49 protein-coding genes (1 of these 49 running past the window's edge) are annotated in these 57,671 nt (G+C 62.7%); 21 read left to right on the forward strand and 28 right to left on the reverse strand.

Annotated features, from left to right (window positions below):
• Positions 1-108 precede the first annotated feature (108 nt).
• Positions 109-537, reverse strand: a complete 429-nt coding sequence (locus ACFY9W_RS10970; RefSeq protein WP_391130057.1) for a hypothetical protein — start codon at positions 535-537, stop codon at positions 109-111.
• A gap of 564 nt (positions 538-1,101) precedes the next feature.
• Complete coding sequence (locus ACFY9W_RS10975) at positions 1,102-2,583, reverse strand: GIY-YIG nuclease family protein (RefSeq protein WP_391129625.1); 1,482 nt, start codon at positions 2,581-2,583, stop codon at positions 1,102-1,104.
• A gap of 185 nt (positions 2,584-2,768) precedes the next feature.
• Here ACFY9W_RS10975 and ACFY9W_RS10980 point away from each other — a divergent pair, with 185 nt between their 5' ends.
• Positions 2,769-3,707 carry a 5'-nucleotidase gene (locus tag ACFY9W_RS10980; protein WP_391129628.1) on the forward strand — a complete coding sequence of 313 codons (939 nt, stop codon included), beginning with the start codon at positions 2,769-2,771 and terminating at the stop codon, positions 3,705-3,707.
• A gap of 77 nt (positions 3,708-3,784) precedes the next feature.
• On the opposite strand, the gene ACFY9W_RS10985 is transcribed toward ACFY9W_RS10980, so the two are convergent.
• The 5 genes from ACFY9W_RS10985 to glnT all read right to left on the reverse strand — a co-directional run bounded on the left by ACFY9W_RS10985 (position 3,785) and on the right by glnT (position 9,608).
• Complete coding sequence (locus tag ACFY9W_RS10985) at positions 3,785-5,089, reverse strand: ammonium transporter (RefSeq protein ID WP_391129631.1); 1,305 nt, start codon at positions 5,087-5,089, stop codon at positions 3,785-3,787.
• A gap of 168 nt (positions 5,090-5,257) precedes the next feature.
• Positions 5,258-6,583: an FMN-binding glutamate synthase family protein gene (locus tag ACFY9W_RS10990; RefSeq protein ID WP_016715698.1), complete on the reverse strand. Its 1,326-nt coding sequence runs from the start codon at positions 6,581-6,583 to the stop codon at positions 5,258-5,260.
• A 15-nt stretch (positions 6,584-6,598) separates the two neighbouring features.
• Positions 6,599-7,273 carry a protein glxC gene (locus ACFY9W_RS10995; protein WP_391129635.1) on the reverse strand — a complete coding sequence of 225 codons (675 nt, stop codon included), beginning with the start codon at positions 7,271-7,273 and terminating at the stop codon, positions 6,599-6,601.
• Positions 7,274-7,300: 27 nt separating this feature from the next.
• The gene (locus tag ACFY9W_RS11000; RefSeq protein ID WP_391129638.1) at positions 7,301-8,206 is read right to left on the reverse strand and encodes a glutamine amidotransferase family protein; all 906 of its coding nucleotides are present in this window, start codon (positions 8,204-8,206) and stop codon (positions 7,301-7,303) included.
• Between the two features lie 67 nt (positions 8,207-8,273).
• Positions 8,274-9,608 (reverse strand): type III glutamate--ammonia ligase, encoded by a 1,335-nt coding sequence (glnT, locus tag ACFY9W_RS11005; RefSeq protein WP_391129640.1) that lies wholly within the window; start codon positions 9,606-9,608, stop codon positions 8,274-8,276.
• A gap of 346 nt (positions 9,609-9,954) precedes the next feature.
• Between glnT and ACFY9W_RS11010 the strand changes: the two genes are divergently transcribed.
• Together ACFY9W_RS11010 and ACFY9W_RS11015 are read left to right on the forward strand one after the other, a co-directional pair.
• Entirely contained in the window at positions 9,955-10,548 is a 594-nt protein-coding gene (locus ACFY9W_RS11010) for a helix-turn-helix domain-containing protein (protein ID WP_136915286.1), read from the forward strand.
• Between the two features lie 293 nt (positions 10,549-10,841).
• On the forward strand, positions 10,842-11,771 hold the full coding sequence (locus ACFY9W_RS11015) for an EamA family transporter (RefSeq protein WP_391129645.1): 930 nt from the start codon (positions 10,842-10,844) through the stop codon (positions 11,769-11,771).
• A gap of 68 nt (positions 11,772-11,839) precedes the next feature.
• Here the strand turns inward: ACFY9W_RS11015 and ACFY9W_RS11020 are convergent, their stop codons facing one another.
• Both ACFY9W_RS11020 and ACFY9W_RS11025 read right to left on the reverse strand, forming a co-directional pair.
• The gene (locus ACFY9W_RS11020; RefSeq protein WP_391129648.1) at positions 11,840-12,868 is read right to left on the reverse strand and encodes an RHS repeat-associated core domain-containing protein; all 1,029 of its coding nucleotides are present in this window, start codon (positions 12,866-12,868) and stop codon (positions 11,840-11,842) included.
• Between the two features lie 32 nt (positions 12,869-12,900).
• Positions 12,901-13,605: an NUDIX domain-containing protein gene (locus ACFY9W_RS11025; protein WP_391129650.1), complete on the reverse strand. Its 705-nt coding sequence runs from the start codon at positions 13,603-13,605 to the stop codon at positions 12,901-12,903.
• A 138-nt stretch (positions 13,606-13,743) separates the two neighbouring features.
• Here ACFY9W_RS11025 and ACFY9W_RS11030 point away from each other — a divergent pair, with 138 nt between their 5' ends.
• Together ACFY9W_RS11030 and pncB are read left to right on the forward strand one after the other, a co-directional pair.
• Entirely contained in the window at positions 13,744-14,394 is a 651-nt protein-coding gene (locus ACFY9W_RS11030; RefSeq protein WP_391129653.1) for an isochorismatase family protein, read from the forward strand.
• Positions 14,391-15,590, forward strand: coding sequence for a nicotinate phosphoribosyltransferase (pncB, locus tag ACFY9W_RS11035; protein WP_391129656.1), 1,200 nt, complete (start codon positions 14,391-14,393; stop codon positions 15,588-15,590). The genes ACFY9W_RS11030 and pncB overlap by 4 nt, the downstream gene beginning before the upstream one ends.
• A 114-nt stretch (positions 15,591-15,704) precedes the next feature.
• Here pncB and ACFY9W_RS11040 read toward each other — a convergent pair whose 3' ends face one another.
• Positions 15,705-16,592, reverse strand: coding sequence for a LysR substrate-binding domain-containing protein (locus tag ACFY9W_RS11040; RefSeq protein ID WP_391129659.1), 888 nt, complete (start codon positions 16,590-16,592; stop codon positions 15,705-15,707).
• A gap of 111 nt (positions 16,593-16,703) precedes the next feature.
• Here ACFY9W_RS11040 and ACFY9W_RS11045 point away from each other — a divergent pair, with 111 nt between their 5' ends.
• Positions 16,704-17,765 (forward strand): putative sulfate exporter family transporter, encoded by a 1,062-nt coding sequence (locus ACFY9W_RS11045; RefSeq protein WP_391129662.1) that lies wholly within the window; start codon positions 16,704-16,706, stop codon positions 17,763-17,765.
• A 209-nt stretch (positions 17,766-17,974) separates the two neighbouring features.
• The gene (ppnN, locus tag ACFY9W_RS11050) at positions 17,975-19,348 is read left to right on the forward strand and encodes a nucleotide 5'-monophosphate nucleosidase PpnN (protein ID WP_391129664.1); all 1,374 of its coding nucleotides are present in this window, start codon (positions 17,975-17,977) and stop codon (positions 19,346-19,348) included.
• A gap of 144 nt (positions 19,349-19,492) precedes the next feature.
• On the opposite strand, the gene ACFY9W_RS11055 is transcribed toward ppnN, so the two are convergent.
• Positions 19,493-20,638 (reverse strand): diguanylate cyclase domain-containing protein, encoded by a 1,146-nt coding sequence (locus tag ACFY9W_RS11055; RefSeq protein ID WP_391129667.1) that lies wholly within the window; start codon positions 20,636-20,638, stop codon positions 19,493-19,495.
• Between the two features lie 198 nt (positions 20,639-20,836).
• Positions 20,837-21,760 (reverse strand): LysR substrate-binding domain-containing protein, encoded by a 924-nt coding sequence (locus tag ACFY9W_RS11060; RefSeq protein ID WP_391129670.1) that lies wholly within the window; start codon positions 21,758-21,760, stop codon positions 20,837-20,839.
• 101 nt (positions 21,761-21,861) lie between these two features.
• Between ACFY9W_RS11060 and ACFY9W_RS11065 the strand changes: the two genes are divergently transcribed.
• Positions 21,862-22,821 carry an EamA family transporter gene (locus ACFY9W_RS11065; RefSeq protein ID WP_391129673.1) on the forward strand — a complete coding sequence of 320 codons (960 nt, stop codon included), beginning with the start codon at positions 21,862-21,864 and terminating at the stop codon, positions 22,819-22,821.
• Positions 22,822-22,947: 126 nt separating this feature from the next.
• Here the strand turns inward: ACFY9W_RS11065 and pssA are convergent, their stop codons facing one another.
• The gene (gene pssA, locus ACFY9W_RS11070; protein WP_391129676.1) at positions 22,948-24,276 is read right to left on the reverse strand and encodes a CDP-diacylglycerol--serine O-phosphatidyltransferase; all 1,329 of its coding nucleotides are present in this window, start codon (positions 24,274-24,276) and stop codon (positions 22,948-22,950) included.
• 181 nt (positions 24,277-24,457) lie between these two features.
• On the opposite strand from pssA, the gene ACFY9W_RS11075 reads away from it, so the two are divergent.
• Positions 24,458-25,465, forward strand: a complete 1,008-nt coding sequence (locus tag ACFY9W_RS11075; protein WP_391129679.1) for a helix-turn-helix domain-containing protein — start codon at positions 24,458-24,460, stop codon at positions 25,463-25,465.
• A gap of 131 nt (positions 25,466-25,596) precedes the next feature.
• Here ACFY9W_RS11075 and ACFY9W_RS11080 read toward each other — a convergent pair whose 3' ends face one another.
• The 3 genes from ACFY9W_RS11080 to katG form a co-directional block, all read right to left on the reverse strand.
• Complete coding sequence (locus tag ACFY9W_RS11080) at positions 25,597-26,931, reverse strand: MFS transporter (protein WP_391129682.1); 1,335 nt, start codon at positions 26,929-26,931, stop codon at positions 25,597-25,599.
• Between the two features lie 162 nt (positions 26,932-27,093).
• The gene (locus ACFY9W_RS11085) at positions 27,094-28,305 is read right to left on the reverse strand and encodes a M24 family metallopeptidase (protein WP_391129685.1); all 1,212 of its coding nucleotides are present in this window, start codon (positions 28,303-28,305) and stop codon (positions 27,094-27,096) included.
• 258 nt (positions 28,306-28,563) lie between these two features.
• The gene (katG, locus tag ACFY9W_RS11090; protein WP_391129688.1) at positions 28,564-30,819 is read right to left on the reverse strand and encodes a catalase/peroxidase HPI; all 2,256 of its coding nucleotides are present in this window, start codon (positions 30,817-30,819) and stop codon (positions 28,564-28,566) included.
• 448 nt (positions 30,820-31,267) lie between these two features.
• Here katG and ACFY9W_RS11095 point away from each other — a divergent pair, with 448 nt between their 5' ends.
• Entirely contained in the window at positions 31,268-32,173 is a 906-nt protein-coding gene (locus ACFY9W_RS11095; RefSeq protein ID WP_391129691.1) for a LysR substrate-binding domain-containing protein, read from the forward strand.
• Positions 32,174-32,287: 114 nt separating this feature from the next.
• Positions 32,288-32,875 (forward strand): hypothetical protein, encoded by a 588-nt coding sequence (locus ACFY9W_RS11100; RefSeq protein WP_391129694.1) that lies wholly within the window; start codon positions 32,288-32,290, stop codon positions 32,873-32,875.
• Positions 32,876-32,908: 33 nt separating this feature from the next.
• Here the strand turns inward: ACFY9W_RS11100 and ACFY9W_RS11105 are convergent, their stop codons facing one another.
• Positions 32,909-33,787, reverse strand: coding sequence for an EamA family transporter (locus ACFY9W_RS11105; protein WP_391129697.1), 879 nt, complete (start codon positions 33,785-33,787; stop codon positions 32,909-32,911).
• 247 nt (positions 33,788-34,034) lie between these two features.
• On the opposite strand from ACFY9W_RS11105, the gene ACFY9W_RS11110 reads away from it, so the two are divergent.
• Positions 34,035-34,859: an aldo/keto reductase gene (locus tag ACFY9W_RS11110; RefSeq protein WP_391129700.1), complete on the forward strand. Its 825-nt coding sequence runs from the start codon at positions 34,035-34,037 to the stop codon at positions 34,857-34,859.
• 175 nt (positions 34,860-35,034) lie between these two features.
• Here ACFY9W_RS11110 and ACFY9W_RS11115 read toward each other — a convergent pair whose 3' ends face one another.
• From ACFY9W_RS11115 to ACFY9W_RS11135, 5 genes are all read right to left on the reverse strand, one after another.
• Positions 35,035-37,131, reverse strand: coding sequence for an EAL domain-containing protein (locus ACFY9W_RS11115; RefSeq protein ID WP_391129703.1), 2,097 nt, complete (start codon positions 37,129-37,131; stop codon positions 35,035-35,037).
• A gap of 161 nt (positions 37,132-37,292) precedes the next feature.
• Positions 37,293-37,787, reverse strand: coding sequence for a GNAT family N-acetyltransferase (locus tag ACFY9W_RS11120; protein WP_391129706.1), 495 nt, complete (start codon positions 37,785-37,787; stop codon positions 37,293-37,295).
• Between the two features lie 115 nt (positions 37,788-37,902).
• A complete protein-coding gene (catA, locus tag ACFY9W_RS11125) occupies positions 37,903-38,838 on the reverse strand; it encodes a catechol 1,2-dioxygenase (protein WP_391129709.1) in 936 nt (311 codons plus the stop codon).
• 43 nt (positions 38,839-38,881) lie between these two features.
• On the reverse strand, positions 38,882-39,172 hold the full coding sequence (catC, locus tag ACFY9W_RS11130) for a muconolactone Delta-isomerase (RefSeq protein ID WP_060497109.1): 291 nt from the start codon (positions 39,170-39,172) through the stop codon (positions 38,882-38,884).
• A gap of 21 nt (positions 39,173-39,193) precedes the next feature.
• Positions 39,194-40,315, reverse strand: a complete 1,122-nt coding sequence (locus ACFY9W_RS11135) for a muconate/chloromuconate family cycloisomerase (RefSeq protein ID WP_391129712.1) — start codon at positions 40,313-40,315, stop codon at positions 39,194-39,196.
• A 135-nt stretch (positions 40,316-40,450) separates the two neighbouring features.
• Between ACFY9W_RS11135 and catR the strand changes: the two genes are divergently transcribed.
• The 3 genes from catR (at position 40,451) to ACFY9W_RS11150 (ending at position 43,514) form a co-directional block, all read left to right on the forward strand.
• Entirely contained in the window at positions 40,451-41,323 is an 873-nt protein-coding gene (catR, locus tag ACFY9W_RS11140; protein WP_391129715.1) for an HTH-type transcriptional regulator CatR, read from the forward strand.
• 121 nt (positions 41,324-41,444) lie between these two features.
• A complete protein-coding gene (locus ACFY9W_RS11145; RefSeq protein WP_391129718.1) occupies positions 41,445-42,212 on the forward strand; it encodes an SDR family oxidoreductase in 768 nt (255 codons plus the stop codon).
• A 30-nt stretch (positions 42,213-42,242) separates the two neighbouring features.
• Positions 42,243-43,514: a D-arabinono-1,4-lactone oxidase gene (locus ACFY9W_RS11150; RefSeq protein ID WP_391129721.1), complete on the forward strand. Its 1,272-nt coding sequence runs from the start codon at positions 42,243-42,245 to the stop codon at positions 43,512-43,514.
• 147 nt (positions 43,515-43,661) lie between these two features.
• Here the strand turns inward: ACFY9W_RS11150 and ACFY9W_RS11155 are convergent, their stop codons facing one another.
• The 4 genes from ACFY9W_RS11155 to ACFY9W_RS11170 all read right to left on the reverse strand — a co-directional run bounded on the left by ACFY9W_RS11155 (position 43,662) and on the right by ACFY9W_RS11170 (position 48,621).
• Positions 43,662-44,459 (reverse strand): LuxR C-terminal-related transcriptional regulator, encoded by a 798-nt coding sequence (locus ACFY9W_RS11155; RefSeq protein WP_391129724.1) that lies wholly within the window; start codon positions 44,457-44,459, stop codon positions 43,662-43,664.
• Positions 44,460-44,575: 116 nt separating this feature from the next.
• Positions 44,576-45,808, reverse strand: coding sequence for an ethanolamine utilization protein EutH (gene eutH, locus ACFY9W_RS11160; protein ID WP_391129727.1), 1,233 nt, complete (start codon positions 45,806-45,808; stop codon positions 44,576-44,578).
• Between the two features lie 287 nt (positions 45,809-46,095).
• Positions 46,096-47,502 (reverse strand): amino acid permease, encoded by a 1,407-nt coding sequence (locus ACFY9W_RS11165; RefSeq protein ID WP_391129730.1) that lies wholly within the window; start codon positions 47,500-47,502, stop codon positions 46,096-46,098.
• Positions 47,503-47,589: 87 nt separating this feature from the next.
• The gene (locus ACFY9W_RS11170) at positions 47,590-48,621 is read right to left on the reverse strand and encodes a histone deacetylase family protein (protein WP_391129733.1); all 1,032 of its coding nucleotides are present in this window, start codon (positions 48,619-48,621) and stop codon (positions 47,590-47,592) included.
• A 123-nt stretch (positions 48,622-48,744) separates the two neighbouring features.
• On the opposite strand from ACFY9W_RS11170, the gene ACFY9W_RS11175 reads away from it, so the two are divergent.
• Positions 48,745-49,227, forward strand: a complete 483-nt coding sequence (locus tag ACFY9W_RS11175; protein ID WP_391129736.1) for an Lrp/AsnC ligand binding domain-containing protein — start codon at positions 48,745-48,747, stop codon at positions 49,225-49,227.
• Between the two features lie 146 nt (positions 49,228-49,373).
• On the opposite strand, the gene ACFY9W_RS11180 is transcribed toward ACFY9W_RS11175, so the two are convergent.
• A complete protein-coding gene (locus tag ACFY9W_RS11180; protein ID WP_391129739.1) occupies positions 49,374-50,285 on the reverse strand; it encodes a LysR substrate-binding domain-containing protein in 912 nt (303 codons plus the stop codon).
• Positions 50,286-50,383: 98 nt separating this feature from the next.
• Here ACFY9W_RS11180 and ACFY9W_RS11185 point away from each other — a divergent pair, with 98 nt between their 5' ends.
• From ACFY9W_RS11185 to ACFY9W_RS11205, 5 genes are all read left to right on the forward strand, one after another.
• Positions 50,384-51,475, forward strand: a complete 1,092-nt coding sequence (locus tag ACFY9W_RS11185) for a tartrate dehydrogenase (protein WP_391129742.1) — start codon at positions 50,384-50,386, stop codon at positions 51,473-51,475.
• Positions 51,476-51,668: 193 nt separating this feature from the next.
• Complete coding sequence (locus ACFY9W_RS11190; protein WP_391129745.1) at positions 51,669-53,267, forward strand: BCCT family transporter; 1,599 nt, start codon at positions 51,669-51,671, stop codon at positions 53,265-53,267.
• 215 nt (positions 53,268-53,482) lie between these two features.
• The gene (locus ACFY9W_RS11195) at positions 53,483-54,604 is read left to right on the forward strand and encodes an aromatic ring-hydroxylating dioxygenase subunit alpha (RefSeq protein ID WP_201205183.1); all 1,122 of its coding nucleotides are present in this window, start codon (positions 53,483-53,485) and stop codon (positions 54,602-54,604) included.
• A 78-nt stretch (positions 54,605-54,682) separates the two neighbouring features.
• The gene (locus tag ACFY9W_RS11200) at positions 54,683-55,654 is read left to right on the forward strand and encodes a 2Fe-2S iron-sulfur cluster-binding protein (RefSeq protein WP_391129749.1); all 972 of its coding nucleotides are present in this window, start codon (positions 54,683-54,685) and stop codon (positions 55,652-55,654) included.
• Between the two features lie 199 nt (positions 55,655-55,853).
• Complete coding sequence (locus ACFY9W_RS11205) at positions 55,854-56,933, forward strand: PAS domain-containing protein (RefSeq protein WP_391129752.1); 1,080 nt, start codon at positions 55,854-55,856, stop codon at positions 56,931-56,933.
• A gap of 133 nt (positions 56,934-57,066) precedes the next feature.
• Here ACFY9W_RS11205 and ACFY9W_RS11210 read toward each other — a convergent pair whose 3' ends face one another.
• A protein-coding gene (locus ACFY9W_RS11210) for a LuxR C-terminal-related transcriptional regulator (protein ID WP_391129755.1) crosses the window boundary here: on the reverse strand, positions 57,067-57,671 show its 3' portion. 229 nt of this gene lie beyond the right edge of the window; the window shows 605 of its 834 coding nt (coding positions 230-834); its start codon lies off the right edge, out of view; its stop codon occupies positions 57,067-57,069.

The raw sequence follows: 57,671 nt of genomic DNA on the forward strand, positions 1-57,671 counted from the left end.
TGTAGGAGCGAGCTTGCTCGCGATGCGCCGCGCGGGCGGCGCTCGGTCTCACAGGCGCTGCATATCTTGTGGCCAACACCTGTCAGCCCTGATGCCATTGCCAATCGTTTACCCGAACAGGTTCAACCCCAAGGCAAACACCGCCACGGCCAGTGCCAGCAAGGGCACGGCATTGCGCCCCAGATACGCGGCCCAGCCGGCCCCGGACAGCTGCTGCAACTGCAGCTCGCATTCACGCTGACGCTCAGCCAGGCTGGCCAACCGTGCTTCCACGCTATCGACGCGCTGGGACTGGGTGCTGGTTGCCAACGCAAGCTTCTTCAACGCCGTGGTCACAGTCGTGGACAGGCTTTCCCGGGCCAGGTTGCTGGTAACCAGGTGCTTGTTCAGTTCCTCTAGCTGCCCTTGCTGGGCAATCAGTTTGTGCTGATGCTGCTCAAGGGTCTTGCGTATCACCCCTTCCTTCTGCACACGGGCCAGGGTGCTGGCCACGAGCTTCTGGTTTTGCGCGTCGATCCCGGCCTGTAATGCGGCCATCTCGATTTCCTGCTTGCCCTGCACCCAAGCCAGGCGCTCCACCTCTTGCGTGCAGTAGGCGTAGCCATCGGACAGCGCCAGCAACTCGTCAATCTGCTGCTTGAACTCGCACAGCACCATCAGCGCGCCTTCCTGGTTGCCCTCCAGGGTCGAGGCGTCTGCCTGCAAGCGTTCGATCTCGCTCACCAGTGCATCATTGAAACCACGCAGCACCTTGTTGTTGGCCGTGTGCAACTGGGTCAACAACTGCACCACGCTCTGGGTGACTTCTAGGCTTTCGCCCACCTGACGGACCATGTCGGCCAGGTCCTTGTCGTTCTTGCCAGTGAAGCCCCCCCAGAACGAATCCCAGGTGCCCTGCTGCTGGAACTCCGCCAACTGATCGCGGGTACCCTTGTTCTTGACGATGGCTTCGTGCAGTTTGCGCAACCCTTGCTCGAAGTCCTTGAGCTGGTTGTTTTCCTCACGCGGTGCTGGCAGTGAGGACGCATCAGGGAGTGCAGGTGTCATCCGGATTTCAGCGAGAGCCTTGCCTGCAAGGCCATTTGCAAAGTTGAACACCTGTCACGACTCCTGGGTAATACGGTTCTTGTTCGTTTGCAGCAGCGCCGAATAGTCGATCGCCTTTACCGCACGATGTTGTGCCATGCGCTCACGGTGCGCCGTGGCCTCACGGGCCAGGGCATCGACCGATCGGGCATACTCCATCAGCCCTTCAGCCATCAGCCACTCGTTCTCCTGCACCGCGATCAACTGCAATGCAGCCGCACGTTTGGCCTCCAGTGCCTCGTGCCAGCCGGTCTTGAAGTCCACCAGATACGCAACGATGGGCGGCACCACCTTCTGCAGATGGAAGCTGCACAGGCCAAAGCCGATGGCGGCAATGACGCAGGAAATATACGGCGCTGCGACCCCCACCAAAGGCAGCAGCTGCGCTTCGATGACCGGCTCGATGCCATCCCAGAAGATCAGCGTGCCGCTGACCACCACGGTCTCGACGATTTTCTGGATCAGTTCTTCGCGCGGCAGGTTCTGCGCGCCCTTGTACAGCTGCCAGGCACCATGGGCCAGGTCGAACAGGTTGCGGCTTAGGTTGTAGACCTGGCGTACGGCTTTGGACAGGGCATTGACGATGAACTCGACAATGCCGTTCAGGAGTTTCAGCGGGGCGGCGATGATACGCTCCACCACCACCCAGATCTTTTTCAGGAAGCGCTCCACACGCGCCTTCAGGCGTGCGGTACCGCCCATGAACAGGTCGACCAGCTCATCCTTGATGGCAATGATGGCAGCGGCTGTCAGTTGCTCGAACACCTGCCAACCGGAATTTTTCAGCGCCTCCTTGCCGGCGCCAAGGGCGATGTCGCCAGTGCTGCCCATCGCGTCCTTCATTTTTTTTGCTTCGATGTTGCTGCGAATGCCCTGCTCTTCCTTCAGCTCTTCACGGCTGTTGACCGGCGGTTTTTCATTCTTGATCAGGAACGCTTCCAGCGCGGCAGCGGTTTCTGCCGAGTCCATGACCACGAACTTGATGGTGCAACCGTCCTCCAGCTGGCCGGCCAGCTTGTAGGGCTTGCGGTTCTCGTTCCTGGCCCGGCTGCGGAACTCGTTCATGTGCCCGTCCTGCCAGCGCTGGCGCATGTTGGTGCTGTCACCGATGTAGGCCAGCTTGCCGTCGGCGTCGTACACCACATAAACGCCTGGCTTGTCGGGCAGGTTACCCAGGCTGGAGTCGTCATTGGCGCTGACTGCCAGTTCGCCGTCGAACTGAAGGGTGGCCAGCGAACCGATACCTACTGACAGGCTCTTGAAAAGGATTTCCTTCCAGGCAACCCCGCGGTTGGCCACTTGCATCGCGCTCTGCGCGGAGGTGGCGTTCAAGGTGTCTTTGCCGACCGTAAGCGGGTCGGGCGACTTGGCGTTGGGTTGGGAGTTCTTCTTGTTGCGAAAGCCGGCAACCAGTTTGCGATTGGTGTTCTCGATCGCCCTGTCCACAATCAGGTTGGCGAGCGGAGACAAAGTCCTGTGTTCGTATGGCTGGTTCATCTATCCCTATCCGGATACAGCGGTAAGGGGCGGAAAGCTATCAAAATGACATCAATGGATCCACTCACGCGTTCGGAAAATGAGTGATCGGTCAGGTATCGAGGAGGGCTGGTACCGGAGGCCTGAGGGCTTTCGTCACAGCGCTCGCGTACACTTGCCCCCAGCAAAAGCCCAGGAGTTGCCCAATGCCCTACCCCATCGAACAGAAACTGGTCATAGGCGTTGCCTCGAGTGCGCTGTTCGACCTCACCGTCTCGGACGACATCTACCAGGCCGAGGGTGTCGACGCGTACCGCCAGCACCAGCAGCAGAACCTGGACGAGCCCTTCCCCAAGGGCGTGGCGTTCCCGTTCATTCGGCGCTTCCTGAGCATCAACAAGGCCTTCCCCGACCAACTGCCGGTAGAAGTGGTGCTGCTCTCGCGCAACTCACCGGAAACCGGCCTGCGGGTTTTCCGTTCAATCAACCACTACCAGCTGGACATCACCCGTGCGGCGTTCATGTCGGGGCGCTCGCCCTACGAGTACATTCCGGCGTTCAATGCCTCGCTGTTTCTCAGTGCCAATGAGGAAGATGTACAAAAAGCCATCGATGCCGATTACCCGGCTGGGCGCGTGTTGCCCACGCGCATCTACGACGACGAGATCGACACCGAATTGCGGGTGGCCTTCGACTTCGATGGCGTGATTGCCGACGACGAGGCGGAGAGCGTGTACAAGCGCAACGACAACCTGGACGATTTCCAGGAGCATGAGCGCGTGCACAAAGGCGTTCCGCATTCGCCAGGGCCGCTGGCGGACCTGTACCGCAAGCTTTCGCTGATCCGCACGCTGGAAGACCGCAAGCTGGCCGAGGACCCGGCCTACAAGCGGATCTTGCGCATTGCGATTGTCACCGCGCGCAATGCACCTTCGCATGAACGGGTGGTGACCACGTTGAAGGATTGGGGGGTGTCACCGGACGAGTGCTTTTTCCTTGGCGGGATGGAGAAACCTCGGGTGCTGTCGATCCTGAAACCGCATGTGTTTTTCGATGACCAGCGCAGCCATTTGCAATCGCCGGCGGGGGATTTGCCGATGGTGCATGTGCCGTTCGGGGTGGCGAACAGCCGCTCCCCCAGGTAAACCACAGATCTCAAACCCGTGGCAGTCCTGTGGGAGCGGGCTTGCCCGCGAAAAGGCCGGCACAGGCAGCAGTTCAATCAGAGGTTGTACGCCCGCTCATTGTGCTCTGCCAGGTCCAGCCCCTGCTCTTCCTCTTCCCGACTGGCCCGCAGCCCCACGGTCAGCTTGATGGCCCCGAGAATCGCCCAGCTCACCACAAAGCAGTACACGAAGGTAAACGCCACCCCCTTCAGCTGCACCAGCGCCTGCCCTATGGGCGATACGCCCTCCACATAACCTCCCAACGCCGGTGCAGCAAACACCCCGGTCAGGATCGCCCCGACCATCCCGCCTACCCCATGCAGCCCGAACACATCCAGACTGTCGTCATAGCCCAGCGCCTGCTTGAGCCGAGTGACCGCAAAGAAGCAAATCGCCCCCGTGAGCAAACCGATCACCAAAGCGCCCAGTGGCCCGACGAACGCACAGGCCGGGGTAATGCCTACCAACCCCGCCAATGCCCCCGACGCAGCACCCAGTGCAGTCGGCCGACCATGCATCACCTTCTCGGTCAGCAACCAGCCGACAATCCCGGCACAAGCCGCCACCATGGTCGCCAGCATCACTACCCCTGCCCCTTCGTTGGCCGCCAGCCCCGAGCCCACGTTGAAGCCGAACCAGCCCACCCACAGCAACCCGGCGCCCACCAGGGTAAAGCCCAGGTTGTGCGGTGGCATTGCTACCTGCGGGTAGCCCTTGCGCTTGCCCAGCATCAATGCCGCAGCCAGGGCTGCCACGCCAGAGTTGATATGCACTGCGGTGCCGCCAGCAAAATCCAGCACGCCCCAGTTGACCATCAATGCCCCCGGGCCGCCCCACACCATATGCGCGATCGGCGCGTACACCAGCACGAACCAGGCACCCATGAACAGCAACGATGCGCTGAACTTCATGCGCTCGGCAAAACCCCCGGCAATCAGCGCCGGGGTGATGATGGCGAAGGTCAGTTGAAACACAGCGAACACGCCTTCGGGGATGGTGCCGACCAGGCTGTCATGGCCGATGTTCAGCATCAGTGCCTTGTCCAACCCGCCGATGAAGCTGTTGAAGGTCAGCTGGCCCTCGACCATGCCGGTGGTATCGACCACCAGGCTGTAGCCAAACAGCACCCACAGGATGCCGATCACCCCGGCTACGGCGAACAGCTGGGTGAACACCGAAAGGAAGTTCTTCGCCCGTACCATCCCGCCGTAGAACAGTGCCAGGCCGGGTATGCACATCATCAGCACGAACATCGCGGCGCAGATCATCCAGGCGGTGTTGCCGGTGTCCAGGGTGGGTTCGGCGGCGTGGGCCCGGGAAGTCAGGGCTAACAACATTACAGCGAGGGTGAGGTGCTTCATGGAGTCACTCCTGTGTGAATGGTGGGGGTGCCCTGGGGCTGCTTTGCAGCCCTTTCGCGACACGAGGCCGCTCCCACAGGGGGGCCGCAGTTGCCGAGCTGTGCGCGGTGCCCTGTGGGAGCGGCCTTGTGTCGCGAAAGGGCCGCAAAGCGGCCCCCGATGGTCAACTCAATACTGGGCCTGCCCCGGCACCCAGGCGGTCCCCGCCAGCGGCACCCGCGCCATCGCCGCCGCTTCCACGGTCAATGCCACCAAATCCTCCGGGTCCAGGTTGTGCAAATGCGACTTGCCACACGCACGCGCCATGGTCTGCGCCTCCAGCACCAGCACGCGCAGGTAATTGGCCAACCGGCGACCAGCCTCTTCCGGGTTCAGGCGCTTGGCCAGTTCCGGGTCCTGGGTAGTAATGCCGGCCGGGTCGCGGCCGTTCTGCCAGTCGTCGTAGAAGCCGGCAGCCGAGCCGATCTTTTTCAGCTCGCTGTCCAGACGCGGGTGGTTATCGCCCAGGGCGATCAGCGCCGCCGTACCGATGGCCACTGCATCCGCCCCCAGGGCCATGGCCTTGGCCACGTCGGCACCGTTGCGGATACCGCCCGAGACAATCAGCTGTACCTTGCGGTGCATGCCCATTTCCTGCAGCGCCTGCACCGCCTGGGGAATGGCCGGCAGAATCGGAATGCCGACGTGCTCGATGAACACTTCCTGGGTTGCCGCAGTACCACCCTGCATGCCGTCGAGCACGATTACATCGGCACCGGCCTTCACCGCCAGCTTGACGTCGTAGTACGGGCGGCTGGCACCGATCTTCACGTAGATGGGTTTTTCCCAGTCGGTGATCTCGCGGATCTCGGCAATCTTGATCGCCAGGTCGTCCGGGCCGGTCCAGTCCGGGTGGCGGCAAGCACTGCGCTGGTCCACACCGATAGGCAAGGTGCGCATGCCTGCCACGCGCTCGGTCACTTTCATGCCCAGCAGCATGCCGCCGCCACCTGGTTTGGCGCCCTGGCCAAGGACAATCTCGATGGCATCGGCCTTGCGCAGGTCATCGGGGTTCATGCCATAACGCGATGGCAGGTACTGGTACACCAGATGCTGCGACTGACCACGCTCTTCCGGGGTCATGCCGCCGTCGCCCGTGGTGGTGCTGGTGCCGGCGATGGTCGCGCCACGGCCCAGCGCCTCCTTGGCGTTGGCCGACAGCGCGCCGAAGCTCATGCCGGCGATGGTCACCGGAATTTTCAGGTGGATCGGCTTTTTCGCAAAGCGGTTGCCCAGCACCACGTCGGTGCCGCACTTTTCGCGGTAGCCTTCCAGCGGGTAACGCGACACGCTGGCACCCAGCAGCAACAGGTCGTCGAAGTGCGGCACGCGGCGCTTGGTGCCGCCACCGCGAATGTCGTAGATGCCGGTTTCAGCGGCACGCTGGATTTCCTGGATGGTCAGGCGATCGAAGGTGGCCGATTCACGCAGTACCGGGGGGAATTGTTCGCTCATGGGAATGCTCCTGGATCAGTACGCGCTGGCGTTGTCGACTTTGAAGTTGTACAGCTGGCGGGCCGAGCCGTAGCGTTTGAAATCGGCGGCCTTGTGGTCCAGGCCCGCCTTGCCCAACAGCTCCTGCAACTCTTGCAGGTGCTCGGCGCGCATCTCTTTTTCGATGCAGTCCGAGCCCAGCGACTGCACCGAGCCCTTGACGTAGATACGCACCTCGTACAGCGAATCGCCCAGCGCGTCACCGGCATCACCACACACCACCAGGCGCCCGGCCTGGCCCATGAAGCAGCTCATGTGGCCGATGCTGCCGCCCACCACAATGTCCACACCCTTCATGGAAATACCGCAACGGGCACCGGCGTCACCTTCGATCACCAGCAGCCCGCCATGGGCCGTGGCACCAGCGGCCTGGGAGGCACTGCCCTTGACCCGCACCGAGCCAGACATCATGTTCTCGGCCACACCCACCCCGACATTGCCGTGCACCGTCACGCTGGCCTGCTGGTTCATGCCGGCGCAGTAGTAGCCGGCGTGGCCTTCGATATCCACCGCCACGGCGGCGTTGATGCCCACGGCCAGGTTGTGCTTGCCATCGGGGTGGGTCACCCGCCATTCATGGTCCTGCACCTCGCCGTGCAGGGACTGGTTGAGCACGCGCACCGAAGTGCTGGAAAGGTCGATCGTCTTCATAAGGTTCTCCAGATGTTCGGTGGCAGGTCAGGCGCTTTCGCGTTCCCAGACGTACAGGGTGGCAGGTGCCGGTTCCCAGACCCTGGCGTGCTCGATGCCTGGCAGGCTGGCCAGGGCCTGGTACTCCGAAGCCATGGCTACGTAGTCTTCGGTCTCGGCAAGCACCGCTGGTTTGCAGGCAATCGGGTCGCGGATCACGGCAAAACCGTTACGGGTACCGATGGCAAAGGTGAAGAAGCCGTCCAGGTCTTCCAGCGCGCCGTCCAGGGCCTGGGCCAGGCTGTCGCCCTGCTGCAGGCGCCAGGTCAGGTAGCCGGCGGCCACCTCAGTGTCGTTGTCGGTCTCGAAGCTGATGCCTTCGCGCTTGAGTTCCTGGCGCAGGCGGAAGTGGTTGGACAGCGAGCCGTTGTGCACCAGGCACAGGTCGGCGCCGGTGGAGAACGGGTGGCTGCCTTCCATGGTCACGGCGCTTTCGGTGGCCATGCGGGTGTGGCCGATGATGTGGCTGCCCTTCATGCCGGCCAGGCCGAAGCGGCTGGAAATTTCTGCTGGCAAGCCCATGCCCTTGAGGATTTCGATGCTCTGCCCGGCGCTCATGATGCGCACGCCGGGGGCCAGCTCGGCCAACGCTGCACGGGCAGAGGCTTCATCCGTGTGCACCTTGAGCACGGCGGCGCTGGCATTCTGGAACCAGTCCAGCGAACAGCCCAGGCGCCCTTCCAACTGGCCCATCAGGGTGGTCCAGGGGTAGTTGGTATCGGTGGCTTGCAGGGTCAGCTTGACCCAGCCATCGGCCACTTCGTCGCCATAGATGGCAAAGCCGGCGCTGTCCGGGCCACGGTCGGTCATGGCTTGCAGCATGGGTTCGAAGAGCTTGCCAAGCTGGGCTTCCAGCTCGGGCTTTTTCAGGTACAGACCTACGATTCCACACATGGTGATGCTCCTTACTAGGCAGTGGGCGAGCGCTTTCGTGTTGCCCGCCCAGGGGATTGGGGGGCGGTCAGAAGAACTCGGTGTAACGCTGGATTTCCCAGTCGGAAACGTGGCGGCAGTACTCCACCCACTCCATGCGCTTGAGCTTGATGAACTCCTCGACGATCTCGGCGCCCAGCACCTCGCGGAACAACGGGTCGGCTTCGAGCGCGTCGGCGGCCTCTTTCAGCGATTGCGGCAGGGTCTTGATGCCGCGTGCGGCAATTTCTTCAAGGCTGAGGTTGTAGAGGTTTTCATTGCACATCTCGCCCGGTTCCAGCTGGCGGTCGATGCCATCGAGGCCAGCGGCGATGATCGCTGCGGTAACCAGGTAGGGGTTGCACCCTGCGTCCGGCAGGCGGAACTCCAGGCGACCATAAGGAATGCGCACCATCGCCGAACGGTTGTTGGCCCCCCAGGCGACGAACGCCGGGGCCCACGTCGACCCCGACAATGAACGGCCCACCACCAGGCGCTTGTAGGAGTTGACCGTGGGTGCCGCAAAGGCACACAACGCCGCGCCGTGGGCCATCAACCCTGCGGCAAAGTGATAGGCCAGTTTCGACAGGCCCATGCCGCTGCTGTCGGACGGGTCGTGGAACAGGTTCTTGTTGGTGCTGCTGGCCAGCGACAGGTGAAAGTGCATGCCATTGCCAGCGCGCTTGGGGTCGGGCTTGGGCATGAACGAGCAGATCATGCCCAGGTCGTTGGCGATTTCGCCGGCGGCCATGCGGAAGAAGGTGAAGCGGTCGGCCGACTCCATGGCGTCGCTGTAGGTGTAGTTGATCTCGAACTGGCCGTTGGCGTCTTCGTGGTCGATCTGGTAGATGTCGAAACCTACCGGTTGCAGCGCCTCGGTCAGGCGTTCAAGGAACAGCCGCGAGCGCGACAGGCCCTTGTAGTCGTAGCACGGCTTGTCGAGGTTGTCGGAGGCATCCACCAGTTGCAGCTTGCCGCCTTCGTCGCGGCGGAACAGGCTGAACTCCGGCTCAAGGCCAGTGTTCAGGGTCCAGCCCTTGTCGGCCAGGCGCTGTACCTGCTGCTGCAACACATGGCGGGTGTCGTAAGGCCAAGGCTGGCCATTCACGTGGCCCACGCACACCACCCGGCCATAACCTGGCTGCCAGGGCACCGGAATCAGGGTGGACAGGTCGCCGCGGGCCATGAAGTCCGGGCCGTGCGGTTCCATGCCCATGCCGCAGATGGCGAACCCGGCAAAGCCGGCGCCCTCCTCGGCCACCATCTTCAGGCCCGAGACCGGCACCGATTTGGTCTTCGCCGAGCCATGGATATCGACGAACTGCGCCAGCACGTACTTGATGCCGTGCTGGTCGAGGGTGCGCTGGGTTTCTGCTGGCAACATGGGTTGAACACTCCTGGGTAAGGGGCAATGATTCCGCATGAGAAACTTACTTTCCTCACAGGAATGCAATGCGCTTGCCAACTTTGTTCAGGGTGCTGCCTTGCGTTGCCTGTGCGGGCCTCTTCGCGGGCACGCCCGCTCCCACAGTGATCGCCGCAAAGCCTTGTGGGAGCGGGCGTGCACGCGAAGAGGCCAGCACAGGCAGCACACAACCCAGGCAGGTTTTTATGCGCTATTTATGGGAAACTTGTTTTCACCCGAGGAAAGAAGCGGCCAACGCAGCTGCATTTCGCACTTTCCCAGTGCGCAATATTTATTCTTGAACTGAAACCTTGCAGGACATTCGATGTCGACCGAAACCGAACCGCGCCTTCGCCTGGAGCAGTACCTGGGCCTGCAGATCAAGCGCCAGCGCCAGGCCCAGTCCCTCAAGCTCGCCGATGTGGCACGCATTGCCGGTATCAGCCAGGGCATGCTGAGCAAGATCGAGAACGCCCAGGTGTCCACCAGCCTGGACACCCTCAGCCGCCTGTGCGACGTACTGGGCATGCCAATGGCCAAGCTGTTCAGCCAGTATGACCAGCCCGACGGCAATGCCTTGCTGGTGAAAGCCGGCGAAGGGCTGGAAGTGGTGCGCCGCGGCACCGAAAAGGGCCACACCTACCACTTGCTCAATCACGCCAGGGGGCCGAAAAAGAACTTCGAGGCGTACATGGTGAGCATGGACGACGCCAGCGAAGAGTTCCCGACCTTCGCCCACCCCGGCACCGAGTTCCTCCACTTGCTGGAAGGTGAACTGGTGTACCGCCATGGCAACCAGCTCTATCACATGCAGGCCGGCGACAGCCTGACCTTCGACGGCGAGACGCCGCACGGCCCTGAGCAACTGGTACAGGTGCCCATCCGCCTGTTGTCGATCATGAACTACGGCGACGAATGACGCGGCGCTGCAAGGCAACAGCCGATGTCGCGATCAGACAAGCACACGTCGCCCGCGATCGCCTGACAAGGCTGTATACAAAGATAATACACACATCTACCAGCCCCGCGCCGTGGGCTGGTAGACGTGGTAACCGCGAGTAAAACAGCCTCGCTTCACAATTCCAACGCTGTGGCGCCTTTTTGCACCGGGCAGTTCGTCCGGGCTCATAACGATAAAACTCCCAGTATTAAAGACCCGCGTCGCGCAACCGGGAGTGTATGCGCGCGCCACATTGTGAAGACTTGACTGCCATGATCGCGACTTCAATCCCCGTAGCCGGTGCTGCCACCGGCCACCGTAACGCCCTGTGCGTTGCTCATATTGCGGCTGTGCTGTTCGGCCTGACCGGTATCCTCGGTCACCTGATCGAGGCCGACGCCAGCATCATCACCTTTGGCCGTGCCACCTTCGCGTTTATTGCACTGGGCTTTGTCGCCGGGCTCAAGGGTACACGCCTGCTCGATGCGCTCACGTTGCGCAACCTGCCGGTGCTGGGCCTGACCGGCGCGTTGCTGGCAACCCACTGGGTCACCTTTTTCATTGCTGTGAAAGTGGGCGGCGTGGCCGTGGCCACCTTGGGCTTTGCCAGCTTCCCGGCGTTCATCGCCATGATCGAGCGCGGCGTGTTCGGCCAGCGTATCGGTGCGGTGCAAGGGTTGCTGCTGCTGATGGTCACGGCCGGCCTGGTATTGGTAGTACCCACTTTTGACCTGCTCGACAAAGGCACCATCGGGCTGCTGTGGGGCCTGGGCTCGGGCCTGGCGTTCGCCCTGCTGACCGTGGCCAACCGCCGCAACGGTTCGAGCATGAACGCCATGCAGGTAGCCTTCTGGCAGAACGTGGTGGTGGCCGCGCTGGTGGCGCCATTCGCCTTCACCCACCTGGGCAGCACCAGCCTGGCAGGCAGTGACTGGGTCAACCTGGCGTTGCTGGGGGTGTTCTGCACCGGGCTGTCGCAGTTCCTGTTCGTCAAGAGCCTGGAAGGCCTGGAGGCCCGCACTGCTGGCATGATCATCGCGCTGGAGCCGGTGTACGCGATCATCGGCGCGTGGTGGTTGTTTGGTGACCAGCCAAGCCTGCGCATGGCGGCGGGGGCTGCGTTGATTGTGCTGGCGACCATTCTGGCTGCGGCGCGCAAGGCACCGGCGGAGCAAGGCGATACCAGCCGCTGCGCGCATTGATGACTAGCCTGGCCCTATGCTGTTGAACAGGGCCAGGCACTTGTTCCAGCGCCCCCTGGCAGGGACTGTTAGCGACTTGCTTGCCTGATGGCAGTCACTGGTTCGGCCACAGATGCATAAGGTGGCGGAGGCTCATAGCCTGGTGGATCGGATGGGGGTGGACGATTATCCGAAGGATTAGTGCTAGAAGCGACTGGGCGCGTATTGGCAAAGAGAGGGGTGTTACTAGTACTACGGTTTGTACGGTAACTGTATCCCTTGACGCCTCTGGGAAGCTGCCCTCCTCTGGGCACTACGAAGCTGTATAGGCCTTTCTGCGCCACTTCGCCGCCAACAAAGTCATCAAAAAAACCGGGCTCTGGCTGCCAGATTTGCACGCTCCCCTCGATCTTGAAAACTTCCAAAACCGTCCTAGGGTTGCTGAGACTGGATTTAATCAGTACAGCTTTAACGCCGTCCGGCTCTTGACCTAAATGCCGGATGAAAGGCTTCAGGCTCATTGGCGCCTTATGTTTCCGCAGCAGAGCAGTAGCACCGGTTTTCTTCATTGAACCAAAAGTTTTTGCCATTCCGGAAAAACTGACACCGAACTGGCCTGAAGGGTCTGAGTAATTGACCGGATCTCCTGCGCAGTAGGCGTATGCATTCAGCCCTCCTCTGTCAAACGGGCTCAATACGTCAGGCGCAGCCAATCTACAGAGTAATGGGCTGAACAGTCGATGGCCCTTCCCCAACGGATAGCAACCTGTCTGCTTATCACGCCATTCGCCAGTGAAACCGATCATTGCCAGTATCGTTTGGACAGGCGAGAAACCATAAGATGAGTAAGCGTGGGAAGTCCTCTGGCCATGTGTGTGGGCTGCCAGCACCGTATTCGCCCCGTCGGTTTGCAACAAACTGGCCGATGCCTGTAACTGGGCTAGCGCCATGCTACCAGCACGCATCAACCGCGTGTTTTCCAGGCCGACTTGGCAAACCAGCCTGTTGTCGGCGTAGAACAGACGCTCACCGGGGACTTTCTTATCAATCGTGCTCATTTCAAAGCCAAACTTGGCAGAGGGTTCTTGACAGTACATGGAACATGGCAGGGTCGACACTGGCAGTTCTGTCAGGTCAGTTAGCCCTACACCTACCCGCCTTCAGGTAACACGCTGCGGTCAAACATGTACGCCCGCTCACCCTGCGGCGTGTACTGATACAACTGCTGCGGCCTGCCTAACCTGGGCTGGTTCTTTTCCCCGGTATCCCTTACCCACCCCAGCTCACGCAAGCGTTCCAGCCGCTTGCGCAGCGAGGTGCTGTTCACTGGCTGCCCCAGGCACGCCTGCACCGCCCCCAACGCATCAAGTACCGTGAACCTCTGCGCCAGCAGGTACAGCGGCAGGCTGCTGTACACCGTCTTGGCTGCCAGCCGCTCACGCGCGCGCTCCACCAACAGGTTGTGGTCGAACGGCAACAGCACTTTGCGCCCCACCACACTGTCCAGGTCGAAAAACGCCAGGTGCTCGCCCTCCACAGCTTGCGCCGGGTCAAGCAACGCCAGGTAAAAGGTGCTCAACGACCAACCACGCGGGTCGCGGAATGCATTGCCTTCGGTACCTACTTGCTCCATGTAGCACGGCACAACCCGGGCCTTCTCGCGCAGGGCCCTGCTGGCGGCGTCTTCCAGGCTGGTGTCCGGGGTTCGCCCGTTGACGATTACGCCGGGCAACGCCCATTGGCCGGCATGCGGCTCGCGCTCACGACGGTGCAACAACACTTGCAGATGCTGGGCATCAGGGGCCATGCGCAGGGCGACGATGTCGACACTGGCCAGGACTTCGACTGTACTCACCATGCAGCTCCTTGTTCAATAGCACAATAATCCACCAGAGCATCTAAGTAAGGCAATCCTGAACCTCTTTAAAGCTGTCACTTGACACACTTAATACACCAGGTGAATTATATGGGCATTCCAGCAAGGAGAACCACCATGAAGATCGCCAGTTTCGATGTCGACGCGCAAAACGGCTTCACGGGCAACGCCCCGCAGGAACTGCCCGTCCCCGAAGGCGACGAAATCGCGGCTGATCTGAATGCCATGGCGCTACGCGCCGACCTGCGCCTGGGCAGCAAGGACGCGCACCCGGCCAACGCCGCCTGGGTGGTCGCCGACCCAGCGCACATGCTGCAACCCCTGCAACTGGATAACGCAGACCTGACCTGGGTCAGCCACTGCGTGCCAGGCACGCCGGGTTTCGAGCTATTGGCCGGCCTGCCCGCCCCCATCGATTACGACTATTTCGTGTGGAAAGGTGTGGAGCCGGACCTGCACCCTTACGGCGCCTGCTACCACGACCTGGCCGAGCGCCGTTCCACCGGGGTGATCGAGTACCTCAAGGTGCAACAGGTTGATACGGTTATCGTCGGCGGGCTGGCTCTGGATTACTGCGTCAAGACCACCGCCCGCCAGCTGCGCCAGGCCGGCTTCAAGGTACTGCTCTACCTGCCAGCCTGCCGTGCCCTCACCCAGGCAGGTGCCATCGAGGCCTGCGGCGCCCTGGCTGCCGAAGGCGTGATCCTTTGCGGTGACGAGGCCGCGCTGGACTACCAGCTTGCCCAGATCAAGGAAGCCCGCCCATGAGCGACAGTGTTTTCGGCCCGCGCATCATCCAGAACCTGCTGGACACCGACTTCTACAAGATCACCATGATGCAGGCGGTGCTGCACAACTACCCCAATGCCGAAGTGGAGTGGGAGTTCCGCTGCCGCGATGGTGAAGACCTTTCCCCTTACCTGGCCGAGATCCGCTACCAGGTGGAGCAACTGGCGGAGGTGACGGTTACCCACGACCAGCTGGCCTATCTGGAAAAAATCCCCTTCCTCAAGCCAGACTTCATCCGTTTTCTCAGCCTGTTCCGCTTCAACCTGCGCTATGTCCAGGTCGGCCTTGACGATGCAGGGCAGCTGGCGATCCGCGTACGCGGGCCGTGGTTGCATGTAATCCTTTATGAAATCCCGTTGCTGGCAATCATCAGCGAGGTACGCAACCGGTATCGCTATGGCGACGTGGTCATCGAGCAAGTGGGCGAACGCCTGTACCAGAAACTGGACTGGCTCAAGGCCGAGGCCAGCGCTGCAGAGCTGGCCGGCTTCCAGCTGGCGGATTTTGGCACCCGGCGACGCTTCTCTTACCGGGTGCAGGAAGAAGTGGTGCACATCCTCAAGCACGATTTCCCGGGGCGTTTCGTGGGTACCAGCAATGTGCACCTGGCCCGTGAGTTCGAACTCAAGCCGCTGGGCACCATGGCCCACGAATGGTTCATGGCCCACCAGCAGCTCGGCCCGCGCCTGGTCGACAGCCAGGCTGCTGCGCTGGAATGCTGGGTGCGGGAGTACCGCGGGCTGCTGGGCATCGCCTTGACCGACTGCATCACCATGGACGCATTCCTGGGCGACTTCGACTTGTACTTTGCCAAACTGTTCGATGGCCTGCGGCACGACTCGGGTGACCCGCTGGTTTGGGCGGAAAAGGCCATTGCCCACTATGAGCGGCTGGGGATCGACCCCAGGAGCAAGACGCTGATCTTTTCCGACGGGCTGGATTTCACTAAAGCGCTGGGCCTGTACCGCACGTTGCATGAACGGATCAATGTGAGTTTTGGCATTGGCACCCGGCTGACCTGCGATATCCCGGGGGTGGAGCCGATGAATATCGTGATCAAGATGACCGGTTGCAACGGGGCGCCCGTGGCCAAGATTTCCGACAGCCCGGGCAAGACGCAATGCCGGGATGAGAACTTTGTGGCCTATATGAAGCATGTATTCCAGTTAAGTTGATGGCGTCTGTGTGGGCCTCTTCGCGGGCACGCCCGCTCCCACAGGGATGGCGTACCCCCTGAAAGCAGCGCTGTACCTGTGGGAGCGGGCGTGCCCGCGAAGAGGCCCGAACAGTCAACCGACCGCTTGCATACCAACACACAACTCAAGAAACCGCGAAGCGGCCCGCGACGGAGTCGCCGCATGCGGCACCAGAATGGAAAACCGCCGCACCAGTGGCTGCGGCGCCACCTGCAACCGGTGCAATGCCCCATCTTCATGGCGGATGGACATTGCCGACACAAAGCCAACCCCCATCCCCGCCCGCACCGCTTCCTTCACCCCCTCCACCCCGGCAATCTCCAGCGCCACGCGCATCGCCACGCCATCCCGGGCAAACGCCCGCTCGACGATCTGCCGCACACCCGAGCCGCTCTCGCGCAGGACCAGCGGGTAGGCGCCCAGCGACGCCAACGTCTGCTGGTCACTGCCCGCCAGTGGGTGACCACTGGGCACAATCGCGACGATCTCGTCCTCATGCCAGGCCGTCACTTGCGTACCCAACGCCAGCTCCTGCCCAGGCGGGCCTTCGATCAGGGCGATATCGACACTGTCCAGTGCGGCGACGATCTCCGCCGTGTTGCCATGTGAAGTGCTTACCAGCACATCCGGATAGCGCCCGTGAAAATCGGCAATCAGGTAAGGCAGCAGGTAGCTGGCCGGCGTGGTACTGGCACCGATGCGCAAGGTGCCGCGTTCCAGCCCACGCATGGCCTCACGCAGTGCCTGGGCCTGGCGAAAGGTTTCGCGCAGGCGCTCGGCATGGGCCAGCAACTGCTCCCCAGCCGCCGTCAGCCGCACGCCACGGCCGGCACGTTGATAAAGAGGCTCGCCAAAAGCCTCCTGCAACAACTTGAGCTGGCCGGACACTGCGGGCTGCGACAGATGCAGGGCCTGGGCCGCGTGGCTGATGTTGCCGTGCTCGGCAACCGTTGCAAACGTTATCAGCTGTTCTGGGGTCATGTTTTAAAAATATCAGCTATTCGGATATTTGCCATTCTAAATTACGATTTTTTATAAGCTTATAACCAGATTAACGTAGGCCCTGTCGAAACACTTTTCCGGAGGACTCACATGGCCACGGTTCCGTCCAACCCCGCTTTTGCCCCTACCCTCTCTACCCGAGGGCGGCTAAATGGCATCCTGTTCGTCGCGCTGTTCGCGCTTGCGGTTACCCAGCTGGCTGCCTTGCCTGCCATCGCCAACCTGGGTATAAGCCCGCTGATCGTCGGCATCGTCGCAGGTGCCCTGTACGGTAACGCGCTGCGTGACGGCGTACCGGCCAGCTGGGCTGCCGGCATCAACTTCTCGGCCCGCGGCCTGCTGCGCATTGCCGTGGCCTTCTTTGGCCTGCGCGTCAGCCTGCAGGAAATTGCCGAAGTCGGCTGGTCGGGGCTGATCGTGTCGCTACTGGTGGTGTCCAGCACCTTGCTGATCGGCCTGTGGTGCGGCATGAAGCTGTTCAAGCTGGACCGTGACACCGCCCTGCTGACCGCCGCAGGCAGTGCCATCTGCGGCGCCGCTGCGGTGCTGGCCTTCGAATCGGCGCTGCGCAGTGCCCCGCATAAAAGCGCGATGGCAGTCGGCAGCGTGGTGCTGTTCGGCACCTTGTCGATGTTCCTGTACCCGCTGGCCATCAACGCTGGCTGGTTGCACCTGGACACCCTGGGCGCCGGGCTTTTCCTCGGCGGTACCCTTCACGAAGTGGCGCAGGTGGTTGGCGCAGCCAGTAACGTAAGCCCTGAAGCCACCCATATTGCAACCATCGTCAAGATGACCCGGGTAATGCTGCTGGTGCCGGTACTGTTGGTGGTAGGCCTGTGGATCAGCCGTTCGCGTAAAACCGGCCTGGCGCAAGGCAACGGGCGCATTGCGATGCCCTGGTTTGCCTTCGGCTTCCTTGCACTGGTGCTGGTAAATTCGCTGCAGGTGCTGCCTGGCAGTGTGACCCAGGCGGTCAACAGCCTGGACACTTTTGCCCTGACCATGGCCATGACTGCGCTGGGGATGGAAACCCGCTTCAGCCAGATCCGCCAGGCCGGGCCAAAGGCGCTGGCTACCGGGGCGATTCTGAACCTGTGGCTGGTTGGTGGAGGGCTGGCGATTACCCTGGGTGTGCAGAAACTGTTGGGTTGACTTGAGACCGAGTCGCCTGCTTCGCGGGCTTGCCCGCTCCCACAGGGTGGCGCTGCTCTCAGGGCTTGCGCCGTACCTGTGGGAGCGGGCAAGCCCGCGAAGAAGCCAACCCGGTCTCAAGGATTTTCACCCACCCCCTCGTTGCCGCCCACATTTCTCGGTATGGTGTTGTCAAAGAAGGATGTTTTACCTGCACAGGAAAGACTTAGATGCCCCAACGCCATGTCATCAATGCATCCGTCAGCCCCAAAGGCAGCCTGGAGACGCTGTCACAACGTGAAGTGCAGCAACTGAGTGAAGTCGGTACCGGTAGCCTTTACACCCTGTTCCGCCAGTGCGCCCTGGCTATCCTCAACACCGGCGCCCATGTCGACAATGCCAAGACCATCCTTGAGGCCTACAAGGACTTCGAGGTAAAAATCCACCAACAGGACCGCGGTGTTCGCCTGGAGCTGTTGAATGCCCCGGCCGACGCCTTCGTCGATGGCGAGATGATCGCCAGCACCCGTGAAATGCTGTTCAGCGCCCTGCGTGACATCGTCTACACCGAGAGCGAACTGGCCAGCCAGCGTATCGACCTGGAAAGCTCCCAGGGCATCACCGACTACGTCTTCCACCTGCTGCGCAATGCCCGCACCCTGCGCCCGGGCGTGGAGCCGAAAATGGTGGTGTGCTGGGGTGGTCACTCGATCAGCAGCGAGGAATACCAGTACACCAAGAAGGTCGGCCACGAGCTTGGCCTGCGCAAGCTGGATGTATGCACCGGCTGCGGCCCAGGCGTGATGAAAGGCCCGATGAAGGGCGCCACCATTGCCCACGCCAAGCAACGCATGCATGGCAGCCGTTACCTGGGCCTGACCGAGCCAGGCATCATCGCCGCCGAAGCCCCCAACCCTATCGTCAACGAACTGGTGATCCTGCCAGACATCGAGAAGCGCCTGGAGGCCTTCGTGCGTGTCGGCCACGGCATCATCATCTTCCCGGGTGGTGCCGGTACAGCCGAGGAGTTCCTGTACCTGCTGGGCATCCTCATGCACCCGGACAACCACGACCTGCCGTTCCCGGTGGTGCTCACCGGCCCGCGCAGCGCCGAGCCTTACCTGCAACAGTTGCATGCCTTCGTCGGCGCCACCCTGGGCGAGGCGGCGCACCGCTTGTACGAAATCATCATCGACGACCCGGCAGAAGTTGCCCGGCACATGGTCGAAGGGCTCAAGGAGGTCAAGCAGTTCCGCCGTGAGCGCAACGACGCCTTCCACTTCAACTGGCTGCTGAAGATCGAGGAGAGCTTCCAGCGCCCGTTCGACCCGACCCACCAGGCCATGGCCGAGCTGGACCTGCGCCGTGACCTGCCCCCGCACGAGTTGGCGGCCAACCTGCGCCGGGCGTTCTCCGGCATTGTTGCGGGCAACGTGAAGGACAAGGGCATCCGCCTGATCGAAGAACACGGGCCGTATCAGATCCACGGTGACAGCGCCGTGCTGGACCCGCTGGGCCGGCTGTTGCAGGCCTTCGTCGACCAGCACCGCATGAAGCTGCCCGGCGGCGCTGCGTATGTGCCGTGCTACCAGGTGGCCACCTGACACCCCGCCTTCAAGCCATCAGGGCCGCTTCGCGGCCCATTACCGGCAAGCCAGCGCCCACAAGTACTGCGCAAAATTTCAGCATCACGCGGCCTCTGTGGGAGCTGGCTTGCCGGCGATGGGCTGCAAAGCAGCCCCATGAGTCTATTGGTTAAGGTCGGCCATCGAGCGCTCGACAAACCGGATACTGTCCCGCCCGCTGCGCTTGGACTGGTACAACGCCACATCCCCCTGCTCGATCAACGCCGCCAGGCTTGCTGGTGGCTGGTCGAACAGGTTGGCACCGATGCTCAAGGTGACCGCCTGCGGCGTAGGCACGGTCTTGCTGGCATATTGCTGGAACTGCTCACGCAGCAGCCCGCCCAACTCCATGACCCGCTCGTTGCTGGCCCCGCACAGCAAGATGACGAATTCATCGCCGCCCAACCGCGCCGCCAGCGAGCGCTCGGGCAGCACCGCGCGAATGATCTCGCTCAAGGCAATCAGCAAGCGGTCACCCGCGATATGCCCGTGCAGGTCGTTGACCAGTTTGAAGTTGTCGATGTCGATCAGCAGCAAGGCCCCAGGCTGTGCCGGGCTTACTTCCTTGAAGAAATGCCCCGCCCTGACCTCCAGGGCACGCCGGTTGTACAGCGCGGTCAACGGATCACGCGCAGCCAGCCGGGCAATCCGCTCCTCGCGCCGATAGCGCACGGTGCCCGTCATCGACAAGGCAATCAGCATGATCGCCATCGCCCCCTCGACCAGGGAAATCTGAATGATCAGCCCGCCAAAAGTGGCCAGGTCGATCACCGTACCCGGTGTAATTGCGATGATTGCCTTGAGCACATAGAACAGGCCATGGATCAGCAACACATAGCGCAACTGCACGGCGCCAACACTTAGCGACTTGCCGTGGGGCCGCAGCAGGAAGCTGGCCTTCAGCGTCAGCGCAGCCACCAGCAACGAGTTGGCCATCAGCATCACCTTCGACCACTGCGGCCCAGCGGGCAACAGCAGCAAGGCGAACCAGACCACCACGATCATCAGCCAGGCACGCGACAAGCGCTCTTGGGTAAAGCGCAGCACGCCCATCAGGAAGAACGCGTGCGCCACCACCAGCAAGCCATTGGCGAACCAGATGCCGATAAACAGAAAACCGATCCCGCGCAACAACGCCAGGATGCAACCAACAGTAATGGTGGCGAAACCTGCGCTCCAGAACAGCAACGAGGACTCGCGGACACTGCGCCATTCAATCGCCAGGTACAGGGCAGCCGCGGCTGCCAGGGCGACCGAAATGGTCAGCATCGTGGGTGGATCTAGCGCCATATACGCTTTGGCCTATCTGGTTAACGAGGAAAAGGCGCAATTGTATGCGCTTGTGATGACTTTTCAGAGAGACCTTGGTCAGGAGCCTGTAAAACATGGCTCACCTTCAAGGCTGCCCAGGGAGAATAGATATCATATTGATATCATCGCTTGCTGGGTAGCTGACCTGACGATCAGTCACCCTTCATAGGGCTCACCCGAAGCTGGGGCAGCCAACTGCCGCCCCGACAGGAAGCTCACCAGCTGCCGCCCGTGTGAGCTCAGGCGCTCCCAGTCACGGAAACACAGGCGCAGTTCAAGGGTGGCCCAGCTTTCCGCCAGGGCGACGCGGCGCACCGGCAGCTCCTGCTCGGCGCGCACGGCGGCGGTTTCAGGCAGCATGGCCACGCCCGCACGCTGTGCAACCAGTTGCGCGATGGCCTCGAAGCTGGGGGCGCGCACACGCACCTTCAGCGGCATGGCCAGGTTCATGGCCAGTTCCTCGACAAAGCGCTGCATCGGCCGCCCGGCGGGCAGGCAGATGAACGCATAGCCCAGCGCATCGACCAGACGCAGCTGCTCGCGCCCGGCCAGGTGATGGTCCGCAGGCACCAGCATCACCAGCCGCTCGGTGCGAAACGGCAGCGATACCACACCCCCGCTGGGCAGAATGCCGTCGTACACACCAATCTCGCACTCGTTGGCCAATACCACCCGCAGCACGTCCACGCTCTTGTGTTCCATCAGTTGCAGGTCGACTTCGGGGTAGTCCGCCAGAAACGGCCCAAGTATCGCCGGCAACAAGGTGCTGTTGGCCACCGTCGACGCCGCCAGGCGCAACGTGATGCGCTGCTCGCCGGCCATCTGCTGCAAGGTCTCTTGCAGTTTTTGCGCTTCGCCGAGCACGTTGCGCGCCCCTTCCAGCACCAGGCGCCCGGAAGGCGTCAGCTGCATGCCATCGGCCTTGCGGAAGAACAACACCAGGCCACAGCGCTCTTCGAGCAGTCTCAGGCGAGTACTGGCAGCCGATACAGCCACCGGGAAGGTCGCAGCGGCCTTGCTCAGGCTACCTGTGGCGGCAATGGCCAGCAGCAGGCGCAGGTCGGTCAGGTCGAATTGCATGCCCTTCTCCAAAACAGAAGACCCTGTTCACTAAAAAGCGATTCTAGCGCGACAGCCTTCTGTTCAGAATAAGCCATGCCCTTTTCTGCCGCAGGTACTCCATGAATGCACTACGCAGCCTGATCCAACGCCAGTTGCAGAGCGGCGCCTTGTACGCCGTGCTGGCCGCCCTTGGCTTCAGCTTCAAGGCCATTTTCGTCAAGCTCGCCTACGCTGCCGGGCCGGTGGACGCCATCAGCCTTTTGGCCATGCGCATGGGGTTGGCGCTGCCGCTGTTCGCCTGGCTGGTATGGGCGAGCCGTAGCCAAGGCAGCGCCCCTCTGAACCTGGGCGACGGTTTGCGTGTGGCCTTGCTTGGGCTGCTGGGGTATTACCTGGCCAGCCTGTTCGATTTCTATGGCTTGCAGTACATCAGCGCCGGGCTGGAACGGCTGATTCTGTTCACCTACCCGACGCTGGTGCTGGTGTTCCAGGCCATCGCCCTGCGTGAACGGCCAAGCCTGCGCACGCTGTCGGCCATGGGCCTGTGCTATCTGGGGCTGGGCATCGCCTTTGTCCATGACATCAGTGTCGCCGGGGCAGGCCAGCAAGTGGTGCTGGGCTCGCTGTGGGTGTTTGCCAGTGCGGTGACCTACGCACTTTACTACGCCGGTACCGGGATGATGCTCAAACGCATGGGCTCGATGCGCCTGGCCGGCCTGTGCGGCACCGCATCCTCGCTGATGGTGTTGGCGCATTACCTGCTGGTGGCCCCCGTCGGGCAATTGTGGCAATTGCCCGGCGCGGTGTGGGCCAATGCCGGATTGATGGCGGTCTTTTCCACGGTGTTGCCGATCTACTGGGTGGCGCTGGCGATTCAGCGGTTGGGGCCTACCCACACGGCGGCAGTGGGCAACCTGGGGCCGGTGCTGACGGTGCTGGCGTCGTGGGCGGTCTTGAGTGAAGAGATTTCGCTTTATCAGATCGTCGGGCTGGCGGTGGTTCTGCTTGCCGTGTCGCGGCTCAAGCCGAAGGGCAAGAAGGAAGCTGGGGCGGCACAAAGCAAAGGCGCCACAGCCTGATTGCTCGGCTGGCGGCACTGGCCCCATCGCCGGCAAGCCAGCTCCCACAGGACTTGCGCAGGTTTCAAGGCATGCACCGCCCCTGTGGGAGCTGGCTTGCCGGCGATGGGGCCAGTGCAAGCGACATCAAAGCACCCGTTTGATCAACGGCTCCAGCCGGCTGTAACGCAACCTGCGCAAGAACTTGCGCACTTCCTTGGGGTGTTCGGCCTTGACCCCCAACGCCTCTGCCGAACCGATTTTCGGCGCAAACCGGCGCAATTCGGCCAGCTCTGCCTCCCGTGGCCCCAGCCACTGCCCCTGCGGGTCATCGATCAGCAGGCCGTTCTCCAGGTCCAGGTTGAAGCCGCGCGGGTTCAGGTTATTGCCGGTCAACAGCGAATAGCGCTGGTCTACCCACACGCCCTTGGCGTGGAAGGTGTGCCCGGGGTCGTTCCAGATCCGCACTTGCAACTGGCCGCTGGCAATTGCGCCATGGCGGCGACGGGCGAAGGCCCGCAGGTTGTCTTCGTACAGATAAGGCAACGCGCCACTGGCACTGAACGGCTCGCCAGGCGCGATATAGAAGTCGTTGGCCGTACGGTCACCCACGATCAATTCCACTTGCACACCACGCTCCAGCGCATGGTCGAGTTCGCGCATCACGACCCGCGGCGGGTTGAAATATGGCGTGCTGATGACGAGCTGCGTGCGCGCCGCCGCCAGCATGGCGCACAGCGCCCGGTTCAACGGGTTGCCACGGCCCACGCCCAACAGCGGAATCACCCGCAACCCCTGCCCCGCCACACTGGCCGGTGCCTCATAGGCCATGCGCCGCAAGCGTGCCCGCAAGCGCCGGATGTCACCGCGCAGGCTGCGGGTGGTTGGGGGCGCCGGCAAATCGAGGCGCGGCGTGGCGGTGTGGTGCAACAGGCGCTGCACCAGGCCCACCATGGCGTCTGCCAGGGCTGGCGACTGGAACAGGTGGTAGCGGTCCAGGCGATAGCGGTCGAAGCGGTGCAGGTAGACGTTGTTCACGCTGGCGCCGGTGTAGATCACGCAATCGTCGATGATGCTGCCCTTCAGGTGCAGCACGCCAAACAGCTCGCGGGTTTGCACAGGCACGCCGTGAATGGCGATGTCCAGCCCACGCAGCTGGCGCTGGGCCTGGTACCAGGCCGCGTTACCTGGCTGTCGCCCGGCCCCGAGCAGGCCCCGGCGGGCACGGAACCAGTCGACCACGATGGTGATTTCAAGCCCTGGCCGCTCGGCCTTGGCCTGGTACAGGGCATCCAGCACTTCCTGGCCGGCCTCGTCTTCCTGCAGGTACAACGCAACAATCACAATGCGCCGGGTCGCGGCGCGGATGCGTTCGAGCAGGCAGACGCGGTAGGCCTTGGCATCAGGCAGCACCTGGATCGACTCGGGCGACATGGCGTAGCCTGGCAATGCCGCCAGCATGGATTCGGGGTTCACGAACGATCACCTTCTTTGTGCAATCACTGTCGGCCCTGCCAGCCGGCAGGGCCATTCCTGGCCGCTGCGCCCAGGGTGTAATATCGACCCGGCAACGACCCATAACAACAAGAACCACGCGAGGCTGTATTTTCTCACTGCCCCTGACGAACTATGCCTCAGCTTGCACAGGAACAGCGCAATGGTCCACCCCGCTTCTGCAAACCCATCGCCATCTATTGTAAAGAGTTGTTCCGTAAAGACCTTCGGCTTTCTGATCTTGCCCAATTTCACCACCATCGGCCTGGCCTCGGCGGTGGAGACCCTGCGCATGGCCAACCTGGCCGCGCGCAAGCCCCTGTTTCGCAGCGTGCTGATTGCCGCGGGCGATGCACCGGTGGCCGCCAGCAACGGTATGCGCGTACTGCCCGACTACAGCATTGCCAACGCCCCCGCGCTGGACGCGCTGCTGGTGGTCGGTGCCAACCCGATTGACCGTGGCCGTGGCAACCGCCCGCTGATCGACTGGTTGCGCCAGCTGGCACGCCAGCACTTGCCATTGGGCGGTATCTGCACAGGCAGCTACCTGTTGGCCAAGGCCGAACTGCTCAAAGGCTACCGTTGCACCATCCATTGGGAAGACCTGCCGACGTTGCAGGCGCATTTTCCCGGCATCGTCATCTCCAGCCAGCTGTTTGAACTGGACCGGGACCGCTACACCTGCTCGGGCGGTGTGGCGGCCATGGACATGATGCTGCAACTGGTCGCTCGCGAACCGGGTGGCCAGGACATCGCGGCCAAGGCGGCCGAGCTGCTGCTGTGCGACCGGGTGCGTGGCGAACGCGAGCGCCAGCGGGTGCCGCTGCGCACCCTGCTCGGTAGCGGCCAACCCAAGTTGAGCCAGGTGGTGGCGATCATGGAGGCCAACCTGGAAGAACCGTTGGGGCTGGAAGAGCTGGCCAGCCTCAACGAAGTGACCGTGCGCCAGCTGGAGCGGTTGTTCCACAAGTACCTGCAGCGTACGCCCAGCCAGTATTACCTGGAGCTGCGCCTGTCGCGGGCGCGGGAGCTGCTGCTGCGCAGTGATGTGCAGGTGCGTGAGGTGGCGTTGGCGTGCGGGTTCAGTTCGCCGGCACATTTTTCCAAGAGTTACAGCCGGTTTTTTGGGTTGTCGCCACTGGGGGAGCGGCGGCAGGCCTCTTTGCATTGATTCATGATTTGCTCCGGCCTGTACCGGCCTCTTCGCGGGCACGCCCGCTCCCACAGGGACCGCGTCAACCCTGAAGGTAGCGCGGATCCTGTGGGAGCGGGCGTGCCCGCGAAGAGGCCGGCACAGGTCGACTAATCTTCCAGCGCCGAGTGCGCAGTTTCCCGGCACATCAGCATGGCCACCAGTGCCACCAGCGCTGCGGCAAGCAAATACCCCGCCGGTGCCAGCTTGCTGCCCGTCACCTGTATCAGCCAGGTGGCAATGAACGGCGCAGTCCCGCCAAACAGTGCGTTGGCCAGGTTGAAGCTGAGGGCAAAGCCGCTGAAGCGCACCCGGGTCGGGAAAATTTCCGCCAGCAGGCACGGTAAAGTGCCGTCATTCATCGCCAGTATCGCCCCGAAGCAAATCTGGATAGCCAGGATCACCAGCAGCGGCTGCCCATCCAGCAGGCGGAACAACGGCACGGTCAACCCCAGGAACAACAGCGAAGCCACCACCAGCATGGTCTTGCGGCCAAACCGGTCGGACAACCGCCCCATCAGGAAGATCAAGCCGATGTAGGTGGCCAGCGACACCGTCGAGGCAATGAACGAATCCCGCTCGCTCATGCCCATTTCAGTGGACAGGTAGGTTGGCATGTAGCTGAGCAGCAGGTAGAACGCCACGGCGTTCAGGCAGGTAACGCCAATGCCGATGGCCAGGCTGCGGCGGTGCTGGCCCATAAGTTCGCGCAGCGGCATCGGTGCCATGTCAGCCTTGTGTTCCAGGCGTTGCTCCATCTCCAGGAACTTGGGCGTGTCCTGCAGGCTCATGCGGATATAACGCCCAACCAGCCCGAACGGCGCCGCCAGCAGGAACGGCAGGCGCCAGCCCCACTCATGCAGGGCTTCGCTGCTGAGCAGCTCGTGCAGTAACGCCACGAACGCCGCACCGAACAGCAACCCGGCCGCCGTGCTGGCCGGCACGATGCTGGTGTACAGGCCACGCCGGCCGGGTGGCGCGTACTCGGCCAGGAACGCCGCAGCACCTGCATATTCGCCCGAGGCGGAAAAACCCTGCACCAGGCGGATCAACAGCAACAGGGCCGGCGCCCACAGGCCGATTTGCGCATAACCGGGCAACAGGCCGATGCAGAAGGTGGACACCGACATGATCAGGATGGACCACGACAGCGCATTGCGCCGGCCATGGCGGTCGCCAAAGTGGCCCCAGACGATGCCGCCCAGCGGGCGCACCAGGAACGACAGGGCAAACACGGCGAAGGTTGCCAACAGGCCGGTGGTTTTGTCAGTTTGCGGGAAGAAGGTGGCGGCGATGATGGTTGCCAGGTAGCCGTAAGCGGCGTAGTCGAACCACTCGACGAAGTTGCCCATGAAACTGGCCCGGGCGGCCTTGCGCAGGGCCTGGCGTTCGGCGCTGGGCGCGGCGCCGTCGAGGGTGGGTGCATTCAGGGTGGTGCTGGACATGACGGGTACCCTCTGGTTCTTTTAATTGGAGGCAGGGTCTGGTGGTCATACAGTGATTTTTTTATTGTCCAGGCTGGCCTTTTCGCGGGCAGGCCCGCTCCTTCAGGATGTGTGAGGCCCCTGTGGGAGCGGGCGTGCCCGCGAAGCAGGCGACGCCGATGCTTACTTGCGAATGATGTTGTGCTCCGGCCCATACGGGAACTTGGTGATGTTCTCAGCGCCGTGGTCATTGACGATCAGGATGTCATGCTCGCGGTACCCGCCCGCCCCTGGTCGCCCTTCAGGCAGCATGATCATCGGTTCAATCGACACCACCATGCCCGGCTCCAGCACCGTGTCGATGTCTTCGCGCAGCTCCAGCCCCGCTTCGCGCCCGTAGTAGTGGCTCAAGGTGCCGAACGAATGGCCATAGCCAAAGGTGCGGTACTGCAGCAGGTCGTGACGCAGGAAGATCTCGTTCAGTTCGCGGGCAATGTCGCTGCAGCGCATGCCCGGGCGTACCAGCTTCAACCCGGCCTCGTGCACTTCGACGTTGGCCTGCCACAGGCGCAGGCACTCGTCCGGGCAGTGGTCAAGGAACAGTGTGCGCTCCAGCGCGGTGTAGTAGCCAGCGATCATCGGGAAGCAATTGAGGCTGAGGATCTCACCTTTGCCAACGCGACGGCTGGTGACCGGGTTGTGCGCGCCATCGGTGTTGAGCCCGGACTGGAACCAGGTCCAGGTGTCCATCAGCTCCGCATCGGGGAAGCGCCTGGCGATTTCACGCACCATCGCCTGGGTGGCATGCAGCGCCACTTCGTACTCCGGCACCTGATCACGCAGCGCCTCCACCACCGCCGCACCGCCAATGTCGGCCACCTGCGCGCCATGGCGGATCAGCGCCTGCTCCTCGGCCGACTTGATCATGCGCATGCGCATGCACGGGGCGCCGATGTCCACCAGTTCGGCCTTGGGGTAGCAGGCGGCGAGCTTGGCGTGGTTCTGCAGGTTGAGGTGGTCGTGTTCCACGCCAATGCGCGAGGCCAGCGGTAGCGCCTGCTGGATGGCAACGAAGTAGTTGTCGCGCTGCCAGTCGGTGTAGACGATGTTGTCAGTGCCGACCGTGCGCCGCCAGGGTTGCCCACCGTCGATGTTGGCGCTGATCGAGACAACCTTGTCCTGGGTGATCACCAGCGCATAGGGGCGGCCGAACGAGCAGTAGAGGAAATCGCTGTAGTAGTTGACGTTGTGGTACGACGTGAAGATGGCTGCCTCGATGTCCTGATCGGCCATGTAGGCCCGCAGGCGAGCGTGACGGGCCGCGTATTCCTGTGCCGAAAAGGTTGGCTGCACCTTGTCGCCGTTGCGGATATTCAGGGTCTTGGGCATTTGCATGGTCGGGGTTCCTTGTCGTTATGAGCACGCTGTTCAGGCTTGCCGCCTGAGAAGCATTGCAACAGAACCGACGAGGGCGCTTTTGTATCTATCCGACCTCAAATTGGCGGGATTGCCACTGGCGCCAGGGGCTGCTGTGCAGCCCATTCGCGGGCTTGCCCGCTCCCACAGGTTTTCAGCACCCTGAAAAGCAGTGCGGTACCTGTGGGAGCGGGCAAGCCCGCGAATGGGACGCAAAGCGTCCCACCGATAACACTGTTACTTCAGGTCAAAGCGGTCCAGCTCCATGACCTTCTGCCAGGCCGCAACAAAGTCCCGAACAAACTTGTCACGCCCATCACTGCTGCCATACACCTCACTCAATGCCCGCAACTGGGCATGCGAACCAAACACCAGGTCAACCCGGCTACCGGTCCACTTCACCTGCCCGGTCTTGCGGTCACGGCCTTCGAAGCTTTCGTTGTCCGCCGACGTCGCCTTCCACTCCACGCCCATGTCCAGCAGGTTGCGGAAGAAGTCATTGCTCAAGGTGCCGACCTTGTCGGTGAACACACCCTGCTTGCTGCCGCCATGGTTGGCGCCCAGCACGCGCAGGCCACCGATCAGCACGGTCAGTTCGGGCGCAGTCAGGGTCAGCAACTGGGCCTTGTCCAGCAACAGCTTCTCGGCCTTGACGCTATAACGTGCCTTGGTGAAGTTGCGGAATCCATCGGCCAGCGGCTCCAGCACCGCGAACGACTCGACGTCGGTCTGCGCCTGGGACGCATCGACGCGGCCCGGTCGGAAGCCCACGTTGCCACTGTAGCCGGCATCCTTGGCGGCCTTTTCCACAGCTGCGGTACCGGCCAGCACGATCAGGTCGGCCAGCGAGACCTTCTTCCCGCCGGTGTTGAAGTCGGCCTGAATCTTTTCCAGGGCCGCCAGTACCTTGTCGACACCCTGGTTGGCAGCCCAGCCGTTCTGCGGCGCCAGGCGCAAGCGGGCGCCATTGGCACCACCGCGCTTGTCAGAGCCACGGAAGGTCGAGGCCGATGCCCAGGCGGTGGAAACCAGCTCGCCCACGCTCAGGCCCGCACCCAGCACCTTGGTTTTGAGGGCCGCGATGTCTTGCTCGCTGAGCGTGGATGGATCGGCTTTGGGCAACGGGTCTTGCCACAGCAGCTCTTCGTTTGGCATTTCCGGGCCCAGGTAACGTGCCAGCGGGCCCATGTCGCGGTGGATCAGCTTGTACCAGGCGCGGGCGAACGCATCCGCCAGCTGGTCGGGGTTCTCCTTGAAGCGGCGGGCGATCGGCTCGTAGATCGGGTCGAAGCGCAGCGCCAGGTCGGAGGTCAACATGGAGGGTGCATGCTTTTTACCCGGGTCGTGCGCATCCGGCACCGTTCCGGCGCCTTTGCCCTCTTTCGGCCGCCATTGGTGCGCACCTGCCGGGCTCTTGGTCAACTCCCACTCAAAGTTGAACAGGTTGTTGAGGTACTCGTTGCTCCATCGGGTGGGGGTGGAGGTCCAGATCACTTCCAGGCCGCTGGTGATGGCGTCCCCACCCTTACCGCTGCCGAACTTGTTGGCCCAGCCCAGGCCCTGCAATTCCAGGCCAGCCGCTTCCGGTTCAGGGCCGACGTTGTCGGCAGGGCCGGCACCGTGGGTTTTGCCGAAGGCGTGGCCGCCAGCAATCAACGCTACGGTTTCTTCATCGTTCATGGCCATGCGGCCGAAGGTTTCACGGATGTCCTTGCCCGACGCCACCGGGTCCGGGTTGCCTTCCGGCCCTTCCGGGTTCACGTAGATCAGGCCCATCTGCACGGCAGCCAGCGGGTTCTCCAGGTTGCGCTCGGCCGACAGGTCGCGGTTCTGTTCCTCCCCATGCTTGGCCGGCTCGGCCACCAGATCACCCTGGCCTGGCGGCTGGGCCTTGACCTGGTCCTTGCCGTAGCGAGTATCGCCACCCAGCCAGACCTTTTCCGAGCCCCAGTACACATCTTCATCAGGCTCCCACACATCGGCGCGCCCGCCCGAAAAGCCGAAGGTCTTGAAGCCCATGGATTCGAGGGCAACGTTGCCGGTGAGCACGATCAGGTCGGCCCAGGAAATCTTGTTGCCGTACTTCTGCTTGATCGGCCACAGCAGGCGCCGGGCCTTGTCCAGGCTGACGTTGTCCGGCCAGCTGTTGAGCGGGGCGAAACGCTGCTGGCCAGAGCCCGCACCACCCCGGCCGTCGCCGATGCGGTAGGTACCGGCGCTGTGCCAGGCCATGCGGATGAACAATGGGCCGTAGTGGCCGAAGTCGGCGGGCCACCAGTCCTGCGAGTCGGTCATCAAGGCGGTCAGGTCTTTCTTCAAGGCCTGGAAGTCCAAGCTCTTGAACGCCTTGGCATAGTCGAAGTCCGGGTCGGGGCTGGACTTGGACGAATGTTGGTGAAGAATTCTCAGGTTGAGCTGGTCAGGCCACCAGTCACGGTTGGTGGTGCCGCCACCTGCGGTTTGATGGAACGGGCATTTCGATTCGTTCGACATCTGCGGGTACCTTTGGGTCGGTTATCCAGATTTCCGGTCTGTGCCAGGTGTTCTTTCAGCCGAGCGTGTGCGCTCGTGCTACCCCTCATCAGGTCTACACGGGGCTTGCGAAGCTGTCACGGCAGGTGGGCGCGGTCTTGCACACAGGTGCTGCCACGCCGCCCACTCGCGCAATTCGCGGGGCCAGGGGAAAGACTAGCCGAGCTTGGGCAGAGTTCTAATAGAGTGGCTGTTAGGGGGTGATAGGCTGGCTCTGTCAGCGCTTTCCTGTCCTGGCCTCTTCGCGGGCGCGCCCGCTCCCACAGGATCTGCACAGGCCTTGAAAACCGCGCTGTACCTGTGGGAGCGGGCGTGCCCGCGAAGAGGCCGGCACATCCATACAAGGCACGCAGGCCACCCACATGCTTCAATACACCGCCAAGCCCTCTACCCCCGGAACCTGAGCCCAATGAACCGCAACGACCTGCGCCGCGTCGACATGAACCTGCTGGTGCTGTTCGAAGCCCTGATGATCGAACGCAACCTGACCCGGGTCGGCGAAAAGCTGTTCATCACCCAGTCCACCGTCAGCGCCGCCCTCGCCCGCCTGCGCGAGCTATTCGACGACCCGCTGCTGATCCGCAATGGCCGGGCCATGGAGCCCACCCCCAGGGCCATGCAGATCTTCGCCGAGTTGGGCCCGGCCATGGACGTGATTTCCGCCGCCATCAGCCGCGCCCGCGAATTCGACCCGGCCAGCAGTTGCAACGTGTTCCGCCTGGGCCTGTCGGACGATGCCGAGTTCGGCCTGTTCCCGGCGCTGCTGCAGGCCCTGCAAGAAGAGGCCCCGGACATCAGCGTGGTGGTACGCCGGGCCAACTTCCTGCTGATGCCCGGCTTGCTGGCCAGCGGCGAGATCTCGGTAGGCGTGAGCTACACCACCGACCTGCCGGCCACCGCCAAGCGCCGCAAGCTGCGCAATATTGGCGTGCGGGTGCTGCGCGCCGACGACCGCCCGGGCCCGTTGACCCTCGACGAATACTGCGCCCGCCCGCATGTGATGGTGTCATTCTCCGGCGACATGAGTGGCAACATCGACCTGGACCTGGCACGCATCGGCCGCTGCCGCAAGGTGGTGCTGGCGGTACCGCAGTTCGGCAGCCTGCGCGCCCTGCTGCGCAACACCGAGATGATCGCCACAGTGCCGGACTATGCTGCCTGCGCCCTGGCCGACGACGGCAGCCTGCGCGCCGACCCGGCGCCGTTCGATATCACCGAGGCCGAGCTGTCGATGGTGTGGAGCGGCGCCCAGGACAACGACCCGGCCGAACGCTGGCTGCGCGAGCGCATCCTGCAATTCATGGCTGCGCAGTGACACATCGACCTCATCGATAGCCACCATGAATGCCATCAAGTTCCGCTGCGGCCGGCCCGGACGGAAGATGCAGGCATTCACTGCATCGACGAGGGACCATCCATGAAATCCGGCATGATCGCTGCCCTGCTCGCCTTGCTGGCCGCCCTCGGCGGTTGTGCCAATCCGGCCGCTACCGAAACCCGCCAGCCCTACGGGCACTTCTATTCGGCCACGGCCATCTCCAGCGTTGCCCTGGCCCCCGGCCAGCGGGTGGCGGTTTTGCTGGGGCGCGATGCCGAAGCGACCCTTGCCTACCTCGGCAACCACCGCGCCCAGGCTAACGCACCCACAGCAGGCCAGCGCATCCCGGTGGCAACCCTGAACAGTGAAAGCCAAGCCTATGACTGGCTGGCACGGTCGCTGGCGCAGCAGTTCGCTGAAGTCACTTTTTATGACGACCTGGATACGCTGCTGGGCGACCACCCGGATGTGATCGTGCTACTGGACACTGAAAGCCGGTTGGCCAGCGCGGGCATCGAGAGCCGGGTAGTGGCACGGTTTTTCGATGACCAACTGACCTATATCGGCCGTGCCGAAGGGCGGGCAAGCAAGCGCCTGGGCGATGTGGCGCGGGTGGTCGAGGACGAACGGGCGGTGCAGGCGGATGCCCTGCGAGACTTTGATGATTCGTTGCAGGCCTTGATGAAGGATCGCGCCTGAAGGCCGCTCCCACAAGTCAGCCTGTACAGGTTTCTACTTGCGCCGCTGCATCCACGCCGCCCCCAGCCCGCTGAGGCAGATCACCGAAATACCCACCAGGCTGAGGGTATCCGGCACCTGGCTGTAGATCACCAACCCGAGCAACCCGGCAAATACGATCTGGCAATAGCTGAACGGCGCCAGTAACGCCGGTGCTGCATGGCGGAAGGCCTGGGTCAGCAGCAGGTGCGCCGACATGCCAAAGCCCCCCAGCGCCAGCATCAACAGGGCATGGTCCCAGCGCGGCACCTCCCAGAAGAACGGCACCAGCGCACTCATCGCCAGCGTGTTGCACAACCCCGCATAGAAGTTGCTGGTGGTCGGGCTGTCATGGGCAGCCAGAATGCGCGTGAGCAGTTGATAGAAGCAGAAACCCAGTGCCGAGCCGAACGGGTACAGAATGGCCGGGGTAAACATCGCCCCGCCCGGGTGCACCACCACCAGCACACCGATAAAGCCCAGCACCACCGCCACCCACTGCCCCACCGTCACCCGCTCTTTCAGCAGCGGCGCCGACAGCGCGGTGACCAGCACCGGGGCAAGGAAGTTGACCGCCGTCGCCTCAGCCAACGGCAGATACTGAAGGCCGGTGGTGAACAGCAAGCTGGTGCTCAGCAGGCTCAGGGCCCGCAAGGTTTGCAGCAGCGGCCGGCGGGTGCGCAATACGTTGAGGCCAGACTTGGGCAGGAATATGCCGGCCATCAGCAGCGTATGCACGACATAGCGCGCCCACACCACCATGACAATCGGGTAAATGCCACCAAGGAATTTCGACAACGCATCGTGGCTGGCGAACAGGAACGTCGCCACCACCACCAGCGCGATACCGCGCAAGGGTTGATTGACGCCGGACAGCGGTGTGCTGGAACTCATGGCTCTCTCGATGACGGCGCGACGCCATGCCACGCCCAGGGAAGGCCGCGCAGGCATGGCCTGGCGGATGCAACAGCTCGAATTCTAGAAGAGATGCCGCAGGATAAGGAAGTTCATTTGCCACTTGCCCATGCCGGCTGCAATTACTGTTCGCTGATCGACCACTTTGTGCTTTGAGCGCATGGCCCGTGCCTCGCTGATCGCCGACCATCGGGTGCGAACCCTGCACACCCTACAAGGAATTTACATGCAAAGGCTCACCACCCGTAACGGTCTGGACCTGCCTGCAATCGGCTTGGGCACCTGGCCAATGACTGGCAGTGAATGCACCCAGGCCGTGCACCAGGCGCTGGAAGTCGGTTACCGGCACATCGACACCGCCACCGCCTACGAAAATGAAGCGGCGGTTGGCCAGGCCCTGCGCGACAGCGACGTCCCACGCGAGCAGATCCACCTCACCACCAAAGTGTGGTGGGACCGCCTGGAGCCCAAAGCCATGCGCCAGTCGCTGGAAGACAGCCTGCGCGCCCTGGGCACCGAACAGGTCGACCTGTTCCACATCCACTGGCCCGGCAAGGATTGGGACCTGGCCCGCAGTATCGACACCCTGGTAGCACTGCGGGACGAGGGCAAGGCACGCCACATCGGCGTGGCCAACTTCCCGCTGGGGCTGCTGCGCCAGGTGGTGGAAACCTTGGGCGCGCCGTTGTCGGCCATTCAGGTGGAGTACCACGTGCTGCTCGACCAGCAACCGCTGCTGGACTACGCCCGTCGCCATGACCTGTTGCTCACCGCCTACACCCCGCTGGCCCGTGGCCAGGCGGCGGCGCAGCCGGTGATCCAGGCGATTGCCCGCAAACATGCTGTGCTGCCGAGCCAGGTGGCATTGAAGTGGTTGCTGGAACAGGACGGTGTAGCAGCGATACCCAAGGCCAGCAGCCGCGAGAACCAGCTGGCCAACCTGGCCGCGCTTCAGGTGCAGCTGGATGATGAAGACCGCGCGGCAATTGCCGGCTTGCCGAAGGACCAGCGGGTGGTGAGCCCGGCGTTTGCGCCGGACTGGAATAGCTGAGTCTTGCTCAAGCCCTGAAAGCTTGCGCGGTCCCTTGTGGGAGCGGGCGTGCCCGCGAAGCAAACAACGCGGTGGCTGGCACCGGCTGCGCCGGTGTTCGCGGGCATGCCCGCTCCCACAGAGATGGCGCAGGCTTCTGGATTTTGAACAAGACAGTTGCGCCCACCAAGGGGCTCTAGCGTAGCGTAATCACCTGCTTCAAGCGCTCGCTCGCCGGCGCCGGCCGCCCATACAGATAACCCTGGAAGTGCGAACACCCCTCTGCTGCCAACCGGCGCATCTGCTCTTCAGATTCCACCCCCTCGGCCGTGGTCTTGATCATCAGGCTGTTGGACAGGTCGGTAATGGCGCGGATGATGGACATTGCCTCGCGGCTGTCACACATGTCATGCACGAATGACTTGTCGATCTTGATCCGGTCGAACGGGAATGACCGCAGGTAACCCAGCGATGAATACCCCGTGCCGAAATCGTCCAGCGAGATGGACACACCCAAGTCCTTCAGCGCACGCAAGGTGCGCACGTTTTCTTCGCTGTTGCCCAGCAGCACCGATTCGGTGATTTCCAGTTCCAGCCGCTGCGCCGGCAGGCCCGAGTCGGCTAGCGCCAGGGCCACGGTATGCACCAGGTTGGCATTCTTGAACTGCACCGCCGACAGGTTGACCGACACCGTCTGGTCGCTGTCCCAGCTGGCCGCCTCCTGGCAGGCCAGGTTCAGCGCCCGGGTGCCCAGTTCGTGGATAAGCCCGGTTTCTTCGGCGATGGGGATGAAGTCCATGGGCATGACCATGCCACGGGTGGGGTGCTCCCAGCGCAGCAGCGCTTCGTACCCGGTCACGCTGCTGGTTTGCTGGTCGACCACTGGCTGGTAGTGCAACTGCAGCTGGCCCAGGTGCAGCGCGGTACGCAAGTCGGTCTCCACCAGGCGGCGTTGGCGGGCGGCGACATCCAGCTCGACGTCAAAGCACTCGAAGCGGTTGCGGCCATTACGCTTGGCCTCGTACAGCGCCATGTCGGCATAACCGAGCAACTGCTCGGCCTGGTCGTTGTCATCCGGGGCGATGGCAATACCGATGCTCACCCCTACCGTGAACTGATGGCCTTCGATCTGGAATGGCGGGCAAATGGCATTGATCAGCCGCTGCGCGGTGTTGCACGCCGCATCCCGCCCGTCCAGCCCCGTCAGCACCACGGCAAACTCGTCACCGCCCAGGCGGGCCAGGGTGTCGTGCTCACGCAGCTCGCGACGCAGGCGTTTGCCCAACTCGCGCAGCAGCTTGTCGCCAAAGGCATGGCCCAGTGAGTCGTTGATGTTCTTGAAGTTGTCCAGGTCCAGGCACAGGGCGGCGGTCAACTTGGCGTTTTCGTCGCCACGCACAAGCGCCTGACGCAGCCGTTCGTTGAACAGGGTTCGGTTGGGCAGCCCGGTGAGCGCGTCATGGTGTGCCATGTGGTGGATCTGCGCATGGGCGGCCAGCTCTTCGGTGGCATCTTCAGCCACGAACAGCACATAGTCGGCCTGGCCCTCGCGGTTCTGGCTAAGCAGGGTACGGCTGCGCAGGGTGCGCGGCCCGCGAGCGGTGTCAACGCAGGTTTCGGCAGCATGGCCCTTGCTACTGCGGGCACCACGCGCCAATTGCTGCTCCAGGTAGTCGGCCGCTGCCGGGCTCAGGCAATCGCCCGGCAACTGGCCGATCATGCTGCGCCCCGGCCCGCCGAACAGGCGCTCGGCCTGCTGGTTGGCCAACAGGATGCGCTGGCTTTCCAGGTCCTGGACGATGACGCTGGCGGGGATGTTGGCAATGACCGAATCAAGGAACTGCGACAGGTTGGCCATTTCCTGGCTGTACTGCTCGGCCAGTTCCTTGGCCTGCAGCAGTTCCTGCTCCTGCCGATGGCGCTCGGAAATGTCGCGGGTGACCTTGGCGAACCCCACCAGTTGGCCAGCATCGTCGTACACCGCATCGATCACCACATGGGCGTGGAAGGCCGAGCCATCCTTGCGCAAGCGCGAGCCGATCTCTTCGAAGCGCCCGGTGCTGCGCGCCTGCTCCAGGTTGAATGTGGGCAAGCCGGCGGCACGCTCGGCCTCGGAATAGAACAACGAGTAATGCTGGCCGACGATTTCCTCGGCATGGTAGCCCTTGGCACGCTGGGCGCCAGGGTTCCAGTTGGCGACGATACCTTCGGGAGTGAGCATGTAAATGGCATAGTCCACCACACTCTGAATCAACAGCCGGTACATGATGTCGGGGCTTGCGACTAGCGACATGAACTTTACCTGAACCTTCGAGGGGCGTGAAAAGGGCTCCGGCATGACGAGGCCGGGTAATGAACTGGATTAGTGGCATTATGCCTTCGATGAATTTTTTGTGAAGTGCCTCACAAAAATGCCGTCATGCCCTCAAGGAACGAGCCAGAGCTGGCCTGCCCTCAATGACGGGCACCTGCGACCAGGAAGTTGAGCAGATCCGGCTCATCAGGCAGGGCAATGGCCTGCGCAGGGCGCGACAGGTTTGCCAATACGGCGTGGCAGAACGCCACGGCGGGCGGGTCCTGTGAATAGCAGCGCAGCAACCAGTCGCCCTCGCCGCCCAGCAACTGCAACGCTACCGCCTGGCCAATACCCTGGCGGCGATACTTTTTAAGAATGAACAGGTCGGCCAGTTCCAGCGCGTCGATGCCCGGCAGCTCACTGCGCTCGACCAGCACAAAACCAGCGATGAAGCCATCCGCCAGCACCAGGTAGGCGCCCCAGCCGTCATCCTGCCAGTAACGTTGCAGGTGCTCGTCGTGGACATAGAAGCGGCCGTCCACTTCGACGTCTTCCTGCTCCCAGTCGGAGGATTCGTAGGAATAGAACTGGTAAAGGTTGCGAATCAGCGGGGCTTGGTCGGCGGTAGTCGGTAACAGTGCGATCGGGAGCATGGTGAGGGCTCGGGGAAAAGGCCGATTCTAGATCACAAGCGGCTGACAGCAAAAAGCCCAGGCCCTCCCCGCACGGAAAGGCCCAGGCCAAAACACTGTGAATCCTGGCGCGAACTCAGCCTTCCTGCAACGCGCGCGGACGGTGGCTGCGCGCTTCGGCCTCCGGCGCTGCTGCCGATTGCAGGTGGAAGTCGAACGCCAGCTCGGCAAAACGCTCGCCTTGCACCCCACGATCGTGCGCCGCAGCAGCATCCTCGACAAAGCGCAACTCGCCGATCAGCCCGTCACGGGTGGCATAGGCGAAGTCGTCCCACAGGTACTTGTCACCCTCGAAGTTGATCTGCGTGGTCAGGTGGCGATGCCCGGGGGCAGAGATGAAGAAGTGCACGTGCGCCGGGCGCTGGCCATGGCGGCCGAGCAGGTCCAGGCACTCCTGGGTGGGGCCCTGTGGGTCGCAGCCATACCCCGATGGCACGATGGAGCGCGCACGGTAGCGGCCCTCGGCATCGGTAATGATGCGGCGGCGCAAGTTGTATTCCGACTGGGTCGAGTCGAAGTACGAGTAAGTACCCTGAGTGTTGGCGTGCCAGAGGTCAACGGTGGCACCGGCCAGCGGCTTGCCTTCGCCATCGAACACCTGGCCCTGAAGGAACATCACCACGCCCGGGTCGGTGCCGTCGTCCATGCGCGCTTCACCTTGCGCCAACGGAGCACCAGCGACGTACAGCGGGCCTTCGATGGTACGCGGGGTACCGCCACCCAGGCCGGCTTCGGCGTCCTTGGCGTCTTGCAGCAGGTCGAGGAAGTGCTCGATGCCCAGGCCTGCGGCCAGCAGGCCGGCCTCGTTACGGCCGCCCAGGCGGTTGAGGTAATCAATGGCGTGCCAGAATTCGTCTTCGGTGATTTCCAGGTCTTCCACCAGGCGCGCAGTGTCCTGCAGTACACGCAGGATGATCTGCTTGAAGCGCGGGTTGCCTTCGGCGTGGTCCAGGCCAGCCACCTTCTTGAAGAACGCTTGAACATCGGCAGTGTGGGAAATTTTCACGGTCATCTTGCTTACCTCATATTGTTCTTGTCGGGTAGTCGTGTGCGAATCAGCGGTCGTCGCTGTGGATCGACGAAGGGTGCCGGCACAGGCCGTTTACCTCGATATCCATGTACGGGAACAGCGGCAGTTGCATCAGGGTATCGTGCAATGCCTCGACGCTGGGCACATCAAACACGCTGTAGTTGGCGTAGTGGCCGGCAATGCGCCACAGGTGGCGCCAGGTGCCCTCGCGCTGCAGGCGCTGAGCCAGTTCCTTTTCATCGGCCTTGAGCCTGGCAGCCTTGGCCGGGTCCATGTCGACCGGCAGTTTCACGGTCATCTTCACGTGGAACAGCATGATTTTCTCCTTGCTTGCTGATCAGCGACGGGCGAAGCGCGCCAGGCGCTGTTCGTCCAGTGTCAGGCCCAGGCCTGGGGTACGGGGAATGTGCAGCTGGAAGTCGTGGTACTGCGGCGGCTCGTTGACGATTTCTTCAGTCAGCAGCAGCGGGCCGAACAGCTCGGTGCCCCAGGTGAGTTGGCGCAACGTAAGGAACGCATGGGCCGAGGCCAACGTGCCAATCGAGCCTTCAAGCATGGTGCCACCGTACAGGGCGATACCGGCGGCTTCGGCGATTTGTGCGGTGCGCAGCACGGCACGCGGGCCGCCGTTCTTGGCAATCTTAAGGGCAAAGATACTGGCCGCACCGTCGGCGGCCAGGCTGAAGGCGTCCTCGACACTTTCGATCGACTCATCGGCCATGATCGGTGCCGGGCTGCGCTGGTTCAGGCGCACCTGGCCACCCCGGTTGATGCGCGAAATCGGTTGTTCGATCAGGTCGATGCCGTTGTCGCCCAGTACCTGGCAGGCGCGAATGGCCTGGGATTCGTCCCAATACTGGTTGACGTCGACGCGCACGCTGGCGCTGTCGCCCAGCTCGCGCTTGATTGCCACCACGTGCTTGAGGTCCTGCTCCACCGGGTTGGCGCCGATCTTCAGCTTGAACACCCGGTGACGACGGATCTCCAGCATGTGTTGGGCTTCGGCGATGTCACGCGCGGTGTCGCCACTGGCCAGGGTCCAGGCCACTTCCAGGCTGTCGCGCACACGGCCGCCCAGCAGTTCGCTGACCGGCAGGCCCAGGCGCTTGCCCTGGGCGTCGAGCAAGGCGCTTTCAATACCCGATTTGGCAAAGGTATTACCCTTGGCCAGCTTGTCCAGCTTGAGCATGGCAGCGTTGATGTTGTCCGCCGCCAGGCCGATCAGCGCAGGCGCCAGGTGCGCGTCGATATTGGCCTTGATGCCCTCGGGGCTTTCATAGCCATAGGCCAGGCCACCGATGGTGGTGGCCTCGCCGATGCCTTCCACACCATCGCTGCAGCGCACGCGCAATACCACCAGGGTCTGCTGCTGCATGGTGTGCATCGCCAGCTTGTGCGGGCGAATGGTCGGCAGGTCGACGATAATTGCTTCTATGCGTTCAATCAGCGCGCTTGTCATTGTTGCCAGGTCCCGTCAGGTCGGGCTGCCAGTTGCAGGCCCGAATGGTGCATTTACTTGATTGTTCGAAGATTGCGCGAGACTCTGATAAGCGTCCAATATCAAATGAATCTCCCACCATACCCTGGAGGTCTTGTGGAGCTGCGCCACCTGCGTTACTTCAAGGTCCTGGCCGAAACCCTGAATTTCACCCGTGCCGCCGAGTTGCTGCACATTGCCCAGCCGCCGCTGAGCCGCCAGATCAGCCAGCTGGAGGACCAGCTCGGCACCCTGCTGGTGCTGCGCGAACGCCCGCTGCGGCTGACCGAGGCTGGGCGGTTCTTTTACGAGCAGACGTGCACCGTGCTGCAGCAGCTGCAGAACATCAGCGACAATACCCGCCGCATCGGCCAGGGCCAGCGCCAGTGGCTGGGCATCGGCTTTGCCCCCTCGACCTTGTACAACGTGCTGCCAGAGCTGATCCGCGAACTGCGCCAGGACAGCGAACTGGAGCTTGGCTTGAGCGAGATGACCACGCTGCAACAGGTGGAAGCGCTGAAGAGCGGGCGCATCGACATCGCTTTCGGGCGCATTCGCATCGATGACTCGGCCATTCACCAACAGGTACTGCGCGAAGACCCGCTGGTGGCCGTGCTGCCCAAGGGCCACCCGCTGGCGGGCAGCCCGCTCAGCCTTGCCCAGCTGGCTGGCGAGGCATTCATCCTCTACCCGGCCAACCCCCGGCCCAGTTATGCCGACCACGTGCTGGCGCTGTTCGCCCAGCACGGCATGAGCATCCACGTCAGCCAGTGGGCCAACGAGCTGCAGACGGCCATCGGCCTGGTGGCGGTTGGCGTAGGGGTGACCCTGGTACCGGCGTCGGTGCAGCAGCAGCACCGTACCGATATCGAGTATGTCGGTTTGCTGGATAGCGGCGCGGTCAGCCCGATCATCCTCAGCCGCCGCAAGGGTGACATGAGCCCGGTCGTACAGCGCTGCCTGGCACTGATCGAACAGCAAAACCAATAGTCCAGCGCCCGTATACCCATCGGTATATGGATGTTCCCGTTGTTCTGTTTCATGCTCCGCCTCGCGAATCGCGAAACGCCCGGGCTGCAAACAATCCAATAAAAGACATCGGGAGTCGAACATGGCGGGACGTCTCAATGGCAAGGTAGCGCTGATTACTGGCGGCGCGGGTGGCTGCGGGCTGGCCGCGTCGCAGCTGTTCGCAGCAGAAGGGGCACGGGTCGGCATTGTCGACCTGCCTGGCAGCAAGGGTGCCGAGGTGGCCCGGGAACTGCGCGATAAAGGCCACGAGGTCATTTTTGCAGCGGCCGATGTGTCAGACGCACAGCAAGTAAAGGCCGCGGTGGCGGCCGTAGAGCAAGCCTTCGGGCACATTACCGTGCTGATGAACCACGCCGGCATCCTGGCAGCCCTGCCCTTCCTGGACACCAGCGAAGAAGAGTGGGACCGGGTCATGGCGGTGAACGTGAAGAGTATGTTCCTGGTCACCCGCGCCGTACTGCCCGGCATGCTGGCAGCCGGTGGCGGCAGCATCGTCTGCACCTCGTCCATCTCGGCCGTGATGGGTACACCGATGGAGGTGCTGTATTGCACCAGCAAGGGCGCCACACACATGTTCGCCCGGGCCATTGCCGTGGAGTTCCGCGACCGGGGCATCCGCGCCAACGCCATTTGCCCGGGTTTTATCGCCACCGCCCACGGCCTGCGCGAGATCGACATGCTGCGCAAGCATGGCGTGGACGTGAGTGAAGCGGCCATCGCTGCTGCCCAAGGGCGCTTGTGCGAGCCCTCGGAAGTTGCCAGCGCCGCCTTGTTCCTGGCCAGTGACGACGCCAGCTTCGTCAACGGCGCACACCTGTTTGCCGACAACGGCTACACGGCCATCTGACTAAAAGAACAACAAGCAGGAGCGATCTACGTGACCACCTCTTCCAACAACATGCACATCAACGAATTCGGCCTGGACCACGCGCACTGGCGCAACTGGGCCGGCAACCAGTCCTGCATTCGCGCAGCACGCGGGGCACCGGCCAGCGAAGACGAACTGTGCTCGATGGTAAACCAGGCCAGCAGCAATGGCATGAACGTGCGCGTGGCCGGTTCCGGGCACTCCTTTACCCCGGTGGCGCTCACCAACGGCCTGCACCTTACCCTGGCCAACATGAGTGGCGTGCGCCATATCGACCATGAGAAAAAACGCGTCACCGCCGCCGCCGGCACCACCATCAATGCCTTCGGCAAGGCCTTGCGTGCCGCCGGCTTGTCGATGGTCAACCAGGGCGACATCGACAGCCAGTCGATTGCCGGTGCCCTGACCACCGGAACCCACGGCACCGGCCTGACCTTGGGCAACCTGGCGTCGTCGATTGTCGGCATGAAGCTGGTGCAGCCCAATGGCGAAATCCTGGTGGTGGACGAAAGCACCCCCGACCTGTTGCAGGCAGGCCGCGTGTCGCTGGGTGTACTGGGCATCGTTTCCGAACTGACCTTGCAGGTGACGGACAGCTTCAACCTGCACGAGCGCATCTGGCGGGAAGACTTCGAAAGCGTGATGGAAAAGCACGACGAACTGGCGCGCAAGCACCGCCACTTCAGCTTCTTCTGGTGCCCCTACGAGCAGAGCCGCCATTGCTATTGCCTGCCGGATACCGCCGCCACCTCCACCAGCGGGCGCACCACCGACGTGTGCGAAGTGAAGGTCATGGACATCACCGACCGCCCGGCCTGGGAAAGTGAATTCGAGAAGGTGGCGTACAGCTCGGATGTGTACCCGATCGAGTACCTGCCCAACTTCCACGAACTGGAATACGCAGTGCCGGTGCGCCACAGCAAGGAAGCGCTGCGCGCAGTACGCAAGCTGATGCTGGAAGACTTCCCCGAGGCGATCTACCCCATCGAATACCGCTTCACTGCCGGTGACGGGGCGTGGATGAGCCCGTTCTTCGAGCAGGACAGCGTGACCATTTCGGTGTCTGGCCAACCGGGGACCGATTATTGGGACTACCTGCGGGCGGTGGATCGGATACTGCGTTCGTATGGCGCCAGGCCGCACTGGGGCAAGCTGCACTTCCTGACTGGAGAGGATGTGAGTGCCATTTACCCGCGGGCCGAGGACTTCCGCAAGCTGCGCCGGCAGCTGGACCCGCAGGGGATCTACCTCAGCGAGCACCTGAGCCCGTTGTTCAGATAGTCTGCAGCCTTCACATCCTTGGGGCTGCTTTGCAGCCCAATCGCCGGCAAGCCAGCTCCCACAGGGACAGCGCAAGGCTTGAGGTCAGCGCGGTCGGTGTGGGAGCTGGCTTGCCGGCGATGGGGCCGCACAGCGGCCCCTGCTTTATCAGGCCTTGGCCAGGTAGTCGATAAACAGCCGAAACAACTCGGCGTTGGTGGAGATTTCCAGGCGCTGGTAGATGTTGTGCTTGTGCACCTTCACCGTCCCATCGGAAATATTCAGCTGCCGTGCAATCGACGCATTGCTGTGCCCCTGCAACAGCAACTTGGCGATCAGGCGCTGGGTCTCGGTCAACTGCCCTTGCAGGATCTCGACAAACGCATCCTCCAGCACCGCCCCCTCCGGCGCGGTGCGCAGGCAATCGGCATGGCGCAACCGGCAATGCTGGCCGAATACCGAAGCCAGCAACGGCGCCATGCCCGCCAGCAGGTCCATTTGCGCCGTACTGAAATCACCACTGCTGTGTTTACGCATCAGCGAATAAACGATCGCCACCTGCGGCTGCAAGGGGATGATGAAGCCCACCTCCTCCACCGCCGTGCCGTAGTCGGACGACACGCAGGGGTGGATGTCCCTGGAAATGGCAAAGCCTGAAGAAAAGAAGCAGTCCGGTGCCAGTTCGCTCATGCGCCATAGCCCGGCCGGGTGTTCGTTGGCGCAGGCAACGTAAAAAGGATCAAGCAGGTACCCGCCCCGCACGTAGGCATTCAGGGTGCGCTCGGTTACCGAATGGTTGTAGCCGTTGTGCAGCAGCAACGCCGGCTGGTTGAAGCGGAACAGGTAAGCGCAACTCATCTCGAACGCCAGCTTGCTGCGCAGCAACGCATCCAGCGCCGGCCCCAACTGCTCGCTGCCGATCGCCTCGATCACCGCCGCCAGCCTATTTGCCTCATCTCTTGTCATTGTTCACCACGCTCTCGTGCTGGTATGGCTTGTGCGACCTTACCGGCTTGATTGGCAAAAAACACAAAATCCGGGGCGCCCTGGACGCTCCGGATCATGTGTATGACGTTTTTGGCTCAGGACGGTTCGGGCACTACCTTGAAGGCGCCTGCAGCGTCATCCTGGCGCCCCATTTCCTGCGCCTTGGGCACCGCCAGCCAACTGGCCAGCAGCATGGCGATCAGGCCACCACTGAGCTTGCCGATCATCAGCGGCAGGATCAGCGAGGGCTGGAAGTTGGCCGAGAAGGCCATGTGGTCGCCAAAGGTGAAGGCGGCGCACACCGAGAAGGCAATCACCAGCACCTTGTCCTTGGGCGGCATTTCGCTAACCAGCCTGAACATGGCCAGGATATTCGCCGAGGCCGCCAGCACGCCGGCAGCGCCCACACCGGACATGCCAAAACGCGAAGCCACCCGCTCGATGGGCCGCGCCAGGAAGCGCTTGAGCAAGTGCACCATGGGGAACGCTCCGCACAGCATCAGGCCGATGTAGCCGGCAATTTCCAGGGCGCGGAACTGGTCATCGGCATCGGCAATGATCGGCGCGAAGCCCCAACTGCCGAACAGGTGGCTGAACAGGCCGGTGAAGTACTGCACGATCGACGCCACCAGTACCAGCACCACGGCGATGTACATGAACTGGCCGAGCTTGAGGAACAGGTACACCATCAGCGTGGGGAAGTAGCGCAACGCCGCCGCCAGGGCGATGCAGAACAGGATCAGCGGCATCAGGTTGCGCAGCAACATCGCCCAGGTGAAGTTCAGTGCCTGGGTGGCCGCGCCTGTGGTGGCGATGTCGGGGCGCACGTTCAGGCCCAGGGCCTGCATGGCCATGGCGATGATCATGATGCTGACCGGAATGGTCAGCAGCCCGGCCATGATCCCCAAGGCCATGTACTTGTGGTCGACCTTGCGCAACATGGCCAGCCCCACCGGGATGACGAAGATGATCGTGGCGCCGCATTGAAAGCCGGTTATCAGGCCGAGGATCCAGCCTTCGGGGCTTTGCGCCAGGGCCTTGGCCAGCTGGTAGCCGCCCATGTCCGAGGCGATGAAGATGGGGCCGGCGATGCCCGGGTCGGCGCCGATGGCCTGGAACAGCGGCGCGATCACATGGCTGATGCCCGCAGAGATATACGGGATTGCCGCCATGATGCCGGCCACAGGGATGAAGATGGGGCCGATGCTGTGCAGGCCGGCGATGAACTCCTGGCCCAGCTCGCCTTCGGGGTTGTAGATGGATGCCACGGCACCCAGTACCGCGCACACCATGATGACGTAGATGACATAGGTACCGATGCTTTCCATTTGCCGCCTCATTTTTAGAGTTGTGGGGTTGGCAGGACTGAAAGGTCACGGGGCATCGTTGTTGTTATGGCGTGTGCAAGGCGCGCCCCGTCGAGGGGTTAAGCTATGCGGCAAGGTGATGGGCTGTCCATATACCGGGAGGTATATAAGGTTGTCAGCCAGACACAGCTCCTGTGGGAGCGGGCATGCCCGCGAAGCAGGCGACTCGGTACATGGCACCGGCTACGCCGGTGTTCGCGGCGGTTCGACGCCTCGACGAGCCCGCTCCCACAAGGTATGTGATCGGCTCAGGAGTGTGCTTTAGTGCGGCGGCGGTAGGCCAGCAGCAGGAACACGAACCACAACGGCATCACGCACAGCGCCAACCGGGTATCCGGTTGCAGCGCCAGCAGCACCAGCACGAAGCCGAGGAAGCCCAGGGTGGTGACGGCCATCGGCACCCCGCCCGGCAACTTGAATACCGAGGCATCGTGAGCCGCCGGGTTGCGCTTGCGGTAGGCAAGGTACGCAGCAAGGATCATCGACCAGGTGAAGATCACCAGAATCGCCGACACCGTCGAGATCAGCGTGAATACCGTCATCACCTCGGGAATGATGAACAGCAGGCTCAACCCGACCACCATGCATACCCCGGAAAACAACAAGCTGTACACCGGCACGCTGAGTGCCGAAAGCCTGGCAAACAGCGCCGGTGCATTGCGCCGCTCAGCCAGGCCAAACAGCATCCGGCAACCCGAATAAACCCCACTGTTGGCAGAAGATGCAGCCGACGTCAGCACCACGAAGTTGATCATGCCGGCCGCTGCCGGAAAGCCCGCCAGCAAGAACAGTTCGACAAAGGGGCTGCGATTGGCCGGCACCTCGGCCCATGACACCACGCTGATGATGCACACCAGCGCCAGGATGTAGAACAGCAGGATGCGCAGCGGGATGGTATTGATTGCCTTGGGCAGCGAGCGATGCGGGTTTTTCGCTTCTGCTGCGGTGGTGCCGATCAGCTCGGTACCGGCAAACGAGAACACGGCAATCTGGAACCCGGCAAAGAAGCCACTGATGCCATGGGGCAGCACCGCACCCGGCGCGACCACGTGGGCCAGCGAGGCGACCACACCATTGGGCGAGGTATAGGACGTGGCGATCATCACCGCCGCCGTAATGATCAACAACACGATGGCCACGATCTTGATGATGCCGAACCAGAACTCCACTTCACCAAATATCCGCACCGCCAGCATGTTCAGCCCCAACAGCACGAACAGGGTGAAGAACGCCGGCACCCAGGCTGGCGTGTGCGGGTACCAGTACTGGAAGAACCCGGCCACCACGACCACGTCACCGACCACCGCCACGCTCCAGCTCAGCCAGTACGACCAGCTCAGCACAAAACCTGCCCGCGGGCCCAGGTAATGGGCGACGATGTCGGCAAACGACTTGAAGCGCAGGTCTGACAACAGCAACTCGCCCATGGCGCGCATGACGAAGAACACAAAGAACCCGAGGATGGCGTACACCAGAAGGATCGAGGTGCCGGACAGCGCAATCACCTTGCCCGAGCCCATGAACAGGCCCGTGCCGATGGCGCCGCCAATGGAAATCAGCTGAATGTGGCGGTTTTCCAGCGTGCGTTGCAGGTGCCCGTCACGGGCGGGCGTTACCAGTTTGCTTTGCTCAAGGCTTGCGGGCATGTCTTGCATGGCGACCTCTTGTTATTGTTGGTCTGTCACGTGTTGCAGCGCGGTGGCAAGGCCCGCTACAGGCCCCGCCACCGTGGGTTGCGCGGGTCAGCGCGCGCTTTCGAAGCCTTGCAGCGTGTTCACCGCATTGATGCCGATTTCATCGACCATGTAGCCGCCTTCCATCACGAAAAGGGTCGGGATGCCGGCGCTGGCGATCTCGGCGCCCATGCGCAGGAAGTCTTCGCTGGTGAGCTTGAAGTGGCTGATCGGGTCATCCTCGAAGGTGTCCACGCCAAGCGACACCACCAGGAACTCGGGCTTGTGCGCGACAATGCGCTTGAGCGCGTCCTGCAAGGCCAGTTGGTACTCGCCCCAGCGTGTGCCCTTGCCCATCGGGTAGTTGGCGTTGAAGCCCTCGCCCGCGCCTGCGCCCTGCTCGTGGGCAAAGCCGGAAAAGTAGGGGTAGGACACGTGAGGGTCGCCATGCAGCGAGGCGAAGAACACATCGGGCCGGTCGTAGAAGATGTTCTGCGTGCCGTTGCCGTGGTGGAAGTCCACATCCAGCACGGCCACGCGCCTGGCGCCCTGGCTCAGGCAGCGCTCGGCAGCGATGGCGGCGTTGTTCAGGTAGCAATAGCCGCCCATGTATTCGCGGGCGGCATGGTGCCCCGGCGGGCGGCACAGGGCGAAGGCACTGTTGGCGCCGTCGATGATGCGCTGCATGCCGGTGAGGGCAACGTTGGCGCTGCTGCGCACGGCCTCCCAGGTGCCAGCAGTGATCGGCGCACCGGCATCCATGGCGTAGAACCCCAGCTTGCCGTCGATGAAGCCGGGTTCCCGGTCGATGGCCAGGTCGCGCACTGGCCACACCAGTGGCAGTGCATCGTGGGTCTTGCCGGTGGCGGCCCATTGCGACCAGGCGGTTTCCAGGAAGGTGACATAGCGCTCACTGTGCGCCGCCACGTAGCAGGCACGGTCGAAGGCCTGCTCGGCGATGACATCGCCCAGGCCGGTGCTGTGTACACGGGCCAGCACGGTGTCGGCGCGCCGGGGGTTTTCGAACGATGGCGTGATAGCGCCATCCTTGAGTTCCGAGCCATGGTGCAAGCGGTGGTTGTTGCTAAAGACTGTCAGCACGCGAATGTCCTTTTCCAAGGGGTTACCGGGTAACCAATTTTCGCGAGAGAACGGTGAAAATGCTTTGCTTTATGCTCGATCAAACCGGAAGCTTGAGCAAAACAATCACAGGATTGGCCAGCCATGAGCAAAGCTTTTGCTATCGAAGAACTGGACGACACCGACCGCGAACTGCTGCGCCTTTTGCAGGGGGACGGCACCCTGTCGAGCGCTGCGCTGGGCGAGCGCCTGTCGATGACCGTGACGCCGTGCTGGCGCAGGCGCAAACGGCTGGAAGAGCTGGGCATCATCAAGGACTACCAGGCCAACCTCGACCGCCGCAAGCTGGGGTACGACGTGATGGCATTTGCCCAGGTGCGCTTTGGCAACCACTCGGCCGAGGCGCCGGATGAGTTCGAGCAGGTGATCCTGAAGCTGCCGCAGGTGCTGTCCTGCCACAAGGTGACCGGTGAGGCTGACTATGTGCTGACGGTGCTGGCGACCGACCTGGAGAGTTATGGGCGGTTTGTGGAAGAGGTGTTGCGCAGGCAGCCGGGGATTGCCTCGATTCAGTCGAGCCTGGCGCTGCGCGAGGTGAAGGCGGTTTCGCGGATACCCGTATCCTGAAGTTTCACTCGGTCTGCTTTTCTGTGGGAGCGGGCGTGCCCGCGAAGAATTCAACGCGGTGACTGGCACCGGCTGCGCCGGTGTTCGCGGGCGTGCCCGCTCCCACAGGGATCGCGCAGGCCTTTCAATCTCGCGCAAGCCAGCAGTTAGCCAGGCAAGCTATAGCGCTCGGCAAAGTACTGCCGGAAAAAGTCCACGGCCACCCGCACCTTGGCCGAACTGGCCAGCGGTGAGGTGTACACCGCCCAGATATCCGCCGGCTGGTGGTAGGCCTCCAGCACCTGCACCAGGCGCCCGTCTTGCAGGCTGTCGTGCACATCCCACCACGAACGCAGCAAAATCCCGCGCCCGTCCAGGCACCATTGGTGCGCCACTTCGCCATGGTTGGTCGACAGGCCACCGGTTACCCGCACGCCTTCCTCACCTTCCGGCCCCATCAGCTGCCACACACCAAACGGGTGGTCGCGCTCCTTGATCACCAGGCAATCATGGCTGGCCAGGTCGCCCAGCACCTTGGGCGTGCCGCGCCGGGCCAGGTACGCCGGCGCCGCGCACAACACCCGGCGGTTGCGCGCCAGCGGCTTGGCGATCAGGTTGGGGGCAATGGCGTTGCCCACGCGAATGTCCAGGTCCACGCCCTCGGCAATCAGGTCCACCAGGCGGTCGTGCACATCCAGGCGAATGTCCAGCCGCGGGTAGCGCTCGGCCAGCTCGGACAACGCCGGCGCCACGAAGCGCCGGCCCAGGCCCAGGCTGCTGGCGATGCGCAGCTGGCCGGCAGGTTCCCGGTGCTGGGCGCTGATGTCGTCGCCCATGCGCTGCACCGCATCGAAAATCTGCAATGCCCACTGGTACACCCGCTCGCCCTCCTCGCTCACCGTCACCCGCCGGGTGGTGCGGTGCAGCAAGCGCACCTCGAGGGTTTGCTCCAGCATGCGAATGCGCTTGCTGATGTACGCCGCCGACATGCCCAACTCGTCGGCCACGGCCGCGAAGCTGGCGCGCTTGGCCACTTGCAGGAAGATATTGAGGTCGTCGAGGTTGGGCAGATTATTCACGTAGCGTGTTCCAAGAATCCATGATTGGCCAGATTATCTCCAAGCCAAGCCCTTATAGCATGGCCAGCACCTGTTCCCTAGACAACGAGTGCACCCCCATGAGCAAGACGTTCAGAATCGCGGCAATCCCAGGCGACGGCATCGGCAACGAAGTGCTGCCAGAAGGCATCCGCGTGGTCGAGGCCGCTGCGCGCAAGCATGGCCTGGACATCAGCTTCGAGTTCTTCGAATGGGCCAGCTGCGATTACTACCTGGCCCACGGCAAGATGATGCCGGACGACTGGTTCGAACAGCTCAAGGACTTTGACGCCCTGTACTTCGGTGCCGTGGGCTGGCCAGACAAGGTGCCGGACCACATCTCGCTGTGGGGTTCGCTGCTCAAGTTCCGCCGCGATTTCGACCAGTACGTGAACATTCGTCCGGTGCGCCTGTTCCCTGGCGTGCCGTGCCCGCTGGCTGGCCGTGAACCCGGCGACATCGACTTCGTGGTCATCCGCGAAAACACCGAGGGCGAGTACTCGTCGTTGGGCGGGCGCATGTTCGAAGGCACAGAGAACGAATTCGTGCTGCAGGAATCGGTGTTCACCCGCCGTGGCGTCGACCGCATTCTGAAGTACGCCTTCGAAGTGGCCCAGACCCGCAAGCGCAAGCATGTTACCTCGGCCACCAAGTCCAACGGCATGGCCGTGAGCATGCCGTACTGGGACGAGCGCACCGCAGCCATGGCTGCCAGTTATCCGGAAATCAGCTGGGACAAGCAGCACATTGATATCCTCTGCGCCCGCTTCGTGCTGCAGCCAGACCGCTTCGACGTGGTTGTAGCCTCGAACCTGTTCGGCGACATCCTGTCCGACCTCGGCCCGGCCTGCGCCGGCACCATCGGCATCGCGCCATCGGCCAACCTCAACCCCGAGCGCAAGTTCCCGTCGCTGTTCGAACCGGTACACGGCTCGGCGCCAGACATCTACGGCAAGAACATCGCCAACCCGATCGCGATGATCTGGTCGGGTGCGCTGATGCTCGACTTCCTCGGCAACGACGGCGCCGACCCGCGTTACCGCGCCGCCCACGACGACATCCTCAAGGCCATCGAGCAGGTCATCGCCGCCGGCGAGGTGACCCGCGACATGGGCGGGCAGCAGTCCACCCAGCAGGTGGGCCAGGCCATCACTGCGTTGGTCGAAGCCTGATGCACAGGGGCCGATTGTCAGGACTGTCTGACAATCGGCCCCTTGCCTCTTGCGAGCGGCGTGGATTGTATGCAAAATCTGTTAACCGCTAGATTCTAGTCAACTAAAGGTTAACAACCAAGGAAGGAGCAGCACCGCAACACCCCGGATGCCTGCCGGGTATAACAAGTACGCCAACGTCCAGGAGACGATGATGTCGCACAAGAATAAAAAGATTGATGTGTTCCTGATTACCGTGAGCCTGATTGCCGTACTGCTCACCGTGATCGGCCTTGCAGCCTTCCCCGCCCAGGCTGAAAGCGCCGCCAACCAGTTGTTCGAACTGTCCACCCGCACCTTCGGTACCAGCGTGCAGGTGCTGGTGTTCGCCAGTACCCTGGCCGTGCTGTACCTGGCCTTCAGCAAATACGGCAATATCCGCCTGGGCAGTGGCAAGCCGGAATATGCCACCGCCACCTGGGTGTTCATGTTCATCTGCGCCGGCATGGGGTCGTCGACCCTCTACTGGGGTGTGATGGAGTGGGCCTACTACTACCAGACCCCTGGCCTGAACATCGCCGCCGCCACCCCCAAGGCGCTGGAATACAGCGTTGGCTATTCGTTCTTCCACTGGGGTATCAGCGCCTGGTCGATCTACGCCCTGGCCTCGCTGGCCATGGCCTACCACTTCCATGTACGCAAGAAGAGCGGCCTTAACCTGGCCTCGATCGTTGAAGCGGTAACCGGCTTCAAGGCCACCGGCCCGGTGGGCCGCAGTGTTGACCTGATCTTCCTGCTGACCATGATGGGCGCACTGACCGTGTCGCTGGCCCTCACCGCCTCTACCCTGACCCGTGGCCTGCATGACCTGACCGGCACCCCGGACACCTTTACCGTGCAATTGATGGTGATCGGTGGCGTGGCGGTGATGTTCTCGCTCAGCTCGTACATCGGCATCGATGGCGGCCTGCAGCGCATGAGCAAGATGGTGTGCATTGGCGCGCTGGTGTTTGCTGCCGTCGTGCTGCTGGTCGGCCCGACCCAGTTCACCCTCAACAACACCGCCAACTCGATTGGCCTGATGATCCAGAACTACGTGCACATGAGCCTGTTCACCGACCCGGCCGGCGACGGTGCCTTCACCCGCAACTGGACGGTGTTCTACTGGCTGTGGTGGGTGTCGTACGCACCGGGCGTGGCCATGTTCGTGACCCGTGTTTCACGTGGCCGGCAGATCAAGGAAGTGGTCCTGGCCCTGCTGCTGGGTGGCAGCTTCGGTTGCTGGTTCTTCTTCGGCGCCCTGGAAAGCTACAGCATGCACCAGTTCATCACCGGTGCAGTGGATGTGCCGAAAATGCTCGCCGAACAAGGCGGCGAATCGGCCGTGACACACCTGCTGCTGGCGTTGCCGTGGGGCCAGGTGTTCCTGGGTGTGTACCTGTTCATCATGGCCATCTTCTGCGCCTCGCACATGGATGCCGCCGCCTACGCGGTGGCGGCCACCAGCACCCGCAACCTGCGTGAAGGCGACGACCCCACGCCCACCCACCGCCTGTTCTGGTGCGTGGTGCTGACCCTGGTGCCGCTGGCCATGCTGTTCGCCAAGGCCTCGCTGTCGACCATGAAAACCGCCGTGGTGCTGACCGCGATCCCGTTCATGGTGATCTTGCTGGTGAAGATCTATGGCTTCTTCAAGTGGATGATCGCTGATTACGGCCAGATACCGGCCCACATCATCGAGGAAGAGGCTGCACGCATGGCCGGCGAAGAACCCGCCGAGCATGCACCTCGCAGCGCCGCTGCCGTGCATTGATCAAAGGGGCCGCTTTGCGGCCCATCGCCGGCAAGCCGGGCTCCCACAGGTACAGCGTAGATCTCAGGTCTTGCACGATCACTGTGGGAGCTGGCTTGCCGGCGATGGGCTGCGAAGCAGCCCTTTTTGAAGAGTTGAATTTTTTTTGCCCGATCTGTTAACCAGTAGATACGCGTTAACCAACAACTATAAACCGAGCTTGTGAGAGACCTGTCATGAACGACTTCAAACGCCTGCCCGCCGATTTCTGCGCGAATGCCGAAGAGGCCTTCACCATTCCCGCCAACTTCTACACCCAGGCCTCGGTGTTCGAACATGAGAAAGAAGCCATCTTCGCCCGCAGCTGGATCTGCGTGGGCCACCGCAGCGAAGTGGCAGACAACAACGCCTACATCACCCGCGAAGTGATTGGCGAAAGCATCATTGTCGTGCGCGGCCGTGACAGCGTGCTGCGCGCCTTCTACAACGTCTGCCCGCACCGTGGCCACCAGCTGCTCAGCGGCAGCGGCAAGGCCAAGAACGTCATCACCTGCCCGTACCACGCCTGGACCTTCAAGCTCGACGGCGAGCTGGCCCACGCCCGCAACTGCGATAACGTGGTCAACTTCGACAAGGAAAACTCCACCCTGGTGCAGCTGCGCGTCGAGGAATACGCCGGTTTCATCTTCATCAACATGGACATGGACGCCGGCTCCGTCGAAGACCAGCTGCCTGGCATGCAGGCACGCATGCGTGAAGCCTGCGCGGTAATCGACGACCTGCACCTGGCGGCACGCTTCGTCAGCGACACCCCGGCCAACTGGAAGTCGATCGTCGACAACTACCTGGAGTGCTACCACTGCGCCCCTGCCCACCCAGGCTTCTCGGACTCGGTGGACGTTGGCCAGTACAGCCACAGCATGCACGGCAACTGGACCCTGCAATACGGCCTGGCCAAGCCATCGGAGCAGTCGTTCAAGTTCGATGAAAGTGTGAAAGACCCGTCGTTCGCCGGTTTCTGGGCCTGGCCGTGCACCATGTTCAACGTGCCGCCAGGGGCCAACTTCATGACCGTGATCTACGAGTTCCCGGTCGATGCCGAAACCACCCTGCAGCACTACGACATCTACTTCCTCAACAAGGACATCACCGAAGAGCAGCAGAAGCTGATCGACTGGTACCGCGAAGTGTTCCGCCCAGAAGACCTGCGCCTGGTCGAAAGCGTGCAAAAGGGCCTGAAATCCCGTGGCTACCGTGGCCAGGGCCGCATCATGGCCGACCGCGAGCGCAGCGGCATGAGCGAACACGGCATTGCCCACTTCCACAACCTGATCGCCGTGGCCCACCTCGACGATTGATGGCAACCGCTCCACGTTAATGTGCACGTAAAGGTGCGCGGCAGGGCCTGCCGCGCGCCCAGGCAGTCGAGGTGAACCATGGCCAACACTTATGAAATGTTCAGCGTCCGCGTAACCGACGTGGAACACGCCACGCCGCTGATCAAGCGCTTTACCCTGGCCCGCGAAGACGGTGAGGCGATGCCCGCCTTCACCGGTGGCAGCCACGTCATCGTGCAGATGCAAAGCACCGACGGCAGCCAGTACAGCAACGCCTACTCGCTGATGAGCGACCCGCGCGATACCCGCAGCTACCAGATTGGCGTGCGCCTGGAAGAGCAGTCCAAGGGCGGCTCGGCATTCATGCACCAGCAGGTGCAAGTGGGCACGCGCCTGACCATTTCCTCGCCCAACAACCTGTTTGCCCTGGACCCTGCGGCCGGCCGCCATGTGCTGATTGCCGGTGGTATCGGAATTACCCCGTTCCTGGCGCAACTGCATGAACTGGAAGGTGGCAGCACCGACTACGAACTGCACTATGCCTTCCGCGCTCCGGAGCACGGCGCGTTCCAGGACCAGCTGGCCAACGGCCCACATGCCGCCAATACCCGTTTCTACATCGACAGCCTCGACCGCAAGCTCGACCTCGCCGCCTTGTGCGCGGGGCTGGATGAGCAAGCACACCTGTACGTGTGCGGCCCCAAACCGCTGATCGACGCGGTCATCGCCTGCGCCGCCAAGGCCGGCATTGCCGAGCACCGCGTGCATTGGGAACAGTTTGCTGCCACGCCGGTCACCGGCAGTGCCTTTACCGTGGTGCTGGCGCAGTCGGGTGTGGAGTTGCAGGTGGAAGAAGGCATGACCATCCTGCAGGCCATCGAGAAGTCCAAGGCCGCCAAGGTCGAGTGCCTGTGCCGCGAAGGGGTTTGCGGTACGTGCGAGACGGCCATTCTTGAGGGCGAAGCCGAGCATTACGACCAGTACCTGAGCGACGAAGAAAAGGCGGCGCAGCAGAGCATCATGCTGTGCGTCTCCCGCGCCCGCACGGCCCGCCTGGTGCTGGATCTGTAAATATTGAAGGGGTGCACGGGCTTCTGTGGGAGCGGGCGTGCCCGCGAACACGGGCGAAGCCCGTGCCATCCACCGCGGTGCCTGCTTCGCGGGCAAGCCCGCTCCCACAGGTATTGCGCCCAACTCCCCTTACGTCAACCCAAAGTTGACAAGTTGCGTATACTGGCAGGTTCTTGGCCCAGATCAGGACACCCTGCCGATGTTGGAAAACAGCTTTGCCTTCCGCCTCAAGGAACTGCTCGAGCATCACAAGCTGACCCTGCAAGCCGTGGGCACGGCCTTGGGCATTTCGCGCACCGCCGTGCACAAGTGGACCCGTGGCGGCGAGATCGACTACGACAACCTGCGCAAGCTGGCCGACTTTCTCAAGGTGAACTGGATCTGGCTGCGCTATGGCGACGAGGCGTTGCAGAACATCCAGCAACCGCAGGTGGTGGAGCTGCCGATGACCGACCTGCGTCGGCGCCTGACCGCCGAGATCATGGAAAGCGAAACGCGCATGAAGCTGGCCCAGGAAGGCGCACGCATCGTCACCTGGGAATGGAACCTGATCAGCGACGAAGTCACCTATTCACCCAACGTCGAGCAGGTGTACGGCTGGCCGGTGCACCACAACGAAGACTTCTGGAAGCACCTGCCGGCCGAAGATGTGGCACGCATGCAGGCGATGTATGCCGAGACGGTGCAAAGCGGCACCAGTTGCGAATGTGATTTTCGCCTCACCCGCCCTGACGGTACGTTGTGCTGGATTTCGTCCCGCGCCACGGTGGTACGCGACAGTGCCGGGCGCTCGGTGAAGATGGTCGGCATCAGCATGGACAACACCGAACGCCAGGTGGCGCAGCAGGCGCTGAGGCAAAGCGAAGAGCGCTTTCGGGCGATTTTCGAGCTGGCCTGGGGCGCCCTCGCCTACATCGACCCGAACGGTACCTGGCAACGGGTCAACAGCAGCTTGTGCGACATGCTGGGCTACCGCGCCGAAGAGCTCTATGCCACGACGTTCCAGCACATCACCCACCCCGACGACCTGCCGCTGAACATGCAGCTGCTGCAACGCATGCTGGCCGGCGAAACCGAACGTTACGAAGTGGAAAAGCGCGTGCGCCACAAGAATGGGCAGTACATCTGGGTGCGCGCACGCACCTCGCTGCAACGCCACGACAACGGTGAGCCGGAGCACCTGATCAGCGTGTTCGAAGACATCAGTGCCGAGCGCCAGGAGCACGAGCGGCTACAGGCGCACATCGCCGCCCTCGAAGCCCGCCTGGCCGCTTCGTGACCTACCCGGAATTTCAGACTTGACGCGATCCCTGTGGGAGCGGGCATGCCCGCGAAACAGGCACCGCGATGGATGGCACGGGCTACGCCCGTGTTCGCGGGCACGCCCGCTCCCACAGGGACCGCGATAACTTCTAGATTTTCAGCTGATCACCCCGCAACCAATCGATAAACCGCGCAAACAACTCCGACTGCGAGTTGATCTCCAGCTTCAGGTACAGGTTCTTGCGGTGCATGCGCACCGTCTCCGGTGAGATACCCAGCTCCAGCGCAGTGGACTTCACCGAGTGCCCACGCAGGATCATGTGTGCCACCTCGCGCTCACGGTCGGTCAGCACCTGGCAGCCAAAGCTGTCGAACGCCGCTTGCAAGCCGCCGCGCTCGGCCGGTGCAGTGCCGGGCTCCAGGTTGTGTCGGGCATAGCGCCCCAAGAGTTCACGCACCATCGGCTCCAGCGCCCGCAGCAAATCCACCTGCCCCGCACTCAAGGGCGTGCCGCTGCAACCCTGGAACAGGCTCAACGACAACTTGCGGCCCGCACTGAGGTCGACGATGTAGTAGCTGTCTTCGCTGCAACCGGTAGCCAGGTAATAGGCCTTGTAGTAGTCACTGTCGAAGAAATTGTCGGGGGCGATTTCCTGAAGGTGGTAAAAGCCCTCGGCCAGGCCGCCTTGCACGGCCAGGCAGAACGGGTCGAGCAGGTAGCCTGCGCTGAAGTAGCGTTCCAGCACAGCAGCAC

Origin of the sequence: Pseudomonas sp. NPDC008258, assembly GCF_042956345.1 — a bacterium.
Taxonomy (GTDB): domain Bacteria; phylum Pseudomonadota; class Gammaproteobacteria; order Pseudomonadales; family Pseudomonadaceae; genus Aquipseudomonas.

Coding starts and splice junctions, on each gene's coding strand:
- ACFY9W_RS10970 (WP_391130057.1), bottom strand. CDS start 537: ATGGCCGCATTACAGGCCGGGATCGACGCGCAAAACCAGAAGCTCGTG.
- ACFY9W_RS10975 (WP_391129625.1), bottom strand. CDS start 2,583: ATGAACCAGCCATACGAACACAGGACTTTGTCTCCGCTCGCCAACCTG.
- ACFY9W_RS10980 (WP_391129628.1), top strand. CDS start 2,769: ATGCCCTACCCCATCGAACAGAAACTGGTCATAGGCGTTGCCTCGAGT.
- ACFY9W_RS10985 (WP_391129631.1), bottom strand. CDS start 5,089: ATGAAGCACCTCACCCTCGCTGTAATGTTGTTAGCCCTGACTTCCCGG.
- ACFY9W_RS10990 (WP_016715698.1), bottom strand. CDS start 6,583: ATGAGCGAACAATTCCCCCCGGTACTGCGTGAATCGGCCACCTTCGAT.
- ACFY9W_RS10995 (WP_391129635.1), bottom strand. CDS start 7,273: ATGAAGACGATCGACCTTTCCAGCACTTCGGTGCGCGTGCTCAACCAG.
- ACFY9W_RS11000 (WP_391129638.1), bottom strand. CDS start 8,206: ATGTGTGGAATCGTAGGTCTGTACCTGAAAAAGCCCGAGCTGGAAGCC.
- glnT (WP_391129640.1), bottom strand. CDS start 9,608: ATGTTGCCAGCAGAAACCCAGCGCACCCTCGACCAGCACGGCATCAAG.
- ACFY9W_RS11010 (WP_136915286.1), top strand. CDS start 9,955: ATGTCGACCGAAACCGAACCGCGCCTTCGCCTGGAGCAGTACCTGGGC.
- ACFY9W_RS11015 (WP_391129645.1), top strand. CDS start 10,842: ATGATCGCGACTTCAATCCCCGTAGCCGGTGCTGCCACCGGCCACCGT.
- ACFY9W_RS11030 (WP_391129653.1), top strand. CDS start 13,744: ATGAAGATCGCCAGTTTCGATGTCGACGCGCAAAACGGCTTCACGGGC.
- pncB (WP_391129656.1), top strand. CDS start 14,391: ATGAGCGACAGTGTTTTCGGCCCGCGCATCATCCAGAACCTGCTGGAC.
- ACFY9W_RS11040 (WP_391129659.1), bottom strand. CDS start 16,592: ATGACCCCAGAACAGCTGATAACGTTTGCAACGGTTGCCGAGCACGGC.
- ACFY9W_RS11045 (WP_391129662.1), top strand. CDS start 16,704: ATGGCCACGGTTCCGTCCAACCCCGCTTTTGCCCCTACCCTCTCTACC.
- ppnN (WP_391129664.1), top strand. CDS start 17,975: ATGCCCCAACGCCATGTCATCAATGCATCCGTCAGCCCCAAAGGCAGC.
- ACFY9W_RS11055 (WP_391129667.1), bottom strand. CDS start 20,638: ATGCTGACCATTTCGGTCGCCCTGGCAGCCGCGGCTGCCCTGTACCTG.
- ACFY9W_RS11060 (WP_391129670.1), bottom strand. CDS start 21,760: ATGCAATTCGACCTGACCGACCTGCGCCTGCTGCTGGCCATTGCCGCC.
- ACFY9W_RS11065 (WP_391129673.1), top strand. CDS start 21,862: ATGAATGCACTACGCAGCCTGATCCAACGCCAGTTGCAGAGCGGCGCC.
- ACFY9W_RS11075 (WP_391129679.1), top strand. CDS start 24,458: ATGGTCCACCCCGCTTCTGCAAACCCATCGCCATCTATTGTAAAGAGT.
- ACFY9W_RS11080 (WP_391129682.1), bottom strand. CDS start 26,931: ATGTCCAGCACCACCCTGAATGCACCCACCCTCGACGGCGCCGCGCCC.
- ACFY9W_RS11085 (WP_391129685.1), bottom strand. CDS start 28,305: ATGCAAATGCCCAAGACCCTGAATATCCGCAACGGCGACAAGGTGCAG.
- katG (WP_391129688.1), bottom strand. CDS start 30,819: ATGTCGAACGAATCGAAATGCCCGTTCCATCAAACCGCAGGTGGCGGC.
- ACFY9W_RS11095 (WP_391129691.1), top strand. CDS start 31,268: ATGAACCGCAACGACCTGCGCCGCGTCGACATGAACCTGCTGGTGCTG.
- ACFY9W_RS11100 (WP_391129694.1), top strand. CDS start 32,288: ATGATCGCTGCCCTGCTCGCCTTGCTGGCCGCCCTCGGCGGTTGTGCC.
- ACFY9W_RS11105 (WP_391129697.1), bottom strand. CDS start 33,787: ATGAGTTCCAGCACACCGCTGTCCGGCGTCAATCAACCCTTGCGCGGT.
- ACFY9W_RS11110 (WP_391129700.1), top strand. CDS start 34,035: ATGCAAAGGCTCACCACCCGTAACGGTCTGGACCTGCCTGCAATCGGC.
- ACFY9W_RS11115 (WP_391129703.1), bottom strand. CDS start 37,131: ATGTCGCTAGTCGCAAGCCCCGACATCATGTACCGGCTGTTGATTCAG.
- ACFY9W_RS11120 (WP_391129706.1), bottom strand. CDS start 37,787: ATGCTCCCGATCGCACTGTTACCGACTACCGCCGACCAAGCCCCGCTG.
- catA (WP_391129709.1), bottom strand. CDS start 38,838: ATGACCGTGAAAATTTCCCACACTGCCGATGTTCAAGCGTTCTTCAAG.
- catC (WP_060497109.1), bottom strand. CDS start 39,172: ATGCTGTTCCACGTGAAGATGACCGTGAAACTGCCGGTCGACATGGAC.
- ACFY9W_RS11135 (WP_391129712.1), bottom strand. CDS start 40,315: ATGACAAGCGCGCTGATTGAACGCATAGAAGCAATTATCGTCGACCTG.
- ACFY9W_RS11145 (WP_391129718.1), top strand. CDS start 41,445: ATGGCGGGACGTCTCAATGGCAAGGTAGCGCTGATTACTGGCGGCGCG.
- ACFY9W_RS11155 (WP_391129724.1), bottom strand. CDS start 44,459: ATGACAAGAGATGAGGCAAATAGGCTGGCGGCGGTGATCGAGGCGATC.
- eutH (WP_391129727.1), bottom strand. CDS start 45,808: ATGGAAAGCATCGGTACCTATGTCATCTACGTCATCATGGTGTGCGCG.
- ACFY9W_RS11165 (WP_391129730.1), bottom strand. CDS start 47,502: ATGCAAGACATGCCCGCAAGCCTTGAGCAAAGCAAACTGGTAACGCCC.
- ACFY9W_RS11175 (WP_391129736.1), top strand. CDS start 48,745: ATGAGCAAAGCTTTTGCTATCGAAGAACTGGACGACACCGACCGCGAA.
- ACFY9W_RS11185 (WP_391129742.1), top strand. CDS start 50,384: ATGAGCAAGACGTTCAGAATCGCGGCAATCCCAGGCGACGGCATCGGC.
- ACFY9W_RS11190 (WP_391129745.1), top strand. CDS start 51,669: ATGTCGCACAAGAATAAAAAGATTGATGTGTTCCTGATTACCGTGAGC.
- ACFY9W_RS11195 (WP_201205183.1), top strand. CDS start 53,483: ATGAACGACTTCAAACGCCTGCCCGCCGATTTCTGCGCGAATGCCGAA.
- ACFY9W_RS11200 (WP_391129749.1), top strand. CDS start 54,683: ATGGCCAACACTTATGAAATGTTCAGCGTCCGCGTAACCGACGTGGAA.
- ACFY9W_RS11205 (WP_391129752.1), top strand. CDS start 55,854: ATGTTGGAAAACAGCTTTGCCTTCCGCCTCAAGGAACTGCTCGAGCAT.